Annotated in this window: 33 protein-coding genes (2 of these 33 cut by a window edge); 16 read left to right on the top strand and 17 right to left on the bottom strand. The window is 60.8% G+C overall.

Annotation, left to right across the window (positions count from 1 at the left end; genetic code table 11):
• Positions 1 to 938, top strand: the 3' portion of a protein-coding gene (locus ACWGZX_RS23565) for a choline dehydrogenase (protein WP_452625643.1). It extends 724 nt beyond the left edge of the window; 938 of the gene's 1,662 nt are visible here — the last part of the coding sequence; the start codon falls outside the window, past its left edge; the stop codon is at positions 936 to 938.
• Between the two features lie 22 nt (positions 939 to 960).
• Positions 961 to 2,034: a GlxA family transcriptional regulator gene (locus ACWGZX_RS23560; RefSeq protein WP_452625642.1), complete on the top strand. Its 1,074-nt coding sequence runs from the start codon at positions 961 to 963 to the stop codon at positions 2,032 to 2,034.
• A gap of 2 nt (positions 2,035 to 2,036) precedes the next feature.
• Here the strand turns inward: ACWGZX_RS23560 and ACWGZX_RS23555 are convergent, their stop codons facing one another.
• A complete protein-coding gene (locus tag ACWGZX_RS23555) occupies positions 2,037 to 2,765 on the bottom strand; it encodes a class II aldolase and adducin N-terminal domain-containing protein (RefSeq protein WP_452625641.1) in 729 nt (242 codons plus the stop codon).
• Positions 2,766 to 2,968: 203 nt separating this feature from the next.
• On the opposite strand from ACWGZX_RS23555, the gene ACWGZX_RS23550 reads away from it, so the two are divergent.
• The 4 genes from ACWGZX_RS23550 to ACWGZX_RS23535 all read left to right on the top strand — a co-directional run bounded on the left by ACWGZX_RS23550 (position 2,969) and on the right by ACWGZX_RS23535 (position 8,458).
• Complete coding sequence (locus tag ACWGZX_RS23550) at positions 2,969 to 4,435, top strand: aldehyde dehydrogenase family protein (RefSeq protein ID WP_452625640.1); 1,467 nt, start codon at positions 2,969 to 2,971, stop codon at positions 4,433 to 4,435.
• Between the two features lie 25 nt (positions 4,436 to 4,460).
• The gene (locus ACWGZX_RS23545; RefSeq protein WP_452625639.1) at positions 4,461 to 5,393 is read left to right on the top strand and encodes a choline ABC transporter substrate-binding protein; all 933 of its coding nucleotides are present in this window, start codon (positions 4,461 to 4,463) and stop codon (positions 5,391 to 5,393) included.
• Between the two features lie 354 nt (positions 5,394 to 5,747).
• A complete protein-coding gene (locus tag ACWGZX_RS23540) occupies positions 5,748 to 6,869 on the top strand; it encodes an HlyD family secretion protein (RefSeq protein WP_452625638.1) in 1,122 nt (373 codons plus the stop codon).
• The gene (locus tag ACWGZX_RS23535) at positions 6,866 to 8,458 is read left to right on the top strand and encodes a DHA2 family efflux MFS transporter permease subunit (RefSeq protein WP_452625637.1); all 1,593 of its coding nucleotides are present in this window, start codon (positions 6,866 to 6,868) and stop codon (positions 8,456 to 8,458) included. The genes ACWGZX_RS23540 and ACWGZX_RS23535 overlap by 4 nt, the downstream gene beginning before the upstream one ends.
• On the opposite strand, the gene ACWGZX_RS23530 is transcribed toward ACWGZX_RS23535, so the two are convergent.
• The 5 genes from ACWGZX_RS23530 to ACWGZX_RS23510 form a co-directional block, all read right to left on the bottom strand.
• Positions 8,459 to 8,899, bottom strand: a complete 441-nt coding sequence (locus tag ACWGZX_RS23530; RefSeq protein WP_452625636.1) for a carboxymuconolactone decarboxylase family protein — start codon at positions 8,897 to 8,899, stop codon at positions 8,459 to 8,461. It lies immediately after the preceding gene.
• Positions 8,900 to 9,155: 256 nt separating this feature from the next.
• Positions 9,156 to 10,604: a mechanosensitive ion channel domain-containing protein gene (locus tag ACWGZX_RS23525; protein WP_452625635.1), complete on the bottom strand. Its 1,449-nt coding sequence runs from the start codon at positions 10,602 to 10,604 to the stop codon at positions 9,156 to 9,158.
• A 240-nt stretch (positions 10,605 to 10,844) separates the two neighbouring features.
• Positions 10,845 to 11,471, bottom strand: a complete 627-nt coding sequence (gene ycaC / locus ACWGZX_RS23520; protein ID WP_074878621.1) for an isochorismate family cysteine hydrolase YcaC — start codon at positions 11,469 to 11,471, stop codon at positions 10,845 to 10,847.
• 56 nt (positions 11,472 to 11,527) lie between these two features.
• On the bottom strand, positions 11,528 to 12,211 hold the full coding sequence (locus ACWGZX_RS23515; RefSeq protein WP_452625634.1) for an isochorismatase family protein: 684 nt from the start codon (positions 12,209 to 12,211) through the stop codon (positions 11,528 to 11,530).
• A 93-nt stretch (positions 12,212 to 12,304) separates the two neighbouring features.
• Positions 12,305 to 13,171 (bottom strand): pirin family protein, encoded by an 867-nt coding sequence (locus tag ACWGZX_RS23510; protein ID WP_452625633.1) that lies wholly within the window; start codon positions 13,169 to 13,171, stop codon positions 12,305 to 12,307.
• A 107-nt stretch (positions 13,172 to 13,278) separates the two neighbouring features.
• On the opposite strand from ACWGZX_RS23510, the gene ACWGZX_RS23505 reads away from it, so the two are divergent.
• Both ACWGZX_RS23505 and ACWGZX_RS23500 read left to right on the top strand, forming a co-directional pair.
• Positions 13,279 to 14,184 (top strand): LysR substrate-binding domain-containing protein, encoded by a 906-nt coding sequence (locus ACWGZX_RS23505; protein WP_223514364.1) that lies wholly within the window; start codon positions 13,279 to 13,281, stop codon positions 14,182 to 14,184.
• 96 nt (positions 14,185 to 14,280) lie between these two features.
• Complete coding sequence (locus ACWGZX_RS23500) at positions 14,281 to 14,820, top strand: PaaI family thioesterase (protein WP_452625632.1); 540 nt, start codon at positions 14,281 to 14,283, stop codon at positions 14,818 to 14,820.
• Positions 14,821 to 14,876: 56 nt separating this feature from the next.
• Here ACWGZX_RS23500 and ACWGZX_RS23495 read toward each other — a convergent pair whose 3' ends face one another.
• From ACWGZX_RS23495 to ACWGZX_RS23465, 7 genes are all read right to left on the bottom strand, one after another.
• A complete protein-coding gene (locus ACWGZX_RS23495; RefSeq protein ID WP_452625631.1) occupies positions 14,877 to 18,095 on the bottom strand; it encodes a transporter substrate-binding domain-containing protein in 3,219 nt (1,072 codons plus the stop codon).
• Between the two features lie 11 nt (positions 18,096 to 18,106).
• Complete coding sequence (locus tag ACWGZX_RS23490) at positions 18,107 to 18,727, bottom strand: response regulator (protein WP_452625630.1); 621 nt, start codon at positions 18,725 to 18,727, stop codon at positions 18,107 to 18,109.
• 88 nt (positions 18,728 to 18,815) lie between these two features.
• Positions 18,816 to 19,301: a response regulator gene (locus ACWGZX_RS23485; protein WP_452625629.1), complete on the bottom strand. Its 486-nt coding sequence runs from the start codon at positions 19,299 to 19,301 to the stop codon at positions 18,816 to 18,818.
• A gap of 216 nt (positions 19,302 to 19,517) precedes the next feature.
• Positions 19,518 to 19,907: a hypothetical protein gene (locus tag ACWGZX_RS23480; protein ID WP_452625628.1), complete on the bottom strand. Its 390-nt coding sequence runs from the start codon at positions 19,905 to 19,907 to the stop codon at positions 19,518 to 19,520.
• A gap of 206 nt (positions 19,908 to 20,113) precedes the next feature.
• A complete protein-coding gene (gene mgtA / locus ACWGZX_RS23475; RefSeq protein ID WP_452625627.1) occupies positions 20,114 to 22,816 on the bottom strand; it encodes a magnesium-translocating P-type ATPase in 2,703 nt (900 codons plus the stop codon).
• 510 nt (positions 22,817 to 23,326) lie between these two features.
• Positions 23,327 to 24,664 (bottom strand): lysine N(6)-hydroxylase/L-ornithine N(5)-oxygenase family protein, encoded by a 1,338-nt coding sequence (locus tag ACWGZX_RS23470; protein ID WP_452625626.1) that lies wholly within the window; start codon positions 24,662 to 24,664, stop codon positions 23,327 to 23,329.
• 132 nt (positions 24,665 to 24,796) lie between these two features.
• A complete protein-coding gene (locus ACWGZX_RS23465) occupies positions 24,797 to 25,279 on the bottom strand; it encodes a sigma-70 family RNA polymerase sigma factor (RefSeq protein ID WP_317849374.1) in 483 nt (160 codons plus the stop codon).
• A 320-nt stretch (positions 25,280 to 25,599) separates the two neighbouring features.
• Here ACWGZX_RS23465 and ACWGZX_RS23460 point away from each other — a divergent pair, with 320 nt between their 5' ends.
• From ACWGZX_RS23460 to ACWGZX_RS23450, 3 genes are read left to right on the top strand one after another with little or no spacing between them, the layout of a single operon-like run.
• Entirely contained in the window at positions 25,600 to 26,772 is a 1,173-nt protein-coding gene (locus ACWGZX_RS23460; RefSeq protein ID WP_452625625.1) for an efflux RND transporter periplasmic adaptor subunit, read from the top strand.
• Complete coding sequence (locus tag ACWGZX_RS23455) at positions 26,773 to 28,746, top strand: MacB family efflux pump subunit (RefSeq protein WP_452625624.1); 1,974 nt, start codon at positions 26,773 to 26,775, stop codon at positions 28,744 to 28,746.
• A gap of 7 nt (positions 28,747 to 28,753) precedes the next feature.
• On the top strand, positions 28,754 to 30,148 hold the full coding sequence (locus ACWGZX_RS23450) for an efflux transporter outer membrane subunit (RefSeq protein WP_452625623.1): 1,395 nt from the start codon (positions 28,754 to 28,756) through the stop codon (positions 30,146 to 30,148).
• A gap of 143 nt (positions 30,149 to 30,291) precedes the next feature.
• Here ACWGZX_RS23450 and pvdP read toward each other — a convergent pair whose 3' ends face one another.
• On the bottom strand, positions 30,292 to 31,920 hold the full coding sequence (gene pvdP / locus ACWGZX_RS23445) for a pyoverdine maturation tyrosinase PvdP (protein WP_452625622.1): 1,629 nt from the start codon (positions 31,918 to 31,920) through the stop codon (positions 30,292 to 30,294).
• 253 nt (positions 31,921 to 32,173) lie between these two features.
• Here pvdP and pvdM point away from each other — a divergent pair, with 253 nt between their 5' ends.
• From pvdM to ACWGZX_RS23420, 5 genes are all read left to right on the top strand, one after another.
• Complete coding sequence (gene pvdM, locus ACWGZX_RS23440) at positions 32,174 to 33,523, top strand: pyoverdine-tailoring dipeptidase-like protein PvdM (protein ID WP_452625621.1); 1,350 nt, start codon at positions 32,174 to 32,176, stop codon at positions 33,521 to 33,523.
• A 28-nt stretch (positions 33,524 to 33,551) separates the two neighbouring features.
• Positions 33,552 to 34,832 (top strand): pyoverdine-tailoring periplasmic protein PvdN, encoded by a 1,281-nt coding sequence (gene pvdN / locus ACWGZX_RS23435; RefSeq protein WP_452625620.1) that lies wholly within the window; start codon positions 33,552 to 33,554, stop codon positions 34,830 to 34,832.
• 146 nt (positions 34,833 to 34,978) lie between these two features.
• The gene (gene pvdO / locus ACWGZX_RS23430) at positions 34,979 to 35,857 is read left to right on the top strand and encodes a dihydropyoverdine dehydrogenase (protein ID WP_452625619.1); all 879 of its coding nucleotides are present in this window, start codon (positions 34,979 to 34,981) and stop codon (positions 35,855 to 35,857) included.
• A gap of 213 nt (positions 35,858 to 36,070) precedes the next feature.
• Positions 36,071 to 37,720, top strand: coding sequence for a cyclic peptide export ABC transporter (locus ACWGZX_RS23425; RefSeq protein WP_452625618.1), 1,650 nt, complete (start codon positions 36,071 to 36,073; stop codon positions 37,718 to 37,720).
• A gap of 215 nt (positions 37,721 to 37,935) precedes the next feature.
• Complete coding sequence (locus ACWGZX_RS23420) at positions 37,936 to 40,407, top strand: TonB-dependent siderophore receptor (protein WP_452625617.1); 2,472 nt, start codon at positions 37,936 to 37,938, stop codon at positions 40,405 to 40,407.
• Positions 40,408 to 40,657: 250 nt separating this feature from the next.
• Here ACWGZX_RS23420 and ACWGZX_RS23415 read toward each other — a convergent pair whose 3' ends face one another.
• The 3 genes from ACWGZX_RS23415 to ACWGZX_RS23405 form a co-directional block, all read right to left on the bottom strand.
• On the bottom strand, positions 40,658 to 41,614 hold the full coding sequence (locus tag ACWGZX_RS23415; RefSeq protein ID WP_452625616.1) for an alpha/beta hydrolase: 957 nt from the start codon (positions 41,612 to 41,614) through the stop codon (positions 40,658 to 40,660).
• 166 nt (positions 41,615 to 41,780) lie between these two features.
• A complete protein-coding gene (locus ACWGZX_RS23410) occupies positions 41,781 to 53,543 on the bottom strand; it encodes a non-ribosomal peptide synthase/polyketide synthase (protein WP_452625615.1) in 11,763 nt (3,920 codons plus the stop codon).
• On the bottom strand, positions 53,543 to 57,671 hold the 3' portion of the coding sequence (locus ACWGZX_RS23405) for an amino acid adenylation domain-containing protein (protein WP_452625614.1). It continues 6,851 nt past the right edge of the window; 4,129 of the gene's 10,980 nt are visible here — the last part of the coding sequence; its start codon lies off the right edge, out of view; it ends in the stop codon at positions 53,543 to 53,545. Before ACWGZX_RS23405 ends, ACWGZX_RS23410 begins: the two co-directional genes overlap by 1 nt.

The following is a 57,671-nucleotide window of genomic DNA, read 5'->3' as shown; positions in this document are numbered from 1 at the left end:
ATCACGCTCATGCCCGGCGCGAAGTCGTGCTGACGGCTGGCGCGATCAATTCGCCACAGCTGTTGTTGCTGTCGGGCATCGGCCCGGCGGCTGAATTGCGCGACCTGGGAATCACCGTGAAGCATGACCTGTCCGGCGTCGGCAAACGACTCAACGACCACCCCGACACGGTCGTGCAGTACCTGTGCAAGCGGCCGGTGTCGCTCTATCCGTGGACCACCGCGCCGGGCAAGTGGTGGATCGGTGCGCGCTGGTTTGCCACACATGACGGGCTGGCGGCGAGTAACCATTTCGAGGCCGGCGCATTCATCCGCTCGCGCGCCGGGGTCGAACACCCCGATTTGCAGCTGACCTTTATGCCGCTGGCGGTCAAACCCGGCAGCGTCGATCTGGTGCCGGGGCACGCGTTTCAGGTGCATATCGACCTGATGCGCCCCACCAGTCTGGGCAGCGTAACCCTGAACAGCGCCGACCCTCGACAGCCGCCAAACATCCTGTTCAATTACCTGAAAACCGAGCAGGATCGAGCCGACATGCGTGCCGGGGCGCGACTGGTGCGCGAGATCATCGGGCAACCGGCGATGGCCGCGTTCAAAGGCGAAGAACTGGTCCCCGGCCCCGCCGCGCAAAGTGACGAAGCGCTGGACGCCTGGGCCAGACAGGTTACGGAAACCGGCTACCATGCCAGCGGCACCTGCAAGATGGGGCCGGTCGGCGACCCGCAAGCGGTGGTTGACCCGCAACTGCGTGTGCACGGTCTCGATGGACTGCGCGTGGTCGACGCGTCGATCATGCCGCTGATCGTCAGCGGCAATACCAACGCGCCGACGGTGATGATCGCGGAAAAGGCCAGCGATATGATTCGCGGACTGAAACCGCTGCCGCCCATGGACGCGCCGGTATGGATTCATCCGCAATGGCAAACACGGCAACGATGATGTTTGAACGCAGAGATCACTCATGAGCAATCAACTGTCCGACAGCGCAATGCCCCCTGAAACCCGCTTCACCTGGCGGCGCGGCGACAGTGCGCCGTTGCGGGTCGCGGTGTTGCTGTTGCCGTCGTTTTCCAATTTCGGTCTGGCCGCCGTGCTGGAACCCTTGGCCATCGCCAATTGGCTGACCCAACGGCCGATTTTCGAATGGACCTTGCTGTCGCTGGACGGCGAACCGGTGCAGGCCAGCAACGGTTTGATCACCGTGGCGAATCACGGCCTGCGCGCCGATCAGGGGTTTGATGTGTGCGTGGTGATCGCCAGTTTCGATGTGCACAAACACAGCCGCAACCTGGCGCTCAAGAGCTGGCTGCGCAAACAAGCGCTGTTCGGCGCAGTGTTGATGGGGGTGGAAACCGGCACTGAATTACTCGCCGCTGCTGGCGTACTCGATGGCTATGAAGCCGCGGTGCATTGGGACAATCTTCAGGGCTTTCAGGAAAGTTATCCGCGGGTGCTCGCCAAGCCACAGCTCTACACCCTGGAGCGTCAGCGCATGACCTGCGCCGGCGCGACGACAACGCTGGACATGCTGCTGAGCTGGATCGGGCAAAGCGTCGACAGCGATCTGGCTCGGGAGATCGGCATGCACCTGCTGATGGGGCAGGTGCGTGCACCGGCGGACAATCAACTCGACAGAGGTTTGACTAACTCCGGGATGCAAGGCAGCAAGATTCGCCGCGCGGTGCAGTTGATGGAAAAGGCGCTGGAAGAACCGCTGGACTGCGAGGCAATTGCCAGCCAGGTCGGCCTTTCGCGCCGGCAACTGGAGCGCCAGTTCAAGCATCAGACCGGGCTCTCGCCGCTCAAGTACTACATCACTTTGCGCCTGGCCAAGGCACACAGCCTGTTGCAACAAACACGCTTGAGCGTGGCGCAAGTGGCGGCGTGTTCCGGGTTCGGTTCGCTGGAGCATTTCTCGCGCACCTATCGCGCCCGTTTCGGCTGCCCACCCAGCGAAGACCGCAGCCAGGTCTGGACCGCCCCGGTGATGCGCCAGCCGTTAAGCAAGGCGCATCGTCAGGTCGAGGCCGACTGAACTCACGCCCGATACCCGACCTCCTCTTCATCCAGAATCCCCATCAATGCGTTGAAATGCTTGTCGGCAAAGCCCGGATAGTCGAGCCATTGCCGGCAGGTCTTGCGCGCGATCTCATCGCTGGCAATGCGCAACTCGCGACCGGTTGAAAGCGCGGTGATGTAGGTCTCGCAAGCGCGTTCGAAGTAATACAGATCATCGAATGCCTGAGCGATGGTCGGCGCGGCGACGAGCACGCCATGGTTGCCCATCAACAGAATCGGTTTGTCCCCCAGCAAGCGGCTGACACGCTCGGCCTCATCCCCAAGGCCCATGCCGTCGAAGCCGTCGTCGATGGCCACCCGTTCGAAAAAGCGCATCGAGTTTTGCTCAATCGGTGGCAACCGTGAATCCGTCAGACACGCCAGCGCCGTCGCGTATTTCGAATGGGTGTGCAAGATGCAGCGGGCGTGCGGCTGGTTGCGATGCAAGGCGCTGTGCAAGGCCCAGGCGGTGATGTCCGGCGCGTCTGGACGGTCGAGGCTGGCTGGGTCGTCGGCGTTCACCAGCAGCAGATCACTGGCCTTGATCGTGGAAAAATGCTTGCCGTAGGGGTTGATCAAAAACTCTCGACCGTCCCCCGACACCGCCACGCTGAAGTGATTGGCGATGGATTCGTGCAGGTTCAAACGTGCGGCCCAGCGAAAGGCGCAGGCCAGGCGGATTCTCAGTTGCTCGACAGCTTGATTCATCGCATCCCCTCTCGGCTCGTTTAGCGGTTGCTGGCAGTGTAGAGCGCCGGGTTGCGCGCACTTGACGGGAAGCGACACGGGTTGCCGTTATGACACGGCCGCACAATCGTGGGAAAACGGCGCGCTTATGCCGCGTTTGATCAAGAGCAGCGCCAGCGCCACCGCCATAGTGGCGGCCACGACCCACTGAGCTGGAGACGCAAATGCAGCAGATTCCGTTGTTTATCGCCGGTGTTTGGCAAGCGCCGCAGGCGGTGCGATACCGCGATGTGATCAATCCGGCCACCGAGGATGTATTGGCGCAAGTGGCCGTGGCCGGTCCCGTGGACACGCAACGGGCGATCAACGCCGCGCGGGTGGCGTTGGACACCGGGCCGTGGCAGACGATGGCGGTGACCGAACGGGCGCAACTGATGCAACGGATCGCCGACTTGATCGAACAGGACGCCTCGAATCTGGCACGTCTGGAAACCCTTAACGCCGGCAAGACCTTGGTTGAAAGCCTTGGCGACATCGGCAATGTGGTCGCCACGTTTCGCTACTACGCGGCCTTGCTTGAAACCGAAAGCGCCAGCGTCAACAGCCACGCCCCGGCCCATGTCATCAGCTTCAACCAGCGCGAACCGGTGGGCGTGTGCGCCTTGATCGCGCCGTGGAATTATCCGTTGCTGCAAGCGGTCTGGAAGATCGCTCCGGCGCTGGCCGCCGGCAACACCGTGGTGTTCAAACCCAGCAGTCTGACGCCGCTGACGGCGCATCGGCTGACTGAATTATTGATTGAAGCCGGTGTGCCGGACGGCGTGTTCAATTTACTCTGCGGCCCCGGTGAGGTCGGTGAATTACTCGCCGCCAGCCCTGACGTGGACTTGGTTTCACTGACCGGCGGCGCCGGTGCCGGTGGCAAGGTGATGCGCGCGGCCACGGGCAATTTCAAACGGGTGGCGCTGGAGTTGGGCGGCAAGAACCCGAACATCGTGTTCGCCGACGCCGACTTCGAAGTGGCGCTGGACCAGGCGCTCAATGCGGTGTTTTTCAATGCCGGGCAGATCTGTTCCGCCGGTTCCCGGTTGCTGGTGGAGGACGGCATTCACGAGCGTTTTGTCGACGCCTTGCAGCAACGCATCCAGAAGATTCGCCTGGGCGATGGCCTTGATCCGCTGACGCAAATGGGCCCGCTGATTTCTGCCAGCCAGCGCGACCAGATCCTGACGATGATTGCCGGTGCCGTCGAGCAAGGGGCGAGGTTGCGAACTGGCGGCACAATTCCCGAACAGTTCGAACGCGGCTTCTGGCTGCGCCCGACTTTGCTCGATAACGTGACCTGCGAGATGCAGATCGCCCGAGAGGAAATCTTCGGCCCGGTGATCACCGTCGAGCGTTTCAGCGGTGAAGCCCAGGCGCTGCAATTGGCCAATGACACGCCATATGGCCTGGCAGCCGGCGTCTGGACCCGGGATATCGGCAAGGCCTACCGCATGGCCAAGCGGCTGCGAGTCGGCACCTTGTGGATCAACGACTACAACGCCGCATTCCCGCAGGCGCCGTGGGGTGGCTACAAGTCCAGCGGCATCGGGCGCGAACTGTCGCGGGCCGGGCTGGATGAGTTCACCGAGCTCAAGCACATCTACCTCAACACTGAGCCCGCGCCGCTGAACTGGTTCGGTGTCTGACGTTTACCTCCAAGGAGTCGTCCCTATGAAAGCCTTGCTCTTGCTTGCGTCGATCACCCTGCCGTTGCTGGCCCAGGCAGCGGAACCGGAGTCCTGCGCCACGGTGCGCTTTTCCGATGTCGGCTGGACTGACATCAGCGTCACCACCGCCATCGCCAGCGAAGTTCTGGAATCGCTCGGCTACAAAACCAAAACCACCCTGCTGTCGATTCCCGTGACCTATCGCGCCCTGTCCTCTGGTAAAGAGCTGGACGTGTTCCTGGGTAACTGGATGCCCACCACCGAAAACGACATCAAGCCCTTCCGCGACGCCGGCACTGTGGAAACCGTGCGCGCTAACCTGCAAGGTGCCAAATACACCTTGGCAGTGCCCGACTACGTCTACGACGCGGGGCTGCACGACTTCGCCGACATCGCCAAATTCAAGGACAAACTCAAAGGCCAACTCTACGGCATCGAACCCGGCAACGATGGCAATCGCCTGATCCAGAGCATGATCGACAAAGACGCCTTCGGCCTGAAGGATTTCAAAGTCGTGGAGTCCAGCGAAGCGGCAATGCTCTCGCAACTCAAACGCTCCACGCGAAAGAACGAGTGGATGGTGTTCCTCGGCTGGGAACCGCACCCGATGAACACCCGCAACAAGATGAAGTACCTCAGCGGTGGCGACGAGTACTTTGGCCCGAACTATGGCCAGGCCACGGTCTACACCAACGTGCGCAAGGACTACCTGAAGGAATGCAGCAACGTCGGCAAACTGCTGCAGAACATGGAGTTCACACTGGCCATGGAAAACCAGTTGATGGACGCGGTATTGAATCAGAACCAGAAACCAAGGGCAGCGGCGAAGGCGTGGTTGAAGGCTAATCCAGAGGTGCTGGAGGCGTGGTTGACGGGGGTGAGCAGTCGGGACGGGCAGGATGGGATTAAGGTTGCCAGTGCACGGTTGGCCCCTTAACAAGCCATAACACTGTCTGTAGCAGCTGGCGGAGCCTGCGTCGGCCGGTCCGCGCTCGGGCGCAGCAGTCGTAAAACCTGAGATTGCGGTCTTCCTGAAACACCGCATCGTCTGATTTCACGACTGCTGCGCCCGAGCGCGGACCGGCCGACGCAGGCTTCGCCAGCTGCTACAAAAATTGCGTTACCGCAGAAATGCAAGGCGCATCCTGGCGCTCACATTACTTAAACAATTGATCCGCTTTTCCTTCCGCCGGAGTGACCTGACGACCGGCAGCAAAATTCAATTGCAAGGAAATATTACCTGCGTCATATTACATGCGTAATAAACACCCGATTTTCACAGGTAAACGCCATGACCAGCATGCCCAGCCTTGAACCCGACCTTGCTGTCCCGGTGGGCACACCCAAGCCTCCCCTGCTCAAACGGTTGATCCTGCTGACGGCGGTTACCGCAGCCCTGGTCCTGGGCGGACTGTATGCGACGCACTGGTGGACGGCCGGTCGTTTCATCGAGGAAACCGACGATGCCTACATCGGCGGCGACGTCACGGTGATCGGCCCGAAAGTCGCCGGATATATCGAGGAAGTGCTGGTCACCGACAACCAGGCAGTCAAGGCCGGTGATGTGTTGATACGCCTTGACGCTCGCGACTACCGCGCGAATCTCGCCAAGGCCGAAGGCGCGGTCGCCGCCGAAGAAGCCTTGCTGGCCAATCTCGACGCCACCGAACAATTGCAGTACGCGGTGATCGGCCAGGCCCGCGCCGGGATCGATGCCGCTGGCGCGGAAACCGCCCGCTCCCGTGATGACAATGCCCGCTACAAGAAACTGGTGAACAGCAACGCTGTCTCGGTGGAAAGCGCACAACGGGCCGATGCCACGTTCAAGACCGCTCAGGCGCACAGTTCACGGGCCCAGGCCGAACTATTGGCGGCGCAACGTCAGTTGAACGTGATCGACACCCAGAAACAGCAAGCCCGCGCCGCGCTGATGCAGGCTCGGGCCGAACGGGATCTGGCGCAGTTAAATGTGGGTTACACCGAACTCAAGGCCCCGGTGGATGGCGTGATCGGCAATCGCCGGGCGCGGGTAGGCGCGTATGCGCAGGCGGGTTCGCAATTGCTGTCGGTGGTGCCGTCCAGTGGTTTGTGGGTGGATGCCAACTTCAAGGAAGATCAGCTGGCGCGGATGATTCCGGGCCAGCGGGTGATCGTTCATGCGGACGTGCTCTCGGGGCAGGAATTCCATGGTCATCTGGGCAGCCTCGCGCCCGCCAGCGGCTCGCAGTTCAGCGTGCTGCCACCGGAAAATGCCACCGGCAACTTCACCAAGATCGTCCAGCGAGTGCCGGTGCGTATCGTCCTCGATCCGGCTGACGGTGTGCTCGGTCACTTGCGTCCGGGCCTGTCGGTGACGGCTGAAGTCGACACCCGCAAAAGCGCTGAAGCGCCAGCCGTGGCCAGCGCACCATGAGCCGCGCCCTGGCCGTCCCTGCGCAACCGTTCAATGCCGCCGACATGGCGACGGCGACCAAGGTGTTCGCCTTCGCCAGCATGTGTATTGGCATGTTCATTGCGCTGTTGGATATTCAGATCGTTTCGGCCTCCTTGCGTGACATTGGCGGCGGGCTCTCGGCCGGCACCGACGAAACGGCGTGGGTGCAGACCAGCTACCTGATTGCCGAAATCATCGTGATTCCACTCTCGGGCTGGCTGTCGCGCGTATTTTCGACTCGCTGGTTGTTCTGCGCTTCAGCGGTCGGTTTCACCTTGGCCAGCCTGTTGTGCGGCGTGGCCTGGAACATTCAGAGCATGATCGCTTTCCGCGCGCTGCAAGGCTTTCTCGGCGGTTCGATGATCCCGCTGGTGTTCACCACTGCGTTCTTTTTCTTCACCGGCAAGCAACGAGTGATCGCGGCGGCAACCATCGGCGCGGTCGCCTCGCTGGCACCGACGCTGGGGCCGGTGATCGGTGGCTGGATCACCGAGATTTCATCCTGGCACTGGCTGTTCTATATCAACCTGGTGCCGGGGATTTTCGTCGCCGTGGCCGTGCCGATGCTGGTGAAAATCGACCATCCGGAATTGTCGCTGCTCAAGGGCGCCGACTACCTGAGCATGGTGTTCATGGCGCTATTTCTCGGCTGCCTGGAATACACCCTCGAAGAAGGCCCGCGCTGGAACTGGTTCAGCGACAGCACCATTCTCACCACCGCCTGGATCAGCGGTCTCGCCGGGCTGGCGTTCATCGGCCGGACCTTGCACGTCGCCAATCCGATCGTCGATTTGCGCGCCTTGAAGGACCGCAATTTCGCCCTCGGCTGTTTCTTCTCGTTCGTCACCGGCATCGGCCTGTTCGCCACCATTTACCTGACGCCGCTGTTTCTCGGCCGGGTGCGCGGCTACAGCGCGCTGGACATTGGTCTGGCGGTTTTCTCCACCGGGGTGTTCCAGATCATGGCGATTCCGTTGTACGCCTTTTTGGCCAATCGAGTCGATCTGCGCTGGATCATGATGACCGGCCTGGGTCTGTTCGCGTTGTCGATGTGGGATTTCAGCCCGATCACCCACGACTGGGGCGCCAGAGAACTCATGCTGCCGCAAGCGTTGCGCGGAATTGCCCAGCAACTGGCAGTGCCGCCTGCGGTGACGTTGACCTTGGGTGGTCTGGCGCCGGCACGGCTCAAACATGCGTCGGGGTTGTTCAATCTGATGCGTAACCTGGGAGGCGCCATTGGCATCGCCGCTTGCGCGACCATCCTCAACGACCGCACCAACCTGCATTTCACCCGGTTGGCGGAACACCTCAACAGCACCAACGAAGCATTGAATCAGTGGCTGTCGCAGGTCGGCAACAACTTCGCCGCCCTCGGCCACAGCGCAGACACTGGCGTCACCGCGAGCCTGCATCAGCTATGGCTGTTGACCTACCGCGAAGCCCAGACACAAACCTATGGCGACGCGTTTTTAATGATCATGGTCTGCTTCATCATCGCCACGGCGATGGTGCCCCTGATGCGCAAGGTGCAACCACCGGCCGCGCCGTCAGCGGATGCTCACTGATCAGGCTTGAGGCATTTTGCGAAAGCCAATCGCCAGACGGTTCCAGGCGTTGATGGTGGTAATCGCCACGGTCAGGTCGACCAGTTCCTTTGGACTGAACTCGGACACAGCCACTTCGTAGTCCTCATCCGGCGCATGGGTCTGGCTCACCAGCGTCAAGGATTCAGTCCAGGCCAGTGCCGCGCGTTCACGCGGGGTGAAGAACGGCGTTTCGCGCCAGGCCGACAACGTGTACAGACGGCGCTCGTCTTCACCGCCCTTGCGGGCATCGGCGCTGTGCATGTCGAGGCAGAAGGCGCAGCCATTGATTTGCGAAGTGCGCAGCTTGACCAGTTCGATCAGGTTCTTTTCCAGCGGCAGCTTCGACACCGCGGTTTCCAGGGCGATCATGGCTTTGAGCGCGTCAGGGGAAGCGGTGTAGAAATCGATACGAGGTTTCATGGTGGACTCCGGTAGCAAGTGGGGGTGGAGCCACGTTAATCCCGCCTGCCCTTCTGACAAATAGCCAATATTCCAGAAGTCGAGGAGGCCATTGGAGACCAATGAGAAATTAACCGGGTCTGAAATGGCCATCGTCGGAACGCCGCCCGGAGCCGGGCTCACTCCTACAGTTGACCGTATTCTTTCTGAAGAAACTCGATCAACTGTGGGAGCGAGCCTGCTCGCGATCCGCGCAGCGGCCGTCCACCACAAATCACTAAGCCCTGTTACGCAACCACTGCAAAAACCCCTTCCTCACCACAGCCTTCGGCACTTCCTGAGTCAGCGTCTGCGCCTTGTTCAAGCGGAAATCCAGCAGCGCCTTCATCGACTCGCCAATGTCATGCCGCGCATCCAGGCAGGGTTTGAGGTAGTCCTTCTCGATCCGGTACAAGCTGCAGGCAGTTTTGGCGATGAAGTCTGCCGGCATCGCGGCATCCAGTAAAATCCCGCCCTCGCCGATCACCTCGCCCGGGCCCATGCGTCCCGGCTCGAACTTGACCCCGCCACGGCTCATCTCCACCGAAACCACTCCGGATTCGATGATGAACAAATGATCGCTGACCTCCCCTGCCGGCAGAATCACGTCCCCGGCACGAAAGTTTTGCAGGGTCATGTGCTGGCTGAAAGTCTCTTTCTCATCCTGGCGCAGGGTCGAAAAAATGCTCGAGCTGTCCAGCAAAGCGCGTGCCCGCGACGGGTTCGCCGGCGCATTGGGCTCAACGCTCGACAACAGGTTGATACCAGACGCCTGCAAATGCCGGTAGGCCAGGTCATACAGCAGATTGCGCACCATGCGTTTCTGATCCATCGAGACCACGAAACCACTGATTTCGTATTCCACGCCAGTGACGCTGGAGCCTTTGAGGGCAACGCACGGTGCCGGATGACTCAAAAAATAACGACAGCCCTGCATCGCTCGTTCCAGCGCATCGATCACCGTTTGCGGACGCGCGTGGGGGCTCAGTTGCAGGCTGATTGACACGCCAAAAATGTCGCTCGGCCGGCTGAAGTTGATGATCTTGGCCTTGGCCGCCAGCGAGTTGGGAATCACCGCCATGCTGCCTTGGGCGGTTTGCAGGCGCGTGGCGCGCCAGTCGATGTCGATGACTCGACCTTCGGTGCCGTCGATGGAGATCCAGTCATCCAGTTGATAGGGTTTGGTGGTGTTGAGGACAATCCCGGAGAACACGTCGCTAAGGGTACTTTGCAAGGCCAGGCCGACGATGATCGCAAAGGCGCCGGAGGTGGCCAGCACGCCTTTGACAGGCAGATCGAGCACGTACGCCAGCGCCGCGATAATCGCGATCAGGAAGATCACCGCACCGAGCAGATCCTGGAGCAAACGCCCGGTGTGCCCAACCCGCTGCATCATCACCGAGCCGATCAGCACCGTCAGGGTCCGCGCGCCGAACAGCCACCAACCAATCTGCAAACCGGTGGCCGCCAGGTGCAACGGCACGTTGTCAGCCCAAGGGGCGACCTCCAGCGGGTTCAAGCCTTCGTTGAACAGCAGGACGCTGAACAACGAGAAAATCACCAGCCTGACGAGGAGCTTCCAGTTACTGCCGTTGGCGCTGGCGCTGATCAAACGCCACAGCCCAAGATCGATCACGATCAGGACCAGTGCGCAGACCAACGGATGATCGGTGAAAAAAGACAGCATCGAGCAGCTCCAGCAAAGGCCATTGGCGCGAAGATCTCACACATTGGGCACAGTGTAGGAGGGTTTCATGCAAAACAAATGTGGGAGCCCGTGGCGAGGGGGCTTGCCCCCGTTGGACTGCGCAGCAGGCCCGGAACTTCAGATTCTTGGGGCCGCTCCGCGACCCAACGGGGCGGTGCGACGTTTCGACAAGCCCCCTCGCCACAGCTCGCTCCCACCGGGGATCTACGTTGTCAGTAGTTACTTGCTGTTGGTCAGGGTGTTGTAGCTGGTCATCAGGTTGCGATAGTCCGGAATGTGGTTGGAGAACAAGGTGGCCAGCCCTTCCACGTCGTTACGCCAGTCGCGATGCAGTTCACAGGCCAGGCCGAACCATGTCATCAACTGCGCGCCGGAGGCCGACATGCGGTCCCAGGCCGATTGTCGGGTCAGCTCGTTGAAGGTGCCGGAAGCGTCAGTCACCACGAACACCTCAAAGCCTTCGGCCAGCGCCGAGAGTGCCGGGAACGCCACGCAGACTTCCGTAACTACGCCAGCGATGATCAGCTGTTTCTTGCCGGTCGCCTTGATCGCCTTGACGAAATCTTCGTTGTCCCAGGCATTGATCTGGCCAGGACGGGCGATGTAAGGCGCATCCGGAAACAGCGCTTTGAGCTCAGGCACCAGCGGGCCGTTGGGGCCGGTTTCGAAACTGGTGGTGAGGATGGTCGGCAACTTGAAGTACTTGGCCAGGTCGGCCAGGGCCAGCACGTTGTTCTTGAAACGGTCCGGTTCGATGTCGCGCACCAGAGACAGCAGACCCGCCTGGTGATCAACCAACAAAACCGCAGCGTTGTCCTTGTCGAGACGTTTGTAAGAAGTGGTCATTGCAGTAGTCCTCGCGTGTTATCGATGCCGAGTGGAAGTCGGCGTGGGGTTGCCGTTCAGCGCTGGGAGTCCAGCACTTCGTGTTCATTCGCCACTTGCTGAGCCTTGAGGTAGCTTTCGATCAGCAATTGATAATGCGGCATGGCCTGGGCGTAGACAGCGGCCCACTGCTCGGCATCCGGACGGTTCCACGAGCCTTGCAGCTCAGAGAGCGTAGCCATGATGTCGATCGGCACCACCCCGGCTTGCGCCAATCGGGCAATTGTCAGATCAGTGGCCAGTTTCGAGTGGTTGCCCGAGGCATCGACCACGGCAAACACCTTGTAGCCTTCATGCACCGCCGCGATGGACGGAAACGCCAGGCAAACACTGGTCAGCGTGCCGGCGATCACCAGGGTTTTCTTGCCAGTGGCTTTGACCGCGGCATGAAACTCAGCATTGTCCCAGGCATTGATTTCACCTTTGCGTGCCACGTACTGGGCGTGCGGAGCGGCTTCGTGAATCTCCGGAATCAATGGCCCATTCGGTCCTTGCGGGACGGAAGCGGTGGTAATAACCGGCATGTTCAGCAGGGTCGCGGCCTTGGCCAGGGCAATCGCGTTGGCGCGCAGTTGTGGCACGTCCATGTCCTTGACGATCTGGAACAGCCCGCTCTGGTGGTCGATCAACAGCATCGCGCTGTCGTTGGGATCGATGGTCGGTTTTTGGCCGTTGAAGTTGGCCGCATTGACTGTACTCATGTGCGTTTCCTCTTTCGTTTGGGCAACAGCCATCCCTGGCCTGAGAACCGGCCTACGCATCCTGTGTAGAGCGGGTTGTTGAGGCGCTACGGGTTAACCGTGCATCTGGCCGAAGCGGCCGGACTGGAAGTCGGCGAAGGCCTGGTGAATTTCTTGCTCGGTGTTCATCACGAACGGGCCGTGACCGACAATCGGTTCGTCGATCGGCTCACCGCTGAGCAACAGCACCACAGCGTCCTGGCTGGCTTCAAGGGTCAACTGATCGCCGTCGCGATCGAACAACGCCAACTGACCTTCGCGCACCGACTCCTGGCCATTGACCTGAACCGTGCCGTGCAACACCACCAATGCCGTGTTGCGACCTTCGTGCAGGTCCAGAGTCAACAACTTGCCACCCTTGAGACGCAAATCCCAGACGTCAATCGGTGTGAATGTGCGCGCCGGACCGGTGTGGCCGTCGAACTCACCGGCGATCAAGCGCAGGCTGCCGGCCAGGTTCTTGAGCGGGATGTTCGGGATGTCGCCATCGAGGATCGTCTGGTAACCGGCGTCGGCCATTTTGTCCTTGGCCGGCAGGTTGACCCATAGCTGCACCATTTCCAGAGTGCCGCCGGATTTGGCGAAACCCTCGGAGTGAAACTCCTCATGCAGGATCCCCGAAGCAGCGGTCATCCACTGCACATCGCCAGGGCCGATCGTTCCGCCACTGCCGGTGGAGTCACGGTGTTCCAGTTCGCCCTTGTAAACGATAGTCACGGTTTCGAAACCACGGTGCGGATGCTGACCAACGCCACGTCGTTCGGTGGTTGGGGTGAATTCGGCAGGAGCGGCATGATCCAGCAGCAGGAACGGGCTGATGTGCTTGCCCAGGTTGTCGTAGGAAAACAGCGTACGAACCGGAAAGCCGTCGCCGACCCAATGGGGGCGTGGACTGGTGTAGATACCGATGATGTTTTTCATGGTGTCTCCTGATGAGGTGAGTGAAGCCATGGACAAAGCTTAAAACTCGAACCTTTGGTGCGCTAGACTGCAAAAATCAGCCTTTGCGTTCTATTTGGGGAACGATGATGGAAGACCTCAACACCCTTTACTACTTCACTCAAGTGGTGGAACACGGCGGTTTCGCCCCGGCTGGTCGGGCATTGGACATGCCTAAATCGAAGCTCAGCCGACGCATCGCCGAGCTTGAAGAACGTCTCGGTGTTCGCCTGCTGCATCGCACCAGTCGCCATTGTTCGTTGACGGAAATCGGCCAGGCCTACTACCAGCGTTGCCTGGCCATGCGCGTCGAAGCAGAAAGTGCCGCCGAACTGATCGAACGCAATCGCTCCGAGCCTCAAGGCCTGGTGCGCATCAGTTGCCCGACGGCGCTGCTCAACTCCTGGGTCGGGCCCATGCTGACGCGCTACATGCTCAAATACCCGCTGGTGGAATTATTTATCGAGAGCACCAATCGCCGGGTCGACCTGATCCACGAAGGGTTCGACATCGCCCTGCGCGTGCGCTTTCCGCCATTGGAAAACACCGACATGGTGATGAAGGTTCTGGGCAACAGCACCCAGTGCGTGGTGGGTAGCCCGGCCTGGGCCGAACGCCTGTCGTCCCCCGCCTCCCCCGCCGACCTGAGCGGGTTGCCGAGCCTGCATTGGGGAGCCGCCCAGCGTGAATATCAGTGGGAATTATTCGGTGCCGAAGGCGCCAGCGCACTGATTCGACATACGCCACGCATGGTCACCGATGATTTGCTCGCGTTGCGTCACGCGGTGGTTGCGGGTATTGGCATTGCGCACCTGCCGAGCGTAGTGGTGCGCGATGACATGGCGACCGGTCGGTTGGTCAATCTGGTGCCGGGTTGGGCACCGAAATGCGGAATCATCCATGCAATCTTTCCTTCTCGCCGTGGACTGTTGCCGTCGGTGCGCACGTTGATCGACTTTCTAGGAGAGGAGTTCAACCACGCTGACATCGCCTGATGTGACGCGACACGCGGGGCTGGCGGAGTTTTTATTTCGGACATAATATCGACCAGGATTACAACCATAATATCCGCACCGCCCGAGGACATGTCTATGCAAAGCCCCACCCGCGAAGCCACGCTCGCTCAATGGATTGCCCAGGAACACGTCATGCGCGCCCGGCTTGCCGGCCCTGGCAGCCTGTCCATGGCCGACGTCAGTGCGCTGTCGCCCGCCGAATTCTTCGAAGGCATCGGTAACGGTGAGCTGCCTTCGCCGCCGATTGGCGCGCTGATGGATTTCATCCCCATCGAATGGTCGGCCGGGCTGTTTATCTTTCAGGGCACCCCGGACGCGCGCCATTACAACCCGCTGGGCAGCGTGCATGGCGGCTATGCTGCGACGTTGTTGGACTCGTGCATGGGCTGTGCGATTCATACGCAGCTGAAAAAGGGTCAGGGCTATACGACGCTGGATCTGCGCATCAGTTATGTGCGCGCACTGACGGGTGCCAGCGGGCCGGTGCGCGCCGAAGGCAAGATCGTTCACTTGGGACGTTCGACCGCGCTGGCCGAGGGGCGGATTTATGATGTGGATGGGCGGTTGTATGCGACGGGGTCGACAACTTGCATGATTTTGGAGGCTCGGGGGTAAGGCATTAGACCGCTTCGCGGCCAGCGGCTGACCTGCCTTAAAGGCATCGCACCTGGCTAGTCACGCTTGAGGTGCTGCCCGAGACTTTTCATCGCGTGCTGCAACTGATCGACGGCCTCGTCGATCAGCGCCGCGCGGCCTTCGGCGCAGGCTCGTTCCAGATCCTCGCAACACTCGATCAAACGTTCTGCGCGGACCATGCGCGCACTGCCCTTGATGCGGTGCGCCAGCTCCTGGAGGCGCGGGCGATTGTCACCGGCATGGGCTTGCAGCAGATAATTGCGGTCATCACGGTTGGTCTCGGCCAATTCGCGCAGCAATTGATTGATCAGCGCGCGGTCTTCACCGACGTAAAGCTCCAGGCCGGTCAAGTCCATCTCGCTGGTGGCCTGCACGTCGACCGGGATCGGCGTCTCACTTGAAAATCGTGATGCCAGCCAGGCGCTCAAATCCGCCAGCAGGATGGGTTTGAACAAGCAGTCGTCCATGCCCGCTTCCACGCATCGAATCTTTTCTTCAGGCTGCGCATTGGCGGTAAACCCCAGAATCAGGGTGGGCGGCAATCCATGGGCGCGCTCTTCATCTCGAATTGCGCTCGCTAATTCATAACCGCTGAGCCCGGGCATATTGCAGTCACTGATGACGACATCGAACTCATGCGCGCGCCATTGTTCGAGCCCTTGCTCGCCATCCTCGGCCTCAATGACGCGGTGCCCCAGATAGCTCAGCTGACGGTTCAGCAACATGCGATTAGCCAGATAGTCATCGACCACCAAAATCACCAGCGGTCGGGTGGATAGCGCTAATTCACTGTCCACCGCATCACAGGGGGGCAAGGCTTTCAACGCCACCAGCGACAGATTGATGTCGGCCTGAGTGCCCCGCCCAAGGACGCTGTCGAACACTAGCCGCCCCCCCATCATTTCGCACAGGGTGCGACTGATCACCAACCCCAGACCGGAACCCTTGCGGCCCGACTGTTGGCTGTTGCCGGCCTGGACGAACGGGCTGAACAAGCGCTGCTGATCAATTGCGCTGATGCCAATGCCGGTGTCTTCGATATGTACGTTCACCGCCAGATGACCTGAAATCCCCGGCACAACCCGCAGTGTCAGGCTCACCTCACCGGCATGGGTAAACTTGATCGCATTGCTCAACAGATTGGACAGCACCTGCTTGAAACGCGTGGGGTCGATCAACACGTCACGATCACTGCGCTCGTCCAGGTCAACTCGCCATGCCAGGTCTTTCTCCCGAGCCAGGCCTTCGAACACCCGGCACACCGATGCCACCAGCGCATGCAAATTGACACGCTCGGGCGCCAGGGACAAATGGCCGGATTCGATGCGGGCAATGTCCAGGATATCGCCGATCAATGCCAGTAACTGCTGCGCGGCAGTGGACGCTACCTCCAGGGCGGAACGATCGGCGACGCCCTCCTTCGCCCGCATCCCGGCCATTTCGAGCATGCCGATCAGGGCATTCATCGGCGTACGGATTTCGTGGCTCATGGTCGCCAGAAACGTGGTTTTCGCGCGATTGGCGTCGTCGGCGGCGTCCTTGGCGTCCTGCAATTGTTGCAACCACCGTTGACGTTGGCGGATCTGTCGGCGCTGCCAGGTGATCCAGCCCAAAGCCAGCAAGAGCAACGCGGCGGCGGCGGCAAACGCCTGCAAAATGGCTGGGCGGTGACGAAGCCAATAGCTGTCATCCACCACCACATCATTGCCCCAGCGGGCGACCAGACCGTCCATTTCTTCGGGCGAGATGCTCAGCAACGCCTTGTTCAAGATCGATTGCAATTCCGGAGCACCGCGGTCCATTGCCATGGCGATGCGCGCCGGTTCGTCGCCCACGGTGCTGCTGATCCGTAAACGTCCCTGGTAATAGCGGGCAATCAGGTAACGGGTCATGAACAACGAACTGACTGCCGCGTCGGCCTGTCCGTTCATGACCAATTCCAGACCTTGCGCCGGGTTTTCAACATCCACCAAGCGCACGCCTGGCACCCTCGACTGAATGAATGCGCGCACCGGGTGGTTGTGATAAATCGCCAGCCGTTTACCGGCCAAGTCATTCAGCGTCTTAGGGCTATCGGGCGTGTTTGCACTGACCAGCGTGTACGGATTGGTCACATAGGGGCTGGTAAAGTGCAGATCCGAGACACCTTCGGTGGCCGGGATGATGGCGGGTATGACGTCGATCTCGCCAGCCTTGAGTCGCTGAATCTGTTGGTCAAGGGACCGGCCCCGTAGCACGTTGAAGTTCAAACCGCTGCGCTGGCTGATCAGCGTCAGCAATTGCGCGGTCAGCCCGCTGAATTGCCCCTCGGCATTGAAGAATGACAGCGGCGCAAAGTTCTCGACCACCCCGACATTCACCTGTGGGTGACGGTCCAGCCAATGCTGTTCACTGGCGCTCAAATTGACTCGCGCCTGACTTAACCTGTTGACCCTGCCGGCGCTCCAGCGCTGATCAATAGCCGCCCGTTGATCCAAAGGGATCGCCGCCAACGTCTTGTCGATGATGTCCTTAAGAGGCAGGTTGTCCCTGGCCATGGCAAAGCCGAACGGGTTGGCGTCGAGCCCGGAAGGCCCCAACAACTGAACGTCATTGAGGTAATTATTGTTGATCAGGTAGTTGGCACTGATGAGGTCCCCCAAGTACACGTCATCTTGCCCGTACGCCACCGCGCCAAGTGCATCGAGCGCGGATGGATAACGTTGCAGACTCGCCGCGGGATAAAACGTTTCGACCGTTCGCGCAGGCAGATAGTCATCGACCATGGCGATGCGTTTACCCGCCAGATCCTCGGGCATGCGCTCGTCCAGTCGGGTAACCAGCATCGGCTGATCTTCTGCATAGGAACTGGACAAGATCAACTCGGGGTCGGCCGCTTCGAAATTGTTCGAGGTCCCGAGTAGATCAAGCGCATCGAATTTCAGAGCCTCCATGGCCGCTTCCCGCGTACCATAACGCCGAACTTCAATCGGGATGTCCAACATTTGTGCAATCAATTGGGCGTAGTCGGCGGTGATGCCTTCCAGCTCATCATGATTGCGCGTGACTTCGAAAGGTGGGTAGTCCGGCCCGCTCACCCCAAGGCGCAGGACACGCTTGTTGCGCAGCCATTGCCGGTCCTTTTTATCCAACCGGACCTCGTAACCCGCCACCGTCGAACGCCCCAGCAGCTTCAAGGACTTCGGCTCGTCATCCTGGGCGGCCAGCGTCGGCGGCACCAGGCATAGCATCAAGGCGCACAACAGAATACGCACGTTCAGGCCCCTTAGATCAAGTGATTGCGTATGGCGAAATCGCGCAGGTGAACGGCCGCCTTCACGCCGAGCTTTTCGATCAAACGGGTCTTGTAGGTACTGACTGTCTTGTGGCTCAGGTGCATCGCCTCGGCGATGGCCTTGTTTGTGGTTCCCCGGGCCAGGTACTGGAGGATGGTCAGTTCGCGGTTGGAGAGTTTATCGATCATTTGTTTTTCGCTTTGCTGCAGCGCGTCCATTGATGCGCTGGGCAGCTGCGCGAAATAGGTGTACCCGGCCATCAACGCGTGAATGGCCTTGTGCAATTGACTGAGGTCGTTGGTCTTGGCGACATACGCCAGGGCCCCGGCGCGCATGCAACGTTCTTGAAAAAACAGCGGATCAAGGGACGTGAATACCAGCACCACACACGTCAAGTTGCTGGATTTTATTCGCTCCAGTACATCCAGCCCGTTACCGCCGGGCATCACAAGATCCAGAATCACCAGACCAACGTTGTGCTCACGGAGTATCACCAACGCCTCACCGACGCAGCAGGCTTCATAAATCAGTTTGAAACCTTCCCGCTCAAGTACCAGTTTGACTGCGGTGCAAACCACCGGATGATCTTCCACAATCAGCACTGACTTCATGGCAACTCCCTGTGCAAAAAATCGACGATGAGGCCACGAATGCCCGCCGTATATGTCCGGAATGCACGCAGCATCTGCGCGAAAACTCTTACATGGCCAGGAGATGAAAACCACCTGTCAAAAATAACAGTTCCGACGAGCGGTCGCCTCGGTTCAACTCACCATTTGCGGGTATCGCACCGTCAGGAGATGTCGCGTACGGGTCGACGCTCGACATCAGGCGCTGGATGCACATCAGATCAGGAAGCGCCACAGGACTCACATGAATCGTCTGTTTTACGCGCAAAGGCATCGACGCCGATTGCGCAGGCTGGTCGTTGAAAATCAGGGTATGACGAACCTGGCGGTTGTCGAGGAAGAACCCGCGCAGGTCCAGTGATCCAGCGGCTAGAGAGGCATTGATGACCACCAGGTCAAACGGTTCGCAACCGTACTCGACCAGGGTCAACAGTTCTTCAAGGTTTTGAACCGGTGCCACCCGGTAGTAGCCCAAATGGTTGAACAGGCGCTCGACCTTCATCCGGTGAAAGTGTTGCTCGTCGGCAATCAGGATTCGTAAGGCTTTGTTCGTCAAAGTGAGGTCCGCCGGGTATCAAGGTGGGGCGCAAGACTACGGAAGCCTGATACCGGTTTATGTAGGACTTTTCCTGAAAATTCGGTTTCCCTTTCTGATTTCAACGAAGGCTCATGGCCGGATCTGTGATTCGTCGCGCGGTTTCAGCCAGTGCAAAAAATCCCCAATCGGGCGCCTGCCTCGTTAGGAAACGTCGCAAGTTTTGGCGGAATTTTCCTAAAAATCGAGCGGCTCCAGCAGCATGCCAAGGGTCTGTCGATCCAGTGTGCGGATCAAGCTCAGCTGGCGTCGGTGGTTGGCGTAAATTGTCTCTGCCTTCGGCAGACCGCGTCGCGAATCGTGAATCACGCCGTGACGAATCTGAGAGTTGCTCTGAAAAAACCTCACCGGATCGATACCCGATGTCGCCAATAGCTCACCGTTGATGATCATCAGATCAAAGTGTTCGGGGGGCTCCGAGGAGTAGTGAGTCAACGCCAACAGTTCCGGGAGCGAGGTCGTCAGCGTGAAGGCGCGATAGCCTAGTTCGGCTAGGGATTTCTCGATGTTTCTGCAATGAATGTACTGTTCTTCGGCGATCAGGATTCGCCAGCATTTATAGGACATGGGATCCAACGGTCGCGACAAAGGTAAGAGCTGTTGGCTCAAGTAAACGTCACGCGCATCAAAACATCCTGAGCCCCTGTAGGAAACGTCTGAAAGTGAACGAATTGATTTCAAGGTCTTACAAGAACGCCACTTCGGGATGACTTGACGCGGCGTTTTTTGTTGCAAGTTCCCTCACCACAGAGAGGGAATTGCTACCGGACGATCTACTGCCAGCCAAACCGGCGGATGTAGAACCCCTTCACCGCCTGCGTCAGCGCCATGTATGCCAGCAAAATCACTGGCAGAAACACGAAGTACAACGATGGCAGCGCCTGCAGCTTGAAGTAGTGCGCCAACGGTCCCATTGGCAGAAAAATGCCCACGGCCATGATGATCCCGGTCATCACCATCAACGGCATCGCCGCGCGGCTTTGCAGGAACGGGATTTTCGGGGTGCGGATCATGTGCACGATCAGGGTCTGGGTCAGCAGCCCGACCACGAACCAGCCGGACTGGAACAAGGTCTGGTGATCCGGGGTGTTGGCGTTGAACACGTACCACATCAGGGCAAACGTGGTGATGTCGAAGATCGAGCTGATCGGCCCGAAGAACAGCATGAAGCGCCCGACTTCCGCCGGTTGCCAACGCTGTGGTTGCTTGAGCATTTCTTCATCGACGTTATCGAACGGAATGACGATCTGCGAAATGTCATAGAGCAGGTTTTGTACCAGCAGGTGCATCGGCAGCATCGGCAGGAACGGGATGAACGCGCTGGCCACCAGCACCGAGAATACATTGCCGAAGTTCGAGCTGGCGGTCATCTTGATGTACTTGAGCATGTTGGCGAAGGTGCGGCGCCCTTCCAGCACGCCCTCCTCCAGCACCATCAGGCTTTTTTCCAGCAAGATAATGTCCGCCGCTTCCTTGGCGATGTCGACGGCGCTGTCCACCGAAATACCGATGTCGGCGGTGCGCAGGGCTGGAGCGTCGTTGATGCCGTCGCCCATGAACCCGACCACGTGGCCGTTGCCCTTGAGCAAGCGCACGATGCGCTCCTTGTGCGACGGCGTGAGTTTGGCGAAGACGTTGGTGGTCTCTACCGCCACGGCCAGTTGGGCGTCGCTCATGCGTTCGATGTCGTTGCCCATCAGCAGGCCCTGCTGCTCCAGGCCGACTTCGTGGCAGATTTTAGCGGTCACCAGTTCGTTGTCGCCGGTCAGCACTTTCACCGCTACGCCATGAGCCGCCAGCGCTTTGAGGGCCGGCGCGGTACTTTCCTTGGGTGGATCGAGGAACGCCACGTAACCGATCAGTGTCAGTTCCTGTTCATCGACCAGGCTATACGTGTCGCGGCCTTCGATCATTGGCCGCGCAGCCACCGCGACGACCCGCAGCCCTTCGGCGTTGAACGTCGCGGTCACCTGGCGAATCCGCGCCAGCAGTTCATCGCTCAGCGCCTCATCAACGACGCCGTGACGCACCCGCGTGCACACCGCCAGCACTTCCTCCACCGCACCTTTACAGATCAACAGATGAGCATGCTCGCGCTCGGCGACTACCACCGACATGCGCCGGCGGGTGAAGTCGAACGGGATCTCGTCGATCTTGCGAAACGCTGTGCCGACCTTGAGTTCACGGAGGATTTCCACGTGTTCCAGCACGGCCACATCCAGCAGATTTTTCAGGCCGGTCTGGTAGTAGCTGTTGAGGTAGGCCATTTCCAGCACGTCGTCGGAGTCGTTGCCCCAAACGTCGACATTGCGGGCGAGGAAGATTTTGTCCTGAGTCAGCGTGCCGGTCTTGTCGGTGCACAGCACGTCCATGGCACCGAAGTTCTGGATCGCATCCAGGCGTTTGACGATGACTTTTTTACGCGACAGAAACACCGCGCCTTTGGCCAGGGTCGAGGTGACGATCATGGGCAGCATTTCCGGGGTCAGGCCCACGGCAATCGACAACGCGAACAGCAGCGCCTGGGTCCAGTCGCCTTTGGTGAAACCGTTGATGAACAGCACCAGCGGCGCCATCACGAACATGAAGCGAATCAACAGCCAGCTGACTTTGTTGACCCCGGTCTGGAACGACGTCGGCGCACGATCAGTGGCCCCGACCCGTTGCGCCAGGGCACCGAAATAAGTGTCGTTGCCGGTGGTAAGAATCACCGCCATCGCCGTGCCGGAGACCACGTTGGTGCCCATGAACAGGATGTTGTCGAGGTCCAGCGGGTTGCTCGTGTCGTTGTCTTGCTGGCGCGGAAATTTTTCCACCGGCATCGATTCGCCGGTCATCGCCGCCTGACTGACGAACAGGTCTTTGGCGCTGAGCACCCGGCAATCGGCGGGAATCATGTCACCGGCCGACAACACGATCAGGTCGCCCGGCACCAATAGTTTGATCGGCAACTCGGTGCGCAGTGCGTCGCGGCGCAGGACCGTCGCGGTGTTACTCACCATCGCCTGCAACGCGTCGGCGGCCTGGTTGGATTTGGTTTCCTGCCAGAACCGCAGCAACGTCGAGAGCACCACCATGGAGAAAATCACGATGGCGGCTTTCATGTCCTCGGTCAGCCAGGAGATGACTGCGAGCAGCGTCAGCAACAGGTTGAACGGGTTTTTGTAGCAGTGCCACAGGTGAGTCCACCAAGGCAGCGGCTGCTCATGCTCGACCTCGTTGAGCCCGAAACGCTCACGCAGTGCGACGGCTTCGAGGTCGCTCAGGCCAGCGGTGTGAGAGCCGAGTGTTTCCAGCAATTGGCCGGTGTCGCTGTTGGCGGCACTCACCAGCGTTTGCGCCAGCGTCGGTGGCACTTCACGGCTGACCGTGGTGTCGGTGAAGGTTTCCAGCAACGCCAGACGACGGAAGTGCCGGACGATATGGCGGGTGCGCAGGAATCCGGCGAAGAACTCTTTGAGCAGGGTCAGGTTCAAGGCGTTGCCCCCCAGGGTCAGCCGGGAAACCTTCGAGCAGGCGTGTCGAGTCGCGGCGGTGACGACAAGGCAGTCGCCATCACACGATAGTGTGTCGATGAGAGGGCGTCGGGAATCGCGCCACGACTGGCTCGACCGGGAAGCCGCTGCTCGCTGTACGGCGAGACAACGGCAAAAAAAAGCTGCGCGTTATCTTGCCGAGACGGTGCCGGTTACTGAAACCGGCCGACTACTGTCACTCGAACAAGTACCCACTGTGGGTCTCCGCTATTGATGAAAACGCGCGAAGCTTATGCCCCGATTTCTGGAGAGTAAACGAAGGCACGGCGTGGGGTGAGGGAATCGCGGGGTTCTTCAGGAAGGGTTCAGCTTTCAAAATTTCCGGTGCTTTCAAGGGCCTCATCGCGAGCAGGCTCACTCCTACATTGGCCTGCTTACACAGTTCCATTGTAGGAGTGAGCCGGCTCCGGGCGGCGTTCCGACGAAGGCGGCCGAGCAGGCGCCGAAAATTTAGCTGGCAGTCGCCAACAACAGATCCACCACCGACCGGCTGTGCCCACGGTTCTTGCCATGCTCATACAACGAACCGGCAATCTCATCCGCCCGTATCGGCAGGATCGACAACAGCGTGTCGCTCAACCCATGGCTCGCCTGGCAGAAGCCCTGCATGTAGATGCCGGCCTTGCAGCGCTCATCAGTGATCAGCTTGTAGTTTCGATCCACCTCGTAATCACCCAGGTACTGCTCCATTGGTGCCAGCAACTTACGGTGCATCTGCCGCTCATAACCGGTGGCCAACACCACGGCGTCGTAATGACGAACCGTGACTTCACCGGTGGCGTTGTTGCGCACCACCAGTTCGATACCGTATTCAGTGGCCGTGGCTTTTTCGATGGTGGTCAAGGTGTGGAACGCATGGCGTGCGATGCCCGAGACTTTCTGGCGATAGAAGATGCCGTAGATGCGTTCGATCAGGTCGATGTCCACCACCGAATAGTTGGTGTTGTGGTACTCGTTGACCAGGCGTTCGCGCTCGCTGTGGGCTTGCTGGAACACCAGGTCGGTGAACTCCGGCGAGAATACTTCGTTGACGAACGGACTGTCATCCGCCGGTTTCAGCGCCGAACCGCGCAGGATCATGTCGACTTGCACCGACGGGAAGCTGTCGTTCAAGTCGATGAAGGCTTCCGCTGCGCTCTGCCCGCCGCCGATGATGGCGATGCTCATCGGCTGATTGTTCACGCACGGTTGCCTGGCCATTTGCGCCAGGTACTGGGAGTGGTGGAACACGCGGCTGTCATCCTTGAGCAACTTGAACGCCTGCGGAATGCGTGGTGTACCGCCAGCACTGACCACCACTGAACGGGTGGTCCGCACGTGTTGCTGACCGTCGGCGTCGCGCGAAATCACCCGCAACGCTTCGACTTGCTGGCTGTGCAGCACCGGCTCGATGGTCAGCACTTCTTCGCCGTAACGGCTCTGCGTTTCAAATTGCGCGGCGACCCAGCGCAGGTAGTCGTTGTATTCCATGCGGCATGGATAGAAGGTGCCGAGGTTGATGAAATCCACCAGACGACCGTGATGCTTGAGGTAGTTGACGAAGGAGTACGGGCTGGTCGGATTGCGTAGCGTCACCAGGTCCTTGAGGAACGAGATCTGCAATTCGCTCTGGGTCACCAGGGTGTTGCCGTGCCAGCGGTAGTCCGCCTGCTTGTCGAGAAACAGAACATCCAGCTCGCCCTGGCTCGGCCCGCGCTCTTGCAGAGCGATGGCCAGCGCCAGGTTCGAAGGGCCGAAACCGACGCCGATCAGGTCGTGAACGATGGGCGATGCAATTGCCTGTGTCATTTCCAGTGTCCTCTGGATGAACCCCCGTGCAGCGGGGAGTAAGCCTAAGTGACCCGGCCGGCCTTGGGCAGGTCAGCAGGTCGTCTGTTGAGTAGGAACGAGGACAGTGAAATAAAATTTAACGGGAAAGGATCAATGGGCGTCCCACTGGCGCATCCGTACCCGGCAATGCTTCATCGCATTGACGATATGCTTTTCCACCAGGGCTCGCGAAATGCCCAAGCGTTCGGCGATCTCCGGGTGGGACAGCCCCTCGATCTTGCGCAACAGAAAACTGTCGCGACACAGCGGTGGCAATTGCGCCAAGGCACGCTGGAGCATTTGCAGGCGCTGGCCGTGATCGAGGCAGTTGTGCGGGGATGGCGTGAAGTAGCGTTCTTCGGTGTCGAGCACTTCCAGCGACTCGACCTGACGCAAGGCATTGCGCCGATGATCGTCGATCACCAGATTGAGTGCGGTGCGATACAGAAACGCCCGGGGCTGTTCGATGGGCGTGTCGCTGGAACGCTCCAGGACCCGCACATACGCGTCATGCACCACATCTTCGGCCACCTGGCGGTTGCCTAGCTTGGCGTTCAGGAAACACACCAGCTCGCGATAGTAGTTTTCCAACATGACTCCCGGCCGCACGGGTGCGGTTTTTGTCCTTGAGCCCCCTCGTCGACCGCCGAAATAGGCAGTGGCACGATAGTGGCAGTTCGAGGTGCGTAATTTATAGTAATTCTCATGTAGATTTAAAGTGTTGCTTTGTCTTGCCCGATAAATAGTCTTGAGCTACAGGTGTAACCCTATGTGTCCACACCTAAATTCCCCGCCCCATTCCTCGTTTACAGGACAGCTCCCCGTCTCTGTTGACTCCCCGACAGTGTTCGGCTGTCGCCGTTGTCTGCGCACAGGTTGAACGACGGGCCGATACCCATTGGCCGGAACCCTGCATGAAACGTCCCCGACACACCCGACGCGCCCTGCTTGTAGCACTTTGTCTGATCCCCGTTATCGCCGTCGCCGCCTGGCAGGTCCTCCCGCCCGGCCGCGATAAATTCGCCACCGTGGCCGTCAGCCGTGGCGATATTGAAAGCAGCGTCACCGCGTTGGGTACGCTGCAACCTCGACGTTATGTCGATGTCGGTGCTCAAGCGTCCGGGCAGATCCAGCAAATTCACGTGGAGGTCGGCGACGTAGTCAAAGAAGGACAGCTGCTAGTGGAAATCGACCCGTCCACACAACAGGCCAAACTCGACGCAGGGCGTTTCTCCATCGAAAACCTCAAGGCGCAGCTTCAGGAGCAACGGGCTCTGCACGAGCTCGCCCGGCAGAAATACCAGCGCCAGCAGAACCTCAAGGCAGGCGGTGCCACCCGTGAAGAAGACGTGCAAACCGCTCAGGCCGAACTGCGTGCCACCCAGGCCCGCATCGACATGTTCCAGGCACAGATCCGTCAGGCCGAAGCCAGCCTGCGCAGCGATCAGGCCGAACTGGGCTACACCCGCATCTACGCACCGATGTCTGGCACCGTGGTCGCCCTCGACGCCCGCGAAGGCCAGACCCTCAACGCACAGCAGCAGACACCATTGATTTTGCGCATCGCCAAACTATCGCCCATGACCGTTTGGGCCGAAGTTTCGGAAGCTGACATCGGCCACGTCAAACCCGGCATGAATGCCTGGTTCACCACCTTAAGCGGTGGCAGTCGTCGTTGGAGCAGCACCGTGCGGCAGATTCTGCCTGTACCGCCCAAGCCACTGGATCAGACCAGTCAGGGTGGCGGCAGCCCGGCCAGTTCGAGCAAAAGCGGCAGCGCGCGCGTAGTGCTGTACACCGTGTTGCTCGATGTCGATAACGCCGACAATGCACTGATGGCAGAAATGACGACGCAGGTGTTTTTCGTTTCCGACCAGGCAAAAAACGTCCTCACCGCGCCCATTGCGGCGTTGCAAGGTGGCGCAGAACCAGGCAACCAGACTGCGCAAGTCGTGGCCAAAAACGGCAGCGTCGAGCAGCGCGAAGTTCGCACCGGAATCAGTGATCGCCTGCGGGTGCAGATCCTCGATGGATTACAGGAGGGCGATCACCTGCTGATCGGCTCTGCCGACGGGAGCGGCGGTTGAATGCAGACGCCCCTGATCGACCTGCAAGACATCCGTAAAGCCTACGGTGGCGGCGATTCACCGCACGTTCATGTACTGCGCGGCATCGACCTGTCGATCCATGCGGGGGAGTTCGTGGCGATTGTCGGCGCCTCCGGGTCCGGCAAGTCGACGCTGATGAACATCCTCGGCTGCCTCGACCGCCCCACTTCGGGCGAATACCGCTTTGCCGGGGAAAACGTATCCGGGCTCGACAGCGACGAACTGGCCTGGCTGCGCCGCGAAGCCTTTGGTTTTGTGTTTCAGGGGTATCACCTGATTCCGTCCGGCTCGGCTCAGGAAAACGTCGAGATGCCGGCCATCTACGCTGGCACCCCCGCCGCCGAACGCCATGCCCGCGCCGCCGCCCTGCTCGACCGCCTCGGCCTGGCCTCGCGCACCGGCAACCGTCCGCACCAGCTCTCCGGCGGGCAACAACAGCGGGTATCCATTGCCCGCGCCTTGATGAACGGCGGCCACATCATCCTCGCCGACGAACCCACCGGCGCCCTCGACAGCCACAGCGGTGCCGAGGTCATGACGCTGCTCGATGAACTGGCAAGCCAGGGTCATGTGGTGATCCTGATCACCCACGACCGTGAAGTCGCGGCCCGGGCCAAACGCATCATCGAAATTCGCGACGGCCTGATCATCAGCGACAGCGCCCGCGACAACCCTGAAGCCCAGACCTCAGCCAAACCCGGCGCGTTGCAAGCCGTGGACCTGCGCAAGCGTCTGAGCGAAGGTGCCGAGGCCACTGGCGCGTGGAAAGGTGAACTGATCGACGCAGTGCAAGCCGCCTGGCGGGTAATGTGGATCAACCGCTTCCGCACGGCGCTGACGCTGCTCGGGATTATCATCGGTGTGGCGTCGGTGGTGGTCATGCTGGCGGTAGGCGAAGGCAGCAAACGCCAGGTCATGGCGCAAATGGGCGCCTTCGGCTCGAACATCATTTACCTCAGCGGCTCGGCCCCGAACCCGCGTACCGCGCCGGGCATCGTCACCCTCGATGACGTCGCGGCGGTGGCCAGCCTGCCGCAAGTGATGCGGATCATGCCGGTCAATGGCCAGGAAGCCGGGGTGCGCTTCGGTAACCTCGACCACTTGAGTTACGTCGGTGGCAACGACACCAATTTTCCGGCGATCTTCAATTGGCCGGTGGTCGAAGGCAACTACTTCACCGAGGCCGATGAGCGAAACGCCGCGGCGGTCGCGGTGATCGGCCACAAGGTGCGAACCAGGTTACTCAAGGACGTGGCCAACCCGATCGGCCAATACATCCTGATCGAAAACGTGCCGTTTCAGGTGGTCGGCGTCCTCGCGGAAAAAGGTGCCAGCTCTGGCGATTCCGACAGCGACGACCGTATCGCCATCCCCTACTCCGCCGCCAGCGTCCGGCTGTTTGGTACGCACAATCCCGAATACGTGGCCATCGCCGCCGCCGATGCGCGCAAGGTCAAAGAGACTGAGATGGCCATCGAGCAGTTGATGCTGCGGCTGCACAACGGCAAGAAGGATTTCGAGCTGACCAACAACGCCGCGATGATCCAGGCCGAAGCACGCACGCAAAACACCCTGTCGCTGATGCTCGGCTCGATTGCCGCGATTTCCTTGCTGGTGGGTGGGATCGGTGTGATGAACATCATGCTGATGACCGTGCGCGAGCGCACCCGCGAGATCGGTATTCGCATGGCCACCGGCGCCCGGCAGCGCGACATCCTGCGTCAGTTTCTCACCGAAGCGGTGATGCTCTCGGTGGTCGGCGGGCTGGCCGGGATCGCCTTGGCGCTGATCGTTGGCGGTGTGTTGATTCTCAGCGAAGTCGCTGTTGCGTTCTCCTTGATAGCGGTGCTCGGCGCCTTCGGCTGCGCCCTGGTCACCGGTGTTGTCTTCGGCTTCATGCCGGCCCGCAAAGCTGCCCGACTCGACCCGGTCACGGCCCTTACCAGTGAATGATCTTTCCATGAAGCCGTCACTCAGTCTGTTGACTCTCTGCCTGTTGCTCGGTGCTTGCGCCAGCCCCGCCCAGCGCCCGGACAGCGACCTCCAGCCGCCCGCCGACTGGCAATCACCGCACAATGAAGGCACCACCCGCAGCAACCAGCAATGGTGGACGCAGTTCGGTAGCCCGCAGCTGGACCAACTGATCGAACAGGCACGCGTCGGCAGTTTCGATCTGGCCGCCGCCATCGCCCGTGTGCGTCAGGCACAGGCGGAAACGGTGGTGGCCGGCGGTTCGCAGCTGCCGCAGGTCACAGCGGGGTTGAATGCCAACCGCCAGAAACTGCTGCGTGGCAATGGCTATAGCCAACTCGATGCCGACAGCGATAATAGCGCCGCGGATTACTTCAACGCCAACCTCAGCGCCAGCTACGAAATCGATTTCTGGGGCGGCCAGCGCGCCTCCCGCGACAGCGCACAGTTTGCGTTGCAGGCCAGCCAGTTCGATCAGGCAACGGTGGAATTGACGCTGCTCAGCAGCGTTGCCAGCGGCTATGCACAAACCCTGTCGCTGCGCGAACAGAGCCGCATCGCCGAACTGAACCTGGCGAACGCGCAGAGTGTTTTGAAACTGGTGCAGACGCGGTTTGATTCAGGCTCGGCGACCGCGCTGGAACTGGCGCAGCAAAAAAGCCTGGTCGCGGCGCAACAACGGCAATTGCCGCTGGTGCAGCAACAGGCTCAGGACGCTTCGATCAGCCTGGCGGCCCTGCTCGGCCGGCCGGTGCAGCAATTGCCGTTGAGCCTGGAACATTTCGATCAACTGTCATGGCCGACCATCGACGCTGGCGTGCCCAGTGAACTGATCCGGCGCCGCCCGGACATTGCCCGTGCCGAAGCACAACTGGCCGCAGCACAGGCGAATGTCACCGTGGCCCGCGCCGCGATGTTGCCGACCGTGACCTTGAGCGCTGAAATCGGCTCGGGGGCTGACCGCGCCGCCGATATGTTGCGCAACCCGTTTTACAACCTGACCGCAGGCCTGGTCGCACCGATCTTCAATAATGGTCGTCTCGGCGCTCAGCGTGACAAGGCCACAGCCCGCCAGGAAGAGCTGCTGGAAACCTATCGCGGCGCGATCATCAACGGTTTTGCCGACGTGGAAAAAGCGCTGAACAGCATTCGTGGTCTGGATGAACAGCGGCAGTGGCAAGGTGAGGAACTGAAGCAGGCGCAGACCGCATTCGATATCGCTCAGAGCCGCTACCAGGCCGGGGCCGAGGATTTGCTGACGGTGCTGGAGACGCAACGCACCTTGTATGCGGCGCAGGATCTGAATGTGCAGCTGCGGTTGTCGCGGTTGCAGGCGAGTATTGCGCTGTACAAGGCGTTGGGTGGGGGGTGGCAGGTTTTGTGATTTGTGTCGCCAATGAGTCCGCCATCGCGGGCAAGCTCGGCTCCCACAGGTTATGCGTCATGTCCAAAACATGCGGCACACATAAAACCTGTGGGAGCCGGGCTTGCCCCGGGCGGCGTTCCGACGATGAACGATAACTCGGTTTAACTGGTAATCGGCTTAGCCTTCAAATGCCGCGCATACCAAGGCCGCTGCGGCACTTTGCGGAACATATCCGCCAGCTTCTTCTCATCCTCGCCAAATGTTATCCGCAGCGCCAGCTTCATGGTTTCGGGGTCCATCTCAACCGACTTGCCCGCCTGCAACCCCGGCGTGGTGCTGCAACCATGGGTGCTCGGCCCCAACCACGGGTCAGCGACTTCCACCCAACGCCCCGGGGAAAACCATGGCACGCCGTTAACCTCCAGCCGACTCACCTCCCCCGGATGAAAGCGTTCATGCGCGCGAAACCAGTCTTCCAGTCGATCATCGATCCAGCCATGGAAATACCAGAATACCGGGTTCACATGGGACGAAAACGGATCGCCGAGGAAGTCGTTTTCCGGTGCAAACCAGCGTGCGGAAAAGTCCGCCGGATCCCTGGCGAATGGCACCGGCTGGCCGTTGGATGGATCCCGTGGCACCGAGGCCCAGCGCATGTGCAACCAGTCGTGCAGACCCAACTCAACCTCTGAACCGAACTGGCCCAGGGTCAGCTTCGACAGATAACGCGGGTCGCGGTAGCGCGACTCCCAGACCTGAAAATTACTGTGATACGTCTCGGCGGTCTTGATGTCGCTGACCCATTGTGAGTATTCGGCATCGTCGTCGGCCACCCAGGTCGGCGGCAGCGCGGTGCCGTCGTGGTTGTCGCAGTATTGGGCGAAGCCGATGCGATCACGGGCCAGTTCCGGTTGCGGCAACGGGAAGTGTGGCCATGACGGCAAGTCCTGCATCGACCGCGCCGTGCCGAGCATGTACCGATGCATGAAAAAAAAGTCCACGCCCGAGCCATTTCGATCCTTGCGCGCACCACGGGCATCGCGCTCCTTGTCGCGCGGGCCGGGCTGCCAGCCGAGGCCACGCAAGGCATTGCGTTTGTCTTCGGACAAGGTGTGCCATTTGTCCCGAGAAGCATGCCAGAGCTGGTGAAACAGCCGATGCTCGGGCGAAATCAGCCAGGCCAGCAGCGATGCATTGAGCCCGATGCGCTCGCGGGCTTCGGGGAATACCCGTTTGACGGCGATAAAGCGATTGTCCTGCGTGGTCATCATCAGCGGACGATCAAGGTTCAATACGCGACCACTGAGCGTGCCGCTGCCAGCGTTACCGAAACCGGCCCAGACTTCGTCCAGCGCCATGCTGAATTCGTAATCGGGGGTGCCCTGCGCCGCATTGGCTTTGACCAACCGCCAGCTCAATTGCGCCGCCTTGGCATCGGCCAGATCACCTAGCACCCGGTAACGCGGTGCTTCGTCCGAACGCAAACGCTCGGCCGTGTCGAGGAACCCGATCAGGCCACGCCCTTTGTGGCCGACGTCAAGAAACACTTCCAGACCATCACGAGGCAAACCTTCAATCCCGGCGTCACGGCCTTCAAAACGAATCTGCCAAACGCCCCGCAGCGTGTCCGCCAGCCGCTGGCCGGCGACATCCGCCACATCAAAAGAAGCTTCGCCGGGGGTAATCGTCGGATCCGCTTTCGTCCATTCACGATGCCCATAAAAAGCCGCCGGCACCGCAACGCCGGTCAGCGCCAGGCCTGCCATGAACCCTCGTCGAGAAATCGTCATTGCCCTACCTGTGTCAGCCATGGAGCAGGCTTTATCCAAGCTAGAACGTTCGCCCCCCTTAAAAATTTAGAAGCTTCGCTGGCAAGCCAGCTCCTACAGAGATTGTGTGTACACCGCAGATCCCCTGTAGGAGCTGGCTTGCCAGCGAAGAGGCCATCAGCCCCCCTAAATTTCCAACGGCATAACTCGTTCCTCCCAGATAGCAAAGCCCCCCAACGCCCACACCGGGGCAATGAACCTGACTGAGATGAACATGACAAAACCACGTTCAAAAAAGGCGCTTTACCTCGGCCTGCCCTTGGCCCTGGCAATCAGCGCCGGTGCCGGCTATGCCGTCTGGGATCACTGGTTCAAAGACAACCCCGGCTACCCGATCAAGGTGATGCAACAGGCCGATGAGCTGCAAACACGCATCCTCTCCTTCGACAGCCACGTCACCGTGCCGCTGGACTTCGGCACCGCCGGCAACGAAGCCGACAAGGACGGCAGCGGGCAGTTCGACCTGGTCAAAACCGGACGCGGACGCCTCTCCGGCGCTGCCCTGACGATCTTCGGCTGGCCGGAAATCTGGAACGGCGCCAACGCCCCGCACCGCCCAACCGCAGGCTTTGTCGACGAAGCCCGGTTCGAGCAGGAAACCCGCTACAAAATCATCAGCGCCATGGTCCGCGATTTCCCCAATCAAGTCGCCATCGCCTACACCCCGGACGATTTCCGCCGGTTGCACGGCGAAGGCAAGTTCGCGGTGTTCATCAGCATGCTCAACGCCTACCCGCTGGGCAACGACCTGAATGCGCTGGACACATGGGCCGCTCGCGGCATGCGCATGTTCGGCTTCAGCTACGTGGGCAACAACGCCTGGGCTGACTCATCGCGGCCGCTGCCGTTCTTCAATGATTCGCGGGACGCCCTCGGTGGCCTGTCGGACATCGGTAAACAAGCGGTGCATCGCCTGAATGACCTCGGCGTGATCATCGATGTCTCGCAGATGTCGACCAAGGCCCTGGAACAAGTCGCGCAACTGAGCCGCACGCCGATGGTCGCCTCGCACTCAGCGCCTCGCGCGCTGGTGGACATCCCGCGAAACCTCAGCGACCAGGAAATGCAGCTGATCAAAAACAGCGGCGGCGTGGTGCAAATTGTCGGCTTCCCGACCTACATCCGCCCCTTGAGCCAAACCACCCAGGACAAACTCAACGCCCTGCGCGCCCGCTTCGACCTGCAACCGCTGCAAGGCCTGGAAATGGCGCTGATGCCCGGCGACCCGGTGATCACCGTCTGGTCCGAGCAACGCTTCGGCGAGTACGCCAGCCAGCTCTACGCGATTGTCGATGAAGAACCGAAAGCCACGCTCAAGGACTACGGCGACGCGATTGATTACGCGGTGAAGAAAATAGGCATCGATCACGTGGGCATCAGCTCCGACTTCAACGATGGCGGCGGCCTTGAGGGCTGGAAGGATGTCAGCGAAGCCCGCAACGTCACGGCCGAACTGATCAGTCGCGGCTACAGCGAGGCCGATATCGCCAAGCTGTGGGGCGGCAATTTCCTGCGGGTCTGGGACCAGGTGCAGAAGTCTTCCCGGCCTGTGGCGAAAAACTGAATCCCCTTTGCAAAAGCGAACCTTGCTGATGACCAACCGTCGTTCATTCCTCAAGCAGGCCGGGATTCTCGCGGCCGGCCTGCCCCTGAGCAGTGCTGTGATGTTGCCGGCACGGGCTGCCACTGCGCAGCCGCTGTCCAAGGACAAGTGGGCGCAATTGCGCCAACTGTTCGATCAGGATCCGGACTATTTGCACTTCGCCAACTTTCTGGTGACTTCGCACCCACGACCGGTGCGCGAGGCCATCGAACGGCACCGCGCCAACCTCGACCGCAACCCCGGCCGGGCGATGGACTGGGACGTGGGCGAAACGGAAAAACGTGAGCAGGACGTGCGCGTCTGGGCCGGGCGTTACCTCAAGGCCAAGCCTGAACAAATCGCCCTCACCGGCAGCACCACCGAGGGTCTGTCGCTGATCTACGGCGGCATTCATGTGCGTCCGGATCAGGAAGTCCTCACCACCGAGCATGAACACTACGCCAGCCACTATGCGCTGGATTACCGTCAGCAAAAGGACGGGGTCAAGGTGCGCAAGCTCAAGCTGTTCGAGAACAGCCGCGACATTTCCGTTGATGAAGTGCTCGGTTCGATCAGCAAAGGCATCCGCCCGCAAACCCGCGTGCTCGGCATGACCTGGGTGCAATCCGGCAGCGGCGTGAAACTGCCGATTGGCGAGATTGGCAAACTGGTGGAAGAACAGAACCGCAATCGCGAAGAAAAGGACCGCATTCTGTATGTGGTTGACGGCGTGCATGGCTTCGGCGTCGAGGACCTCGACTTCCCCGACATGCACTGCGATTTCTTCATCGCCGGCACCCACAAATGGATGTTCGGCCCGCGCGGCACCGGGATCATTTGCGCCCGCTCCGCCGAACTCAAGGACGTCACGCCGACCATTCCGACCTTCTCCGAAGCCACCACTTTTTCGACCATCATGACCCCCGGCGGCTATCACAGTTTCGAACACCGTTGGGCTCTGGACGAGGCGTTCAAGCTGCATTTGGAGCTGGGCAAGGCTGAGGTGCAGGCGCGTATTCACGGGATCAACACCTATGCGAAAAGCCGCCTGTTGGAGCATCCGCAGATCGAACTGGTCACGCCAAAGAGCCCGGACCTGTCCGCCGGCTTCACCTTCTTCCGGATCAAGGACCGCGACTGCGAAAAAGTCGCTGCCCAATTGATGGAAAACCGCGTGGTCTGCGACGCGGTGGAGCGCGATGTCGGCCCGGTGATCCGCATTGCGCCTGGCCTGCTCAACACTGAAGACCATATCGACCGCTTCATGGCCGTGCTGAACAAAACCGCATGACGCCATAACGCTGATCCCTGTAGGAGCGGGCTTGCTCGCGAAGGCAATTTATCAGTCGACATTGTTGCTGACTGACACACCGCCTTCGCGAGCAAGCCCACATTGAACCTGGCGTGACACCCATTTTTTTTATTTCGAGATAACTCATGAACAGTGATCTGTTACCCCGCCCGCTCAAGGCTCTCGCCCTGACCGCCCTCCTCGCCGGCCTACTACCGACCACCGCCTTGGCTGCCACCGCGCCGCAACCCGGCAAAGTATTCAAGGACTGCCGCGACTGCCCGGAAATGGTGGTGCTGCCCGCCGGCACTTTCACCATGGGCACGCCGGACGATGAAGTCGGCCGCGAGCCCGACGAAGGTCCGATGCACGACGTGACCTTCGCCAAGCCGTTCGCCATGAGCCGCTTCCAGGTCACCGCTGGCGAGTGGGACAGCTACGTGCGCGAGAGCGGCGTGATCATTGCCAACGGCGATACCCGGCCGGGCCGCGAATGCATCGCCAGCAAACCGCGTTATCCGCAAACCCCGCGCCAGCCCGCGGTGTGCATGAACTTCGATGACGTCAAAAACTACGTCGCCTGGCTGTCGAAAAAGACCGGGCAGACGTACCGCATGGTCAGCGAAGCCCAGCGGGAATACGCAGCGCGGGGCGGCACCAAAGGACCGTTCCCCTTCCCGTTCGATGAAGGCAAGGCCTACAGCATCGCCAGGCACGCCAACACCTACGGCCCGGCGGACGGTTACAGCTACAGCTCGCCGGTGGGCAGCTACCCGCCCAATGCGTTCGGTATGTACGACATGCACGGCAACGTTTACGAATGGGTCGAAGACTGCGAACACCCGAACTACATCGGTGCCCCCACCGATGGCAGCGCGTGGTTGGAACCCAACTGCGAAGCCGTGCGCATTCGCGGTAACGATTGGGGTGAAGCGCCGGTGTTTTCGCGCTCTGGCAACCGCAACAGCCAGTACCAGCAAGAGCGCGGCGACTGGATAGGCTTGCGCGTTGTGCGTGACCTTTAACCCATAACACGTCCCCCTGTAGGAGCCGAGCTTGCTCGCGATAGCGGACTCACAGTCAACATCTCTATCGACTGGAAGGTAGCCATCGCGAGCAAGCTCGGCTCCTACAGGGTTGTGTGTGTGTGGTCGTCGGCAGTCGGTACCCGGCTAAATTAAGCCTTGCACCAGACGTTCTACTGGGTATCTGCCTTACGACCCAAGGAACTGTCTCCCATGCCCCAGCCAACCCGTGGCGCCCTCGGCGAATTGTTCGCCCTGTTGAAACCCTTTCGGCTGATCGTCGCCGCTTCCATTTTCCTGGGCATGGTCGGCGGCCTGAGCGTCACGGTCTTGCTGGCAACCATCAACAACGCCCTGCATTCGGACACCGGCCTGACCCAAGGCGTCGTCGCGCTGTTCGCCAGCCTGTGCCTGCTGGCGCTGCTGAGTTCGATCTGCTCCGACATCGGCACCAACTATGTCGGCCAGCACATCATCGCCAAGCTGCGTAAACAGCTGGGCGAAAAAGTCCTGTCGGCGCCCATCGAACAGATCGAACGCTACCGCAGCCACCGGCTGATTCCGGTGCTGACCCACGACGTTGATACCATCAGCGACTTCGCCTTCGCCTTCGCCCCACTGGCGATTTCCGTGACCGTGACCTTGGGTTGTATGGGTTATCTGGCCATTCTGTCGTGGCCAATGTTCCTGATCATGGTGGCGGCGATCCTGATCGGCACGGCGATTCAGGCCTACGCCCAGAGCAAAGGCGTGCAGGGTTTCATGGCCGCCCGAGACGCCGAAGACGAACTGCAAAAGCACTACAACGCGATTGCCGAAGGGGCCAAGGAACTGCGCATCCATCGCCCGCGTCGCCAGCGCATGTTTGTCTCGGGCATCAAGGCCACCGCCGAATTCATCTGCAACACCCAGGTGCGCTCGATCAACACCTTCGTGATTGCCAAGACCTTTGGCTCAATGCTGTTCTTCGTGGTCATCGGCCTGGCGCTGGCCTTGCAAACCTTCTGGCCGAGCGCCGATAAAACTGTGATGAGCGGCTTCGTACTGGTGCTGCTGTACATGAAAGGCCCGCTGGAACACTTGATCAGCACGCTGCCGATTGTCAGCCGCGCACAAATTGCCTTCCGCCGTATCGCCGAATTGTCCGAGCAGTTTTCCACCCCCGAACCGCATCTGCTGCTGAGCGATCATGGCCCGGTCAAACACGCGGTACACGAACTGAAACTGACCGAGGTGCGTTTCGCTTTTCCCGCAGCCGAAGGCGCGGCGCCGTTCCAGCTCGGGCCGGTGAACCTGACGATCAAGCAAGGCGACATCACCTTTATCGTCGGCGAGAACGGTTGCGGCAAGACCACGCTGATCAAGTTGCTGCTGGGTTTGTACACGCCGCAGCAGGGCGAAATCCGCGTCAATGGCGAGACCATCGACGCACACAATCGCGATGACTATCGCCAGTTGTTCACCACGATATTCGCCGACTACTACCTGTTCGATGACGTGGTCCAGGGCGACACGCACATCCCCGAAGACGCGAACGAATACCTGCAACGGCTGGAGATCGCGCACAAGGTCAGCGTCAAGGACGGCAGCTTCACCACCACCGACCTGTCCACCGGCCAGCGCAAGCGCCTGGCGCTGGTCAACGCCTGGCTGGAGGAGCGTCCGGTGTTGGTGTTCGATGAGTGGGCGGCCGACCAGGACCCGACCTTCCGCCGGATCTTCTACACCGAGCTGCTGCCGGATCTCAAACGTCTGGGCAAGACCATCATCGTGATTTCCCACGATGACCGTTATTTCGATGTCGCCGACCAACTGGTGCGCATGGAAAGCGGTCGGGTGGTCACCGAACTGGCCCCAGCCTGAAAAAACTCTCTAGACAAACGCATTCTGTGTAGCAGCTGGCGAAGCCTGCTGCTACAGACCGCATCGCGGCATTGCTGACTGGCACTTCCCTCCAATTCAACCTTTTTAAATTTATTTCCCAGGTTTCTTTCCGGTTTTGCGTTCACGCCCCGTCTTAATAATCATTCTTATTAACAACAACTCTGCACAACATTTTTCAGGAGCTCAGGTAAGTAATGCGACCTCATCCACGCCGCACACCTCTCGCGCTGGCCGTACAGCGTACGACTTTGCATCTGCTCACTAGCGTACTGCTGACTGCCACCTTGCTGGGGAGCTCGATGGCCAATGCTGCACCTGTGAAAGTGAATGTTGCCGTCCAGCCGCTTTCCAACGCGCTGACCGAACTGGGCATGCAGACCAACTTGCAAATCCTTTACAGCCCGGATCAGGTGGCGGGCATCAAGTCGCGCGCGGTATCCGGTTCACTGGAACCGTCCGACGCCCTGAAGGCGCTGTTGCAAGGCACTGGCATTTCGTTCCAGATCAATGGCAACACCGTGACCCTGGTGTCTGGCGGCGGTTCGGGCCTGCAACTGGGCGCGACCACCATTTCCGGACAGGCCTTGGGCATGACCACAGAAGACACCGGCTCCTACACCACCGGCGCCACCACCACCGCGATCGGGCTGCCGCTGACCATTCGCGAAACGCCGCAAACGGTAACCGTGGTCACGCGTCAAATGATGGACGACCGCGGTGTACAAAGCGTTGCCGATGCGTTGCGCAACACCCCCGGCATCACAACGCAAAAGTACGACAGTGACCGCACCGAGTTTTCCGCCCGTGGTTTTGCCATCACCAACTTTCAGTACGACGGCGTCAACATTCCCTACGACGGTGTTTACGGTGAAAACCCGAACAACGGCGACGACGCGGCCAGCCTCGACCACATCGAAGTCATCAAGGGCGCTACCGGCCTGATGACCGGCGCTGGCGACCCGTCCGCCACGGTCAACCTGATCCGCAAGAAGCCGACCAAGGACTTCAAGGCCTCGGTCGCCGCCACTGCCGGCTACTGGGACAACTACCGCACCGAAGGCGACATCTCTGGTTCACTGACCGACTCTGGAAATGTGCGGGGGCGCTTTGTCGGCGCCTACCAGGACAAAGATTCGTACATGGACCATTACAGCCAGAAAAAAGATATCTACTACGGCATCCTCGAAGCCGATCTGACGGACGACACCTTGCTGACGTTCGGCGTCGACAAGTCCAGCGTCACCCCGCGCGGCAGCTCCTGGACCGGTAACGCACCGTACTTCACCGATGGCAGCCGTACCGACTTCTCGCGCAGTTTCAACCCGGGTGCCGACTGGAGCCGTCGTGATTTCGACAGCGTCACCTATTTCGCGTCGCTGGAACAAGCACTGGCCAATGACTGGAAATTCAAGGCCAGCTTCGACCAGAAAACCACCGATCACGATACCCAACTGGCCTCGGCCAGCGGTGGCTCCGCTGACCCCGTTACCGGCGAGGGCAATTTCCTGTACTGGGGTCGCTGGGAAGGTCATCGCGTACAGAACTCCGGGGACGTAAACCTCTCCGGGCCGTTTTCCCTGGGCGGGCGCGAGCATGAACTGGTGGCCGGCTTCATGGCTGCCCACTCGCGTCAGACGGGTGCGACCTACGACTCCAGCGCTTTCGAACTGGTGCCGGGCAGCATCTTTGACTGGAACGGTGAGCTGCCAAAACAGGAATTCCCGAAAAACGGCAAATACGAACGTACCCAGAGCCAGAACGGAATTTACATGGCCACGCGCCTGCGTCCGACCGACGACTTGTCGTTCATCCTCGGCGGCCGCCTGAGCACCTTCAAGTACAACGAAGACTACACCTACTATCCGGGTGCAAACCTGACCGACACCCACGCCAGCTATAAGGAACATGGTGTCGTCACGCCGTACGCCGGGGTGGTCTATGACCTGGACGATACGTACTCGGTCTATGCCAGCTACACCAAGATCTACCAGCCACAGATCTACCAGGACGCCACCGGCTCCACCCTCGACCCGGTTGAAGGTGACGGCTACGAAACCGGCATCAAAGCGGCTTATTTCGAAGGCAAACTGAACGCCAGCTTTGCCCTGTTCCAGATTGACCAGGACAACGTTGCCCAGTACGTCACCACCGACGTAAACACCGGTCGAGACATCTATGAAGCCATCTCCGGCGCCACCACCAAAGGTGTGGAGCTGGAACTGGCAGGCGCACTGGCGCAGGACTGGAACGTGTCTGCCGGCTACACCTACGCCCGTACCCGCGACAAGAATGAACAACGTATCTTCGGTTTCCCGTTGGCCTCCACCAAACCGGAACACGTGGTGCGTACGTTTACCACCTACCGCCTGCCCGGTGCGTTGGACCAGTTGACCATCGGTGGTGGCGTCAGCTGGCAGAGCGCGTTTTACGGCCAGAGCTTCAACCCGAACGTGGGTAACGGCGAAGGTGGCAACACCCTGCTCAAGCAAGGCGGCTACACCCTCGTGGACCTGATGACGCGCTTTCAGTACGACGAGCACCTGAGCTTCACCGCCAATGCCAACAACGTCTTCGACAAGAAGTACATGTCCGGCCTGGGCAACTTCGGCACCACCTTCTACGGCGAGCCGCGTAATGTGCAGATCATGGCGAAGTATGATTTCTGAGGTGTGAGCTGAAATGAAAAATGCCCGTGTCGTGAGATGCGGGCATTTTTTTTGGCTGAAAAATTTTTGTTGAATTTGAGTCCGCCTTCGCGAGCAGGCTCGCTCCCACATTGGATTTTCGGCGTTCACAAACCCCCTGTGGGAGCGAGCCTGCTCGCGAAGGCGATAATGGCCACACCAGCAAGCCCCCAGACCACATACAAAAAAACCGCCACCCCTGAACCAGAAATGGCGGTTTTTTCGATTAGGCTCAAATCCGCAAACGCACCCACCCCGCCACTTCCGTGTGAATCCCGGCAACCTCCCCCAACAACCCCGCCATGCGCATAAAGTCATGGGTCATGCCCGGCTGTTCCAGCAAGGTCAGCTCATTCCCCGCCGCACGCAGCCGATCGGCATACGCCAACCCTTCGTCATGCAACGGATCATGCCCGGCCAGGTACACCAACGCCGGTGCCACACCCGACAGGTCTGCTGCGAGCAACGGCGAGCAGCGCCAGTCCGCGAGGTCCTGGGGAGTGCGCCCATAATGGGCGTAGAACCAGTCCAGCGTTGGCGTTTCCAGCAAATACCCCCCGGCGAAATCCCGATGCGAGGCGCGTTTCGTCGTCGCATCCGTCACCGGGTACAGCAGCACTTGCGCCTTGGGTTTCAACGCCAGTTCCTCAGGCTCACGCACCGCCATGATTGACAATACCGTGGCCAACGTCGCGCCCACGCTGTCACCCACCAACGCCACCCGAGTCGCGTCCAGCCCCCGCGTAGCGCCTTCACCTGCAAGCCAGTTGGCGGCATCGCAGGCATCCTGCACCGGTGTCGGGAACCGCCACTCTGGCGCTAAACGATAATCCACCGTCAACAGCACGAAACCACCCTGCGCCGCCAGTCGCCGGCACAGCGCATCATGGGAATCGAGGCTGCCGACCACATAACCGCCGCCATGGAAATACAACACCACCGGCTGCAATCCCTCGACCGCTTGCCCGTCGCGATACAGCCGCGCCGACAGGCTATGACCGTCGCGCGCAGCAATCGTAAAGTTCTCGCAGGAAACGCTACCCAGCGGTACATCGAGAAACCCAGAGGACGCGTCAAAATCAATCCGAGCCTGTTGCGGAGACTGTTCATGCATCGCGCGACTTTTGCCGGTCATCCGGCCGAACTCGGCGAGTTCGAGAAATGCTTCAAGTTCTGGCAATACGGCCATTGGACGAGTCCTTTACGCAATAAGGTAGAAAATCTTGTAGTCAACGCGGTTCCTGTAGGAGCTGGCTTGCCAGCGATGGACTCAAAAGCGCCGCGTTTATCCAATAAACACGCGTCATCGTTAACGACCATCGCTGGCAAGCCAGCTCCTACAGTGGACCGTGTTGTCAGGCGATGGCCGGGCTGCGCTCCAATAGCTGTTCGAGCTCATCGAGCAACTCGTCACTACGCAACAACTCGTAATGCCCCCCCGCCAACAAACGATCCACACCGTGGCGGCCGACCTGCGCCTCGAACACCCGGCGTTCATCGTCGCGCCCGGCCACCCACCAGCGATGCGCCATGGCCTGAATCGCCGGTAATTGTCGATGGGCCAGCGCCAGTTGCTTGAGGCGTGAACCGGTGGCGAAGATTTGCGTCAATTCCCCCGCGCCCAACGCGGCATGCCCATTGGCACCGTGCATGGCTGCCTCGATAACTGCTGTGGAGCCGTCGCGCTCGTTCAAGTCAGCCGCTTTCAGGGCAATCAACGCCTGAGCCTCATCGGCCGGCAACCCGAGCACAAACCTCAGGAAGTCGCCCAGATCCTCGCGCCAGTCCCCCGCTTCTGCGGTGCCCGCTACGTAACTGTCGACCAGCCCGGCAAACGCCACAGTTTCACCCTGGGATTCCAGTTCGTGCGCGACCAATTGCGCCAACGCTCCGCCCAACGACCAGCCCAGCAAGTAATACGGCCCCTTGGCCTGCTGACGGCGGATCCGTTGCGCATAGGCTTGCGCCATGGCCAGCAATGATTCGTCCTGCCACTGCGGATCAAGCAGCATGCGACACTGCACGCCGTACACCGCGCGCCGGCCTTCCAGACGCCGCGCCAGCGGTTCGTAATCGAACACCGTGCCAAAACCGGCGTGCAGGCAGAACAGCGCCGGCACATTCGCGATTCGCGCGTTCAGTGCCAACAACGGGTCCGGTGCCTTCGCAGGCTCGGCCGCCTGATAACCGCTGAGTTCAGCGATGCACGGTTTCTGCATCAAATCCCGCAGCTTCAATTCAAAGCCCAGTTGCGGCTGGCTGCGTACCCGTGAGATGACTTTGAGCACCTGCAACGAGTCGCCGCCCAGTTCGAAGAAGTTGTCGTCGATGCCCACTTGCGGCACGCCAAGCACCTCTTGCCAGATCGCGGTGAGGGCCGTTTCCAGTGCGTTTCGCGGTGCGCGATAACCGCCGAGCGCCCATTCAGGTTCCGGCAGTGCGCGACGGTCGAGCTTGCCGTTAGCCGACAGCGGGAAGCGCTCCAGCACCATAATCCGCGCCGGCACCATGTAATCCGGCAGTTGCGCTTGTAGTTCAGACTTCAAGCGACGATCCAGCCCGACTGCGCCGGACGCCACCACATAACCGACCAATTGCTTGCCGGTCGGTGTGTCATGGACCACCACAGCGGCATCCTGCACACCCGCGCACTCACGCAGACGCGCTTCGATCTCGCCCAGTTCTATACGGAAACCACGGATCTTCACTTGCTGATCCAGCCGTCCCAGGTAATCGATCAATCCGCATTCGCGCTGGCGCACCAGGTCGCCGGTGCGGTACATGCGGCCACCGGCGTAGAACGGGTCAGGGATGAAACGCTCGGCGCTCATGCCCGGACGCTGGTGATAACCCCGCGCCAGGCATTCGCCGCCCAGGTACAACTCGCCGCTGACACCCACCGGTAAGGGGTTGAGATCGGCGTCGAGCACATACAAACCGCGCCCGGCGACACCTCGACCAATCGGCGCATAAACCGCGTCACAGTTTTCGCTGACCTCGGCACGCCACAACAGCGGCGTGACTACGGTTTCGGTCGGGCCGTAACCGTTGACCAGACGCTGCGGGCGCAAGGCGCGTTTGACCTGCTCGAAACTGGCGTCCGGTACCGCATCCCCCCCAAAGCAATACACCTCAACCGCCGGCGGATTGCCCAGGCGTTCGGCGACTTCGGCCATTTGTTGCAGATACGCCGGCGGGAAGCAGGCGACGGTGACGGCATGACGATGGAGCATTTCCAGGGTCTGTTCCGGGGTCCACAAACTGTCATCGCGAATCACCAGACTGCCGCCGGCCATCAGCACGCTTAGCCAGCGCTCCTGAGCGCCGTCGAAGGCGAACGACATAAAGTGCAGCTCGCGGCTGCGCGGTGCCAGTTCGTAGAGGTCGATGATGCCTCGGCAATGCCGGGCAATCGGCCCGCGTTCCACGGCCACGCCTTTCGGTTGGCCGGTGGAGCCAGAGGTGTAAATCAGGTACGCCAGATGCCCCGGCAACGGGTTGGAAACCGGACATTCAACGTTGTCGGCATCGCTCAGTTGATCGAGCAACACGCGCGGCAGATTGTCGGCCACGGTCAACCGCTCGCCGAGATCACTGTCGCAGAGCAACAGGCTGGCGGCCGAATCGCTCAACATATAAGCCAGTCGCTCGGCCAGATACGCCAAGTCCAAAGGCAAGTAAGCCGCCCCGGCTTTAAGGACCGCGAGGAACGCGACAATCGTGCGTTCGGAACGCGGCAGGGCTACCGCCACCAGACTTTCCGGGCCGATGCCGCGACCGATCAACTGCTGCGCCAGCCCATTGGCCTGTTCCTCCAGATCGGCATAACTGACTTCGCGATCTTCACAGAACAAGGCGACTTTCTGCGGTTGCGTGCGCACATGCTGTTTGAACGCGCGCAGCAAATCGGCGCTGTCACCCGATGCTTGCGCCAGGCTGATGCGAGATTCAGGCAAGCCAATATTGCCAAGCAAGCATGTGGCGTCCTCCGGCATTGCCCACAGCAGACCTTCAAGTTGCGCACGAATCCGCTGCACGTCCACTTCACTGAAGCGATCCCGCAGGAACAGATACTCGATTTCCAGGCCGTCTTCGTTAGCGCTGACCATCAAGTCCATCGGAAAGTTGGTCACCCCGCCACTGCCGACCTCGGCGAAACGCAGCTCACCTTCCTCGCCCCCTCGCAACGCACGGTCCACCGGATGGTTTTCGAACACGATGATGCTGTCGAACAAGCCCTGGCCACCCTGCCCGGCCCAGCGCTGAATGTCCGACAACGGCGTGTGCTCGTAGTCGCGGACCAGCAGGTTGTAATCCTGCAAATCGCGCAACCACTCGCCCAACGGCTGTTGCGGGTCGAGGGTCTGGATCACCGGCAAGGTATTGATAAACAGTCCGAGCATATCTTGCGCCCCGGCCAGCCCGGTCGGACGTCCCGCCACCGTGGCGCCGAACGCGGCGCTGCGCTGGCCGCTGTGGCGTTGCAACAGCAGCAGCCAGGCACCTTGCACCAGCGTGTTGAGGGTCACGCGCTGTCGCTTGGCGAAGGTATGCAGTTTGCGTGTCGCCTCGACGTCGAGGTTGCTGTACATCACGCCATGACCGGAACCTGCGGCACCTGAAGCCTTGGCCAGAATCGTCGGTTCTTCGAGCAATGCCAGGCGCTCGCGCCAGAAGCCTTCGGCCTGTGCACCGTCCTGACGTTGCAGCCAGGCGATGTAGTCGGCGTAGCGACCGGTCAGGGTCGGCAAAGTGTCGTTGTGATACAGGCGCAGCATGTCGCCCAACAAACGCGAGGCACTCCAGCCGTCCAGCAGCAGGTGATGGTAAATCCAGATCATCTGGTAACGGTCATCGCCGAGGCGAACCAGAATGAAGCGCATCAACGGCGGGCAGCTCAGGTCGAAACCCTTGGCCTGTTCTGCTGCTGCCAGCGCTTTCAACGCCAGCTCGGTGTCGTTGCGCAAACGCCAATCGAGTTCTTCGATCGGCAACTCGATATCGGCGAACACCGCTTGCAGCGGATCGGCTAACCCGTCGCGCCAGCGGAACGCCGCGCGCAGTACTTCATGGCGTTCGACCAGAGTCTGCCAAGCCGCGCGGAAACGCGGCACCTGCAAACCGTCCACCGCCACGCTCAGCTGGTTGACGTAGGGGTTCAGCTCCGGCGAATCGAGGCAATGGAACAACATGCCTTGCTGCATGGGGGACAGCGGATACAGATCTTGCAGCCCCTCGCGGGCGGCAATATCGATGTGCGGTACCAGCGAGAAAGCATCGACTTTCGGCACTTCAACCAACGCCACTTCACGGCTGCTGGCGACAGCCGCCAATGCGCGGATGGTCTGCTGTTCGAACAATTGCTTGGGACTGAACACCAGCCCGCGCTGCCCGGCACGGCTCACCGCTTGCAGCGAGATGATCGAATCACCGCCCAATTCGAAGAAGTTTTCGGTGACGCCCACCGATTCCAGCCCCAGCAGTTCCTGCCAGATTTCCACCAGCAACGCTTCGGCCGGCGACGCCGCGGTCACCTGATCCTGATTCTGTCGAGTAGCTTCAGGGGCCGGCAGCCCCTGACGATCAAGCTTGCCATTGGGCGTCAGCGGCAATGCCGCCAGGCACATCAAATGCGCCAGCAGCATGTGCGCTGGCAAACGGCTGCGCAGGTGAGCCGTCAGCGCTTCACGCAAATCCTGCTCATCGGCGAGTGGATCGCGCGGCACCACGTAACCGACCAATTGGCGGCTGACCGGGCCTTCGCGGTCGATCACGAACGCTTCACGCACGCCCTCGTGTTCGAGCAGGCAGGCTTCGATTTCACCGAGCTCGATACGGAACCCGCGAATCTTCACTTGCTGGTCTATACGACCGAGGTATTCAACGACGCCATCGGCGCGGAACCGTGCGAGATCACCGCTGCGATACAAACGTGCGCCCGGTACAAACGGATCCGGCACGAAACGCTCAGCGGTCAGGTCCGGACGTTTATGGTAACCGCGAGCGACGCCCTCGCCGCCCAGGTATAACTCACCCGCCACACCGACCGGCAACGGCTGCAAGCCGCCGTCCAGAATATAAGCGCTGCGATTACCGACCGGCCGGCCAATCGGCATGAATGCCGAGTCGAATTCGGTATCCGGGTAGGCCAGCCAGATCAGCGGCGTGATCACTGTTTCGGTCGGGCCGTAGCCATTGATCAGGCGCTTGGGTTGCAGCACCTGCTGGACTTCGTCGAACGCATGTTTGGCCATACCTTCACCGCACGGGGTGTAGGAACGGATCGGCAGATCACGCCCCGCTTCGCCCATGAAATCGGCGATCTGCGCCAGGTAGCTCGGGGTGAAACAGGCGATGGTGATGCCGTGCTTTTCAATCTCGGCGCAGGTGCGCTCCACACTCCACAACTCATCGTCACGGGGCATCACCGCCGAACCGAATACTAGCGGTGTCAGCCAGCGTTCGTGGGCGCCGTCGAAGCTGATCGAGGCGAATTGCAGCTCGCGGTCGTCCGGGGTCATGCCGTACAACTCGCCGATCGACAGGCAATGCATGGCCAACGGGCCGTGGGCCACGCTGACGCCTTTCGGCCGCCCGGTGGAGCCCGAGGTGTAAATCAGGTACGCGAGGTTTTCGCCACAGGTCAGGTTGACCGGGTTGGTGTCAGCCATCGATTCCAGCGGTTTGCGGTCGACTTCCAGCACCGCCAAACCTTCCGGCAACGGCAGTTTTTCCCGCAGCCACGATTGGCTGATCAGCAGCGAAATGCCGCTGTCTTCCATCAGATAGCGCAGACGCTCGGCCGGATAGGCCGGGTCCAGCGGCACGTAAGCGCCGCCGGCCTTGAGGATCGCCAGCAGACCGATGATCATTTCCGGCGAACGCTGCATCGCGAGGCCGACCCGCACTTCCGGGCCGATGCCCAGTGCGCGCAAGCGGTGGGCTAATTGGTTGGCGCGACGGTTGAGTTGATCGAAGCTCAATTCCAGGTCATTGAAGATCAGCGCCGTGGCGTCCGGGCGGATAACAGCCTGGGCTTCGATCAACTGATGCACGCACAGCGGGTTTTCCGTTGCGGTGAACACGGGATTCCATTCGACCAATTGTTGCACGCGTTCCGGTGCGGTCAGCAGGTCCAGTTCACCCAATGCTGCCTGTGGCGCGGCGACCATCGCCGCCAGCAGCGCGGCCAGATGCTCGCTCATGCGGGCAATGGCTTCGCTGCTGAAGTGGGCGCATTGGTAGCTCCAGTTCAGGCTCAACTGCCTTTCGGCGGTGGCCGCCAGCGTCAGCGGGAAGTTGGTGCGTTCATGGTTGTGCGGGATCGAAAAGCTCAACCCGGCCGGCGCGCCCTGTTGCAGCGCTTCGGCCACCGGGAAGTTTTCGAACACCAGCAGACTGTCGAACAGCGGCTCGCCGGCACGCCCGGCCCAGCGCTGAATGTCACCGAGAGCGGTGAATTCGTGCTCACGTAATTCCAGGTTCTGCGCCTGCAAGCGAGTCAACCAGTGGCCCACGCTTTCAACCGCATCCGGCGTGCTGATCACCGGCAAGGTGTTGATGAACAGCCCAAGCTGGCTTTCCGCCCCCGGCAAATCTACCGGCCGCCCGGCCACGGTTGCGCCGAACGCGACGCTGCGTTGACCGGTATAGCGTTGCAATAACAGCACCCAGGCGCCTTGCAACAAGGTGTTGAGGGTGACTTTTTGCTGACGGGCGAAATCGCTGAAGCGTTGGCTGGTGGCAACATCGAAAGTCTGACGATGGTCGGCAAACTCCGCCGTCGACAGGTTTTTACCGTCGCCATGGGCCAGGCTCTGGGCCAACAGCGTCGGATTGTCGAGGTTCGCCAGTTGCTCGCGCCAGAACAGTTCATCAGCCTGCCCATCCTGACGCTGCAGCCAGCCGATGTAATCGGCGAAACGCCCGGTTGGGGCCTGCACTTCTTGCCCGGCATAGCGCTGCAAGACTTCGCTCAGCAGCAGCGAATTGCTCCAGCCATCCAGCAACAGGTGATGGTGGGTGTAGATCAGTTGCTGGCGCTCGTCGTCGAGTCGCACCAGGGTCAAGCGCATCAACGGCGCCCGGGTCGAGTCGAGTTGCAGGCGTTCGCTGTCGATCAACTGCGCCAGTGCTTCGACCTGATCGTTGCGGCCGCGCCAATCGAGGCAGGTCATCGGCAATTGCAGATGACGATGGACCAATTGCACCGGCGCTTCAAAACCATCCGGGAAGTGGAAGCTGCTGCGCAGGATTGGATGGGTGTCGAGCACCGCTTGCCACGCGCGGCCCAGACGCTCGGCATCGAGACCACGGGCCTCGACGCTGAGCTGGTTCACATACGCGCCAGACTCAGACTCATACAAGCTGTGGAACAACAAACCGGCCTGCATCGGCGACAGCGGGTACAGGTCCTCGATCTGCGCGGGCGACACCGGCAATCCATCGAGCTGCGCCTGAGTCAGGCGCGCCAATGGGAAGTCCGCCGGGGTCACGCCGCCTGCGCCATCGCTCAGGCAATGGGCGATCAACGCCAGCAATTCGCTCTGGTAATCCGCGGCCAACGCTTCGATTTCACGCTGATCGAAGCATTCGCGGCTGAAAGTCCAGTCCAGTTTCAGTTCACCGCCATACACCTGACCGTCCACCGACAGCCAGTTCGGCAACGGTGCATCGGCCGATTGCGCCGCACCGCTGGATTCGCGCGCCGGGGTAAACAACGCGTCTTCGGCGAAGCTCTGGTCGAACTGGCCAAGGTAGTTGAACGTCACCCGCGCCTGCGGCAACGCGGCCAATGCCGCTTGGGTCGACGCATCGCCCATGTAGCGCAACAGGCCATAACCCATACCCTTACCGGGGATCTCGCGCAGCTGTTGCTTGATTGCCTTGATCGAACCCGCCAGGTCGGCGGTCGGCGTCAGGCGCACCGGGAACAGGCTGGAGAACCAGCCAACGGTGCGGGTCAGGTCGATGTCGCCAAACAGTTCTTCGCGACCATGGCCTTCAAGCTGAATCAGCGCCGAGCCGCAACCGGTCCAGCGACTGAGGGTGCGGGCCAGTGCGGTCAGCAGCAGATCGTTGACCTGTGTGCGGTAGATCGCCGGGGCTTGTTGCAGCAATTTCCGGGTTTGTTCACGGTCGAGGCCGATGCTGACGCCTTGGCGCAAATGCCCGGCCTGGCTGGCCCCAACATTGGCCGCTGGCAACGAATCATTCGTCCCGCGGAGCTGCGTCTGCCACCAGCTCAGCTCGCTGACGGCGGCTTCGGAGCGTGCATAGGCGTCGAGTTTGTCGGCCCACGCCTGGAAAGCGCTGGTCTTCGGTGGCAGTTCTTGCCCAAGGTAGGCCGCCTGCAAATCTTCCAGCAACACCCGCCACGACACACCGTCCACCGCCAAATGATGGATCACCAACAGCAAACGCTGGGAGCCATCGGCCTGCGCGATCAACGCCACCCGCAGCAACGGCCCGTCTTGCAGGCTGAGGCTGCGTTGCGCTTCGTCGCCCACCGATTCCAGCGACGCATCGCTGGCCACGCGAGCGGTCCAGAGCATGTCGATGACATCAGCGCTGTCGGCCCCGACATACCGCGCCGACCATTGGCCGTCGACCTGACTGAAGCGCAACCGCAGGGCATCGTGCTGCTTGAGCAGGCGTTGCAGCGCTGCTTGCAGGCGCGGCAATTCGAGGGTTTCACGCGGCGTCAGCAGCACCGACTGGTTCCAGTGCGCGCGTTGCGGGATCGGTTCGTCGAAGAACCAGCGCTGGATCGGCGTGAGTGTTTGCGGCCCGTCCACCGGCCCTTGTTGCGCCAGCGGTGCGGCTTGTTCTTTGACCACAGCGGCCAGCGCTTGCAAGGTCTGCTGCTGGAACAGATCACGGGGTTGCAGGCTCAGCCCCGCACGGCGCGCACGGCTGACCACTTGAATCGAAATGATCGAGTCGCCACCGAGTTCAAAGAAGTTGTCCTGACGCCCAACCTGCTCCACGCCCAATACGTCTTGCCAGATCTGCGCCAGCACCTGTTCGTGTACGCTGCGCGGCGCGTCGAAGGCGCGTTGGCCAACTTGCGCGGTTGGCGCCGGCAGACGTTTGCGCTCGAGTTTGCCGTTGGGGCTGAGCGGCATTTGCTCGATCAGCACGGTCTGCGCCGGCACCATGTAATCCGGCAGGCTGGCGAGCAGATGGCTTTTCAGGGTTTCGCGCCACGCGCCTTGTTGCTTGGCGTCGGCGGCCACTAATGCGCGATCCTGCGGCACGACGTACGCGACCAGTTGTTTGCCGCTCGGGCCATCGAGGGCCAACACCACGGCTTCCTGCACGTCGGAATGCTCTTGCAGACGCGCTTCGATTTCGCCCAGCTCGATGCGCAAACCGCGAATCTTCACTTGGTGGTCAATACGCCCGCAGTAGTCGATGGCGCCGTCAGCGCGATAACGCGCCAAGTCACCGGTGCGGTACAAACGCTCGCCGCTGCCGAACGGATCGACCACAAAACGCTCGGCGGTCAGCGCGCCACGACGGTGATACCCGCGCGCCAGACCGACACCACCGAGGTACAACTCGCCCACCGCACCCAGCGGCAAGGGTTGCAGTTCGCTGTCGAGGATGCAGGTGCGCAGGTTGGCAATGGGACGGCCAATCGGCACGCTGTCGCAGCCCTCTTCCACGCAGGTCCAGTGGGTCACGTCGATGGCCGCTTCGGTCGGGCCATAGAGGTTGTAGAGATGGGCTTGCGGCAGGCTGCGCAACGTTTGGCGTTGCAGTTCCATCGGTAGCGCTTCACCACTGCAAATGATCCGTTGCAGCGAGGTGCAGGCCAGCGCCTCGTCGGCAGCGATAAACGCAGAGAGCATCGACGGCACAAAGTGCAGCGTAGTGATTGCCTGTTCGACGATCAATGCCGCGAGACGTTGTGGATCGCGATGTTCGCCCGGTGCGGCGATCACCAGCGTTGCGCCTTTCATCAGCGGCCAGAAAAACTCCCACACTGACACGTCGAAACTAAACGGTGTTTTTTGCAACACGCGGTCCGTGGGTTGCAAGTTGTAGGCTTGCTGCATCCATTCCAAACGGTTGTGCAGCGCTACATGGCGGTTGCCCGCGCCCTTGGGCTTGCCGGTGGAGCCGGAGGTGTAAATCACGTAGGCGAGGTTTTCTGCGATGACGAGGTTCGGTAGATCGTTGCCTGGCAATTCGCTCAGCCAATCGGCCTCGGCGCGCAGGCACAAGGTGCGTACGTTATCGGGCGTCGGCAATTGCGCCAGCAGATGCTCCTGAGTCAGCAGCAACGAAATGCCGCTGTCTTCGATCATGTAGCTCAGGCGATCCCGCGGGTATTCCGGGTCCAGCGGCACATAGGCGCCACCGGCCTTGAGAATCGCCAGCAGGCCGACGACCATTTCGAACGAGCGGTCGCAGGCAATCCCGACGAGCACTTCCGGGCCGACACCCTGGGCGTGCAAGTGATGGGCCAAGCGGTTGGCGCGCCGGTTCAATTCGGCGTAACTCATGATCTGGCCCTGGAATACCAGCGCCGTCGCCTTACCGTTTTCGACTACATGCTGTTCAAAATGCCGCTGCACGCAGACTTCACCCGGATAAGCCTGAGCTGTGTCGTTGAGGTCATCGAGAATGCGCAGACGCTCGTCGGCGTCCAGTAGCGGCAACTCGGCGAGCGGGCATTGCGGGTTCGCCAGCACACCGGCCAACAGATTGCGCCAGTGACGGGCCAAATGCTCGATCCGCTCGGCGTCGAACAAATCAGTAGCGTAGGTCAGGCTGGCGAACAGTTTGTCGCCCTCCTCCTGCGTGTCCAGTTGCAGGTCGAATTGCGTGGTGTGCACCGTGGCGTTCAGCGCTTCGACACGCAGCCCGGCGAGCAAACCGCTGACCGCTGCCGGTTTGGCTTGCTGATGGTTGAACATCACCTGAAACAGCGGGCTGTGGCTGAGGCTGCGTTCACCTTGCAGTGCCTGCACCAGCCGCTCGAACGGCAAGTCCTGGTAATCCTGGGCGTCCAGCGATGCGGAGCGGGTCTGGTCGAGCAATTGGCTGAATGGCTGGCGTCCGTCGAGTTCGACACGCATTACTTGGGTGTTGACGAAGAAGCCGATCAGGCCACGGGTTTCCGTGCGGTTACGGTTGGCAATCGGCACACCAACGCGCACGTCGGACTGGCCGCTATAGCGATAGAGCAACGCCTGAAAGCTCGCCAGCAACAGCATGAACGGCGTGACGCCGCGCTGTTTGGCCAGGTGCATCAACCCGCGGGCCAAGTTTGCATCGAGGGTGAAATCCAGACGAGCACCATGCTGGCTCGGTTGCGCCGGGCGTGGACGGTCTGTGGGCAACTCCAGCAACGGTTGCTCGTTGCCCAGACGTTCGCGCCACCAGTTGAGCTGACGCTCCAGCTCGCCGGCTTCCATCCAGCGGCGTTGCCACAGGGCGTAATCGGAATATTGAATCGGCAGCGTTTCCAGCGCTGCGTTCTGCCCTTGGCTATGCGCGGCGTAGAGCCGGGAGAATTCCTCCACCAGCACGCCCATCGACCAGCCATCGGTGACAATGTGGTGCAGGGTCAGCAACAGCACATGGTCTTCAGAATCGAGCTGCAACAGGCTGACTCGCAACAGTGGGCCGTGCTGCAGATCAAATGGCTGTGCAATTTCCTGCTCGACGCTTTTCATCGCGAGATCGAGGCGGTTTTCCTCAGGTTCACTGCGCAGATCGATGTGTTCGATCGCCAGAGAGGTGAACTCGGCCAGTGTCTGAACGACTTGACCGTCATCCTCGACAAATCGGCTGCGCAGGCTTTGATGCCGCTCCAGCAACACGTCAAAACTCTGCTGCAACGCCGCGACATTCAGCGGCCCGTGCAAGCGCAACGCGGCCGGGATGTTGTACGCAGAACTGTGCGGATCAAGCTGCCAGAGGAACCATTGGCGCTGCTGCGCATACGACAGTTCGAAGCTCGTTTGCGGCTCGGCAGCGGGCGGAATCGGCAGTTGGCCGAAACTCACGCCCTGCTCTTGCATGCGGCTCAGAAACTCGCGGCGCTTGTCGGCGGGCAGGCCGGCGAAACGGCTGGCGATACGCTGGGCAGTGGTGTGTTCCATCAGTTGATCTCCATCTCGTCGAGAAGCGACTCAAGCGCATCAAGACGTGCATCGTTGTCAGCCGGGGCGTGTTGCCCGGCCATGGCGGCATAAACCTGTAGGTCGGTGGACTCGAACAGCGCGCGCAGCGGCAACTCGATACCCAGTTCCAGTTCCACACGGGCACTGGCCTGGGCGGCGAGCAACGAATGCCCGCCCAATTCAAAGAAGTTGTCGCGCCGGCCGATCTGCGCCACGCCCAGCACGTCGGCCCAGATCGCCGCCAGTTGCGGTTCGAGGTCGCCTTCGGGGGCTTCGAACGGGCGTTGCCATTCCTCGGCATCCGGCACTGGCAAGGCCTTGCGGTCGAGCTTGCCGTTGGCGGTCAGCGGCAAGGCGTCGAGCAGCAACCAATGGCTCGGCACCATGTAATCCGGTAGATCAACCTTGAGCGCGGCACGCAGGTTGTCGCGCCAGGCCATCGGGTCGTGTGGGGTTTGCTCGGCCACGACGTAGGCGCACAACTGCGGTCCGCCGTCGCCGTTGTGCACGTTCAACACCGCTTGGCGCACGCTCGGTTGGGCCAGCAGTGCGGCTTCGATTTCGCCGAGTTCGATGCGGAAACCGCGAATTTTCACTTGCTGATCTATCCGCCCGAGATAGTCGATGCTGCCGTCGCCACGCTGACGCGCCAGATCGCCGCTGCGATAGAGCCGTTGCGAAACGTCGAATGGGCTCGGCACAAAACGCTCGGCAGTCAGGCCACAACGTCCGTGATAACCCCGCGCCAGGCCAGCGCCGGCGATGTACAACTCACCCGCCACACCCACCGGTACCGGCTGCAACTGGCTGTCGAGCAAGTACCAGCGCAGGTCGCGGATCGGCAGGCCAATCGGGCTTTGCGCCTTGCCGTCCAGGTCGGCCAGGCGAATCGCGCGGTAGGTCACGTGCACCGTGGTTTCGGTGATGCCGTACATGTTGACCAACGTGGGCTGCTGATCGCCGAAGCGTTCGAACCATGGCCGCAGGCTGGCGACTTCCAGTACTTCGCCGCCGAAAATCACCTGACGCAGGGCCATGTTTCGCGGGCTGCCGCAGGCAATCGGCAACAGTTGGCGGAAAGCGCTCGGGGTCTGGTTCAACACCGTCACGCCTTCATCACAGAGCAGGCGGTGAAACGCTTGCGGTTCGCGGCTGATGTCATGCGGCACGATCACCAGACGCCCACCCGTACACAGCGAACCGAACAGCTCCCACACCGAGAAGTCGAACGCGTAGGAATGGAACAGCGTCCAGACATCGGCCGGGCCGAAGTTGAACTCGCTGGCGGTGGCCGTCAGCAGACGCCCGACGTTGGCATGACTGAGCAACGCTCCTTTTGGCCGGCCAGTGGAGCCGGAGGTGTAGATCACGTAAGCGAGGTTGTCCGGGGTCGCCAGCGTCGTCAGGTTGTCGTCGCTGAAGGCGTCCAGATGCAACGACTCCAGGCTCAGCACCTGCACGCCGTCGCGGGACGGCAAACCGTCGATCAAGTGCTGTTGAGTCAACAGCAGCGTGATACCACTGTCTTCGATCATGTAGCTCAGGCGCTCAGCCGGGTATTGCGGATCGAGCGGCACATAAGCGCCGCCGGCCTTGAGAATCGCCAGTAACCCGACCACCAGTGGCATCGCCCGCTCAGTGGCGATGCCGACGCGCACTTCCGGGCCGACACCCTGCTCTCGCAGTTTGCGCGCCAGTCGATTGGCCTGGGCGTTGAGCGCGGCGTAGCTCAGTTGCTCGCCTTCATGGACCAGCGCGATTGCGTTCGGCCGTTGCGCAGCCTGAGTCTCGAACAACCGGTGTATGGTTGGCGACGGTGGCTGCGCCTCGAATGCCGGGTTCCAGTGCTGGATCAACGCGTCGTTTTGCGGCGCGTGCAGCAAGGGCAGTTCGGCGACGCGTTGCTGTGGATCGTTGACCACCGCACGCAGCAGGTTCAGCCACTGCTCGGCGAGGCGCTGCATCGACGCCTCGTCGTACACATCCGTGGCATAAGTCAGGCTGGCATCGAGTTCTTCGCCTTGCTCTTGAGTGTCAAGTACCAAATCGAATTGCGCGGTGTGCTGCAGCCAGTGCAGACGCTCGACCTGCAAGTCGGCCACGTTGCGCTCGACGCTCGGACCCATTTGCTGCTGATGGTTATAGAGCACCTGGAACAACGGGCTGTGATTGAGGCTGCGGTCGGGTTGCAAGGCATCAACTAACTGCTCGAACGGCACGTCCTGGTTGGCCTGCGCGTCCAATGCAACCTGTTTGACCTGTTGCAGCAAGGTGCTGAAAGGCTGCTGCCCGTCGATCTCGGCCCGCAGCACCTGGGTGTTGATGAAGAAGCCGATCAGGCCTTCGGTTTCGAGGCGCGAACGCCCCGCGCTCGGTACGCCGACACTGATGCTCGACTGCCCGCTCTGGCGATGCAGCAAGGTCTGGAAACTCGCCAGCAACAGCATGAACAGCGTCACTTGTTGCTCCTGGGCGCGCTGGCGCAAACCGGCGAGCAAGTCGCGATCAACGTTCAGCACAAGGCTGGCGCCGCGCTCGCTGCGACGGGCCGGGCGGGTCAGTTCACTTGGCAACTCCAGAGGCGTTTGGTTGCCCTTCAGTTGCTCGCTCCACCACGCCAGTTGACGCGCGCCTTCGCCGGCCTCCAGCCAGTCGCGCTGCCAATGGGCGTAGTCGCTGTAGCTGACCGGCAAACTGTTCAGGTTTGCATCGCGACCTTCGACTGCCGCCTGATACAACGTGCTGAACTCATCGACCATGACCTGCATCGACCAGCCATCAGCGGCGATGTGGTGAACGGTCAGTACCAGAACGTGTTCGTCAGTGTTCACTTGCAGCAGCAACACACGCCACAGCGGGCCATTGCGCAGATCGAATGGCCGGGCGATTTCTTCGGCCACCGCGCTTTCGACTGACGATTGATCGAGCGTGCGCTGTTCCAGTTGCAGTGCCAGCGTGTCGTGCAGCACAGAATGGGCCTGCTGACCGTCCTGTTCGAAGGTGGTGCGCAGGGTTTGGTGACGGGCCTGCACCTGAGTGAAGGTTTCGCGCAGGGCATTGAGGTTGAGCGAGCCCTTGAGGCGCAGCGCGGCGGGAATGTTGTAGGCCGGGCTTTGTGGGTCCAGTTGCCAGAGAATCCATTGGCGCTGTTGGGCGTACGACAGAATTTGTGGATGATCGACCGCTGCACGTTGCAGCACCGGTTGGCCGCTGACGTTCGCCAGTGCTCCTCGCTCGGCAAACTCCGCCAGATTCGCGGCCGAGAACAGGCTGCTCACCGACAGTTCGAGCTGCAACTGCTGACGCACCCGCGAAATCACCTGAAGCACCAGCAACGAGTGACCGCCCAGTTCGAAGAAGTTGTCGTCGCGCCCCACGCGCTCGACTTGCAGCACCTCTGCCCAGATCAGCGCCAATTTCGTTTCCAGCCCTTCGACCGGAGCTACAAAGTCACGTTGAACATCGCTGGCTTCAGCACGCGGCAAAGCTCTGCGATCCAGTTTTCCGTTGTTGTTAAGCGGCAATCTGACCAGCAGGATCAGGTAGCTTGGCACCATGTATTCCGGCAGCGACCGACGCAGAACGGCTTTGAGGCCTTCCAGATATTCAGTTTCAGAAACCACAGCATCGCTGGCCACGACATACGCCACCAGTTGCGTGCCGTCCTGAGCGATGACGGCTGCATCACGCACGTCCTCACAGGCTTGCAGGCAGGCTTCAATCTCGCCCATTTCAATGCGAAAGCCGCGGATCTTCACTTGGTGATCGATACGGCCGACGTATTCCAGATGCCCGTCAGCGTTGTAGCGCGCCAGATCGCCGCTGCGGTATAGCCGCGCGCCCGGCTCTCGGGCGAACGGGTCCGGCAGGAAGCGTTCGGCGGTCAGCGCCGGGCGATCGAAGTAGCTTTGCGCGAGGCAGGCCGGCGCGCCGATGCACAACTCGCCAACGCCTCCGTTGGGCAGCAATTGACCGGCCGCGTCCAGCACATACAACGCACGACCGGCGATGGCGCGACCAATCGGGATGCCAAACGCATCGTTGGCATCGTCGAGTCGGCATTCATGCACACTGGAGACCACGGTCGCTTCGGTCGGGCCGTAGGTG

Source organism: Pseudomonas sp. CLCA07, assembly GCF_053615335.1.
The sequence above is the reverse complement of the archived record's forward strand: the minus strand, read 5'-3'. Positions and strand labels throughout refer to the sequence as shown.

Bases quoted from the DNA above. Each gene is read 5' to 3' on its own strand.
- ACWGZX_RS23560 (WP_452625642.1), top strand. From the start codon at position 961: ATGAGCAATCAACTGTCCGACAGCGCAATGCCCCCTGAAACCCGCTTC.
- ACWGZX_RS23555 (WP_452625641.1), bottom strand. From the start codon at position 2,765: ATGAATCAAGCTGTCGAGCAACTGAGAATCCGCCTGGCCTGCGCCTTT.
- ACWGZX_RS23550 (WP_452625640.1), top strand. From the start codon at position 2,969: ATGCAGCAGATTCCGTTGTTTATCGCCGGTGTTTGGCAAGCGCCGCAG.
- ACWGZX_RS23545 (WP_452625639.1), top strand. From the start codon at position 4,461: ATGAAAGCCTTGCTCTTGCTTGCGTCGATCACCCTGCCGTTGCTGGCC.
- ACWGZX_RS23540 (WP_452625638.1), top strand. From the start codon at position 5,748: ATGACCAGCATGCCCAGCCTTGAACCCGACCTTGCTGTCCCGGTGGGC.
- ACWGZX_RS23535 (WP_452625637.1), top strand. From the start codon at position 6,866: ATGAGCCGCGCCCTGGCCGTCCCTGCGCAACCGTTCAATGCCGCCGAC.
- ACWGZX_RS23530 (WP_452625636.1), bottom strand. From the start codon at position 8,899: ATGAAACCTCGTATCGATTTCTACACCGCTTCCCCTGACGCGCTCAAA.
- ACWGZX_RS23525 (WP_452625635.1), bottom strand. From the start codon at position 10,604: ATGCTGTCTTTTTTCACCGATCATCCGTTGGTCTGCGCACTGGTCCTG.
- ycaC (WP_074878621.1), bottom strand. From the start codon at position 11,471: ATGACCACTTCTTACAAACGTCTCGACAAGGACAACGCTGCGGTTTTG.
- ACWGZX_RS23515 (WP_452625634.1), bottom strand. From the start codon at position 12,211: ATGAGTACAGTCAATGCGGCCAACTTCAACGGCCAAAAACCGACCATC.
- ACWGZX_RS23510 (WP_452625633.1), bottom strand. From the start codon at position 13,171: ATGAAAAACATCATCGGTATCTACACCAGTCCACGCCCCCATTGGGTC.
- ACWGZX_RS23505 (WP_223514364.1), top strand. From the start codon at position 13,279: ATGGAAGACCTCAACACCCTTTACTACTTCACTCAAGTGGTGGAACAC.
- ACWGZX_RS23500 (WP_452625632.1), top strand. From the start codon at position 14,281: ATGCAAAGCCCCACCCGCGAAGCCACGCTCGCTCAATGGATTGCCCAG.
- ACWGZX_RS23490 (WP_452625630.1), bottom strand. From the start codon at position 18,727: ATGAAGTCAGTGCTGATTGTGGAAGATCATCCGGTGGTTTGCACCGCA.
- ACWGZX_RS23480 (WP_452625628.1), bottom strand. From the start codon at position 19,907: ATGTCCTATAAATGCTGGCGAATCCTGATCGCCGAAGAACAGTACATT.
- ACWGZX_RS23470 (WP_452625626.1), bottom strand. From the start codon at position 24,664: ATGACACAGGCAATTGCATCGCCCATCGTTCACGACCTGATCGGCGTC.
- ACWGZX_RS23465 (WP_317849374.1), bottom strand. From the start codon at position 25,279: ATGTTGGAAAACTACTATCGCGAGCTGGTGTGTTTCCTGAACGCCAAG.
- ACWGZX_RS23460 (WP_452625625.1), top strand. From the start codon at position 25,600: ATGAAACGTCCCCGACACACCCGACGCGCCCTGCTTGTAGCACTTTGT.
- ACWGZX_RS23455 (WP_452625624.1), top strand. From the start codon at position 26,773: ATGCAGACGCCCCTGATCGACCTGCAAGACATCCGTAAAGCCTACGGT.
- ACWGZX_RS23450 (WP_452625623.1), top strand. From the start codon at position 28,754: ATGAAGCCGTCACTCAGTCTGTTGACTCTCTGCCTGTTGCTCGGTGCT.
- pvdP (WP_452625622.1), bottom strand. From the start codon at position 31,920: ATGACGATTTCTCGACGAGGGTTCATGGCAGGCCTGGCGCTGACCGGC.
- pvdM (WP_452625621.1), top strand. From the start codon at position 32,174: ATGACAAAACCACGTTCAAAAAAGGCGCTTTACCTCGGCCTGCCCTTG.
- pvdN (WP_452625620.1), top strand. From the start codon at position 33,552: ATGACCAACCGTCGTTCATTCCTCAAGCAGGCCGGGATTCTCGCGGCC.
- pvdO (WP_452625619.1), top strand. From the start codon at position 34,979: ATGAACAGTGATCTGTTACCCCGCCCGCTCAAGGCTCTCGCCCTGACC.
- ACWGZX_RS23425 (WP_452625618.1), top strand. From the start codon at position 36,071: ATGCCCCAGCCAACCCGTGGCGCCCTCGGCGAATTGTTCGCCCTGTTG.
- ACWGZX_RS23420 (WP_452625617.1), top strand. From the start codon at position 37,936: ATGCGACCTCATCCACGCCGCACACCTCTCGCGCTGGCCGTACAGCGT.
- ACWGZX_RS23415 (WP_452625616.1), bottom strand. From the start codon at position 41,614: ATGGCCGTATTGCCAGAACTTGAAGCATTTCTCGAACTCGCCGAGTTC.
- ACWGZX_RS23410 (WP_452625615.1), bottom strand. From the start codon at position 53,543: ATGGAACACACCACTGCCCAGCGTATCGCCAGCCGTTTCGCCGGCCTG.